The organism is Mesorhizobium sp. B2-3-14 (genome assembly GCF_006442175.1).
In the GTDB taxonomy this organism is placed as follows: domain Bacteria; phylum Pseudomonadota; class Alphaproteobacteria; order Rhizobiales; family Rhizobiaceae; genus Mesorhizobium; species Mesorhizobium australicum.
This window is the reverse complement of record NZ_VFVP01000015.1, coordinates 55,599-113,269: the sequence shown is the minus strand read 5'-3', so window position 1 is coordinate 113,269 and position 57,671 is coordinate 55,599. Positions and strand designations below refer to the sequence as shown.

Annotated in this window: 49 protein-coding genes (1 of these 49 only partly in view); 15 read left to right on the top strand and 34 right to left on the bottom strand. The window is 61.1% G+C overall.

The window, feature by feature from the left end:
- The 4 genes from FJ950_RS27430 to tagH (FJ950_RS27415) all read right to left on the bottom strand — a co-directional run.
- Positions 1-463, bottom strand: partial view of a PP2C family serine/threonine-protein phosphatase gene (locus FJ950_RS27430; protein WP_140620094.1) — the 5' portion only. 317 nt of this gene lie to the left of the window's left edge; 463 of the gene's 780 nt are visible here — the first part of the coding sequence; the start codon lies at positions 461-463; its stop codon lies beyond the left edge, outside the window.
- Between the two features lie 135 nt (positions 464-598).
- On the bottom strand, positions 599-4,141 hold the full coding sequence (tssM, locus tag FJ950_RS27425; RefSeq protein WP_181171463.1) for a type VI secretion system membrane subunit TssM: 3,543 nt from the start codon (positions 4,139-4,141) through the stop codon (positions 599-601).
- Entirely contained in the window at positions 4,138-5,493 is a 1,356-nt protein-coding gene (tssL, locus tag FJ950_RS27420) for a type VI secretion system protein TssL, long form (RefSeq protein WP_348641178.1), read from the bottom strand. Before tssL (FJ950_RS27420) ends, tssM (FJ950_RS27425) begins: the two co-directional genes overlap by 4 nt.
- Positions 5,494-5,915: 422 nt before the next feature.
- On the bottom strand, positions 5,916-6,995 hold the full coding sequence (gene tagH, locus FJ950_RS27415; protein ID WP_140620090.1) for a type VI secretion system-associated FHA domain protein TagH: 1,080 nt from the start codon (positions 6,993-6,995) through the stop codon (positions 5,916-5,918).
- 225 nt (positions 6,996-7,220) lie between these two features.
- On the opposite strand from tagH (FJ950_RS27415), the gene tssI reads away from it, so the two are divergent.
- Both tssI and FJ950_RS27405 read left to right on the top strand, forming a co-directional pair.
- On the top strand, positions 7,221-9,548 hold the full coding sequence (gene tssI, locus FJ950_RS27410) for a type VI secretion system tip protein VgrG (protein ID WP_140620129.1): 2,328 nt from the start codon (positions 7,221-7,223) through the stop codon (positions 9,546-9,548).
- 87 nt (positions 9,549-9,635) lie between these two features.
- Positions 9,636-10,676 (top strand): HEAT repeat domain-containing protein, encoded by a 1,041-nt coding sequence (locus FJ950_RS27405; RefSeq protein ID WP_140620080.1) that lies wholly within the window; start codon positions 9,636-9,638, stop codon positions 10,674-10,676.
- Between the two features lie 42 nt (positions 10,677-10,718).
- On the opposite strand, the gene FJ950_RS27400 is transcribed toward FJ950_RS27405, so the two are convergent.
- From FJ950_RS27400 to tssA, 21 genes are all read right to left on the bottom strand, one after another.
- On the bottom strand, positions 10,719-11,927 hold the full coding sequence (locus FJ950_RS27400; protein WP_140620078.1) for a TIGR02270 family protein: 1,209 nt from the start codon (positions 11,925-11,927) through the stop codon (positions 10,719-10,721).
- 8 nt (positions 11,928-11,935) lie between these two features.
- Positions 11,936-12,388, bottom strand: a complete 453-nt coding sequence (locus tag FJ950_RS27395; protein ID WP_140620077.1) for a DUF6484 domain-containing protein — start codon at positions 12,386-12,388, stop codon at positions 11,936-11,938.
- 69 nt (positions 12,389-12,457) lie between these two features.
- Positions 12,458-13,435 carry a hypothetical protein gene (locus FJ950_RS27390; protein WP_140620075.1) on the bottom strand — a complete coding sequence of 326 codons (978 nt, stop codon included), beginning with the start codon at positions 13,433-13,435 and terminating at the stop codon, positions 12,458-12,460.
- Between the two features lie 22 nt (positions 13,436-13,457).
- Entirely contained in the window at positions 13,458-13,925 is a 468-nt protein-coding gene (locus FJ950_RS27385; RefSeq protein WP_140620072.1) for a hypothetical protein, read from the bottom strand.
- 22 nt (positions 13,926-13,947) lie between these two features.
- Positions 13,948-14,457 (bottom strand): hypothetical protein, encoded by a 510-nt coding sequence (locus FJ950_RS27380; protein ID WP_140620070.1) that lies wholly within the window; start codon positions 14,455-14,457, stop codon positions 13,948-13,950.
- Positions 14,447-14,836, bottom strand: a complete 390-nt coding sequence (locus tag FJ950_RS27375) for a PAAR-like domain-containing protein (protein WP_246673924.1) — start codon at positions 14,834-14,836, stop codon at positions 14,447-14,449. Before FJ950_RS27375 ends, FJ950_RS27380 begins: the two co-directional genes overlap by 11 nt.
- A complete protein-coding gene (locus FJ950_RS27370; protein ID WP_246677824.1) occupies positions 14,836-15,945 on the bottom strand; it encodes a beta-ketoacyl synthase N-terminal-like domain-containing protein in 1,110 nt (369 codons plus the stop codon). The genes FJ950_RS27375 and FJ950_RS27370 overlap by 1 nt, the downstream gene beginning before the upstream one ends.
- Complete coding sequence (locus FJ950_RS27365; RefSeq protein ID WP_140620064.1) at positions 15,945-16,964, bottom strand: DUF2169 domain-containing protein; 1,020 nt, start codon at positions 16,962-16,964, stop codon at positions 15,945-15,947. Before FJ950_RS27365 ends, FJ950_RS27370 begins: the two co-directional genes overlap by 1 nt.
- Positions 16,964-17,506, bottom strand: coding sequence for a type VI secretion system-associated protein TagF (gene tagF / locus FJ950_RS27360; protein WP_140620062.1), 543 nt, complete (start codon positions 17,504-17,506; stop codon positions 16,964-16,966). Before tagF ends, FJ950_RS27365 begins: the two co-directional genes overlap by 1 nt.
- Entirely contained in the window at positions 17,488-21,030 is a 3,543-nt protein-coding gene (gene tssM, locus FJ950_RS27355) for a type VI secretion system membrane subunit TssM (RefSeq protein WP_140620061.1), read from the bottom strand. The genes tagF and tssM (FJ950_RS27355) overlap by 19 nt, the downstream gene beginning before the upstream one ends.
- 1 nt (position 21,031) lies before the next feature.
- Positions 21,032-22,360, bottom strand: coding sequence for a type VI secretion system protein TssL, long form (tssL, locus tag FJ950_RS27350; RefSeq protein WP_140620059.1), 1,329 nt, complete (start codon positions 22,358-22,360; stop codon positions 21,032-21,034).
- Positions 22,360-23,694, bottom strand: coding sequence for a type VI secretion system baseplate subunit TssK (tssK, locus tag FJ950_RS27345; protein WP_140620057.1), 1,335 nt, complete (start codon positions 23,692-23,694; stop codon positions 22,360-22,362). The genes tssL (FJ950_RS27350) and tssK overlap by 1 nt, the downstream gene beginning before the upstream one ends.
- Positions 23,695-23,733: 39 nt before the next feature.
- Positions 23,734-24,186, bottom strand: coding sequence for a type VI secretion system lipoprotein TssJ (gene tssJ / locus FJ950_RS27340; RefSeq protein ID WP_140620055.1), 453 nt, complete (start codon positions 24,184-24,186; stop codon positions 23,734-23,736).
- Positions 24,187-24,189: 3 nt separating this feature from the next.
- Positions 24,190-25,647 carry a type VI secretion system-associated FHA domain protein TagH gene (gene tagH, locus FJ950_RS27335; protein WP_140620053.1) on the bottom strand — a complete coding sequence of 486 codons (1,458 nt, stop codon included), beginning with the start codon at positions 25,645-25,647 and terminating at the stop codon, positions 24,190-24,192.
- The gene (tssG, locus tag FJ950_RS27330; protein ID WP_140620051.1) at positions 25,644-26,711 is read right to left on the bottom strand and encodes a type VI secretion system baseplate subunit TssG; all 1,068 of its coding nucleotides are present in this window, start codon (positions 26,709-26,711) and stop codon (positions 25,644-25,646) included. The genes tagH (FJ950_RS27335) and tssG overlap by 4 nt, the downstream gene beginning before the upstream one ends.
- Positions 26,675-28,549, bottom strand: a complete 1,875-nt coding sequence (gene tssF / locus FJ950_RS27325; protein WP_140620049.1) for a type VI secretion system baseplate subunit TssF — start codon at positions 28,547-28,549, stop codon at positions 26,675-26,677. Before tssF ends, tssG begins: the two co-directional genes overlap by 37 nt.
- A 1-nt stretch (position 28,550) precedes the next feature.
- The gene (tssE, locus tag FJ950_RS27320) at positions 28,551-29,303 is read right to left on the bottom strand and encodes a type VI secretion system baseplate subunit TssE (protein ID WP_140620047.1); all 753 of its coding nucleotides are present in this window, start codon (positions 29,301-29,303) and stop codon (positions 28,551-28,553) included.
- Positions 29,290-29,739, bottom strand: coding sequence for an Hcp family type VI secretion system effector (locus tag FJ950_RS27315; protein WP_181166515.1), 450 nt, complete (start codon positions 29,737-29,739; stop codon positions 29,290-29,292). Before FJ950_RS27315 ends, tssE begins: the two co-directional genes overlap by 14 nt.
- A gap of 84 nt (positions 29,740-29,823) precedes the next feature.
- The gene (gene tssC, locus FJ950_RS27310; RefSeq protein ID WP_140620043.1) at positions 29,824-31,329 is read right to left on the bottom strand and encodes a type VI secretion system contractile sheath large subunit; all 1,506 of its coding nucleotides are present in this window, start codon (positions 31,327-31,329) and stop codon (positions 29,824-29,826) included.
- A gap of 3 nt (positions 31,330-31,332) precedes the next feature.
- Positions 31,333-31,869: a type VI secretion system contractile sheath small subunit gene (gene tssB / locus FJ950_RS27305; RefSeq protein WP_140620028.1), complete on the bottom strand. Its 537-nt coding sequence runs from the start codon at positions 31,867-31,869 to the stop codon at positions 31,333-31,335.
- A gap of 5 nt (positions 31,870-31,874) precedes the next feature.
- Positions 31,875-33,050 (bottom strand): type VI secretion system protein TssA, encoded by a 1,176-nt coding sequence (gene tssA / locus FJ950_RS27300; protein WP_140620026.1) that lies wholly within the window; start codon positions 33,048-33,050, stop codon positions 31,875-31,877.
- Positions 33,051-33,374: 324 nt separating this feature from the next.
- Between tssA and tssH the strand changes: the two genes are divergently transcribed.
- Positions 33,375-36,113, top strand: a complete 2,739-nt coding sequence (gene tssH, locus FJ950_RS27295; protein WP_140620025.1) for a type VI secretion system ATPase TssH — start codon at positions 33,375-33,377, stop codon at positions 36,111-36,113.
- A gap of 630 nt (positions 36,114-36,743) precedes the next feature.
- On the opposite strand, the gene FJ950_RS27285 is transcribed toward tssH, so the two are convergent.
- Entirely contained in the window at positions 36,744-39,395 is a 2,652-nt protein-coding gene (locus FJ950_RS27285) for an autotransporter (protein ID WP_246681385.1), read from the bottom strand.
- Between the two features lie 312 nt (positions 39,396-39,707).
- Positions 39,708-40,433 carry a hypothetical protein gene (locus tag FJ950_RS27280; protein ID WP_140620019.1) on the bottom strand — a complete coding sequence of 242 codons (726 nt, stop codon included), beginning with the start codon at positions 40,431-40,433 and terminating at the stop codon, positions 39,708-39,710.
- A 197-nt stretch (positions 40,434-40,630) separates the two neighbouring features.
- Between FJ950_RS27280 and FJ950_RS27275 the strand changes: the two genes are divergently transcribed.
- Both FJ950_RS27275 and FJ950_RS27270 read left to right on the top strand, forming a co-directional pair.
- Complete coding sequence (locus tag FJ950_RS27275; protein WP_140620017.1) at positions 40,631-42,091, top strand: caspase family protein; 1,461 nt, start codon at positions 40,631-40,633, stop codon at positions 42,089-42,091.
- A 502-nt stretch (positions 42,092-42,593) separates the two neighbouring features.
- Complete coding sequence (locus FJ950_RS27270; protein WP_140620015.1) at positions 42,594-42,875, top strand: hypothetical protein; 282 nt, start codon at positions 42,594-42,596, stop codon at positions 42,873-42,875.
- 397 nt (positions 42,876-43,272) lie between these two features.
- On the opposite strand, the gene FJ950_RS29635 is transcribed toward FJ950_RS27270, so the two are convergent.
- Both FJ950_RS29635 and FJ950_RS27265 read right to left on the bottom strand, forming a co-directional pair.
- Positions 43,273-43,440 (bottom strand): hypothetical protein, encoded by a 168-nt coding sequence (locus tag FJ950_RS29635; RefSeq protein ID WP_181166506.1) that lies wholly within the window; start codon positions 43,438-43,440, stop codon positions 43,273-43,275.
- Between the two features lie 960 nt (positions 43,441-44,400).
- Positions 44,401-44,787, bottom strand: coding sequence for a response regulator (locus tag FJ950_RS27265; RefSeq protein WP_224720258.1), 387 nt, complete (start codon positions 44,785-44,787; stop codon positions 44,401-44,403).
- 330 nt (positions 44,788-45,117) lie between these two features.
- On the opposite strand from FJ950_RS27265, the gene FJ950_RS27260 reads away from it, so the two are divergent.
- The 7 genes from FJ950_RS27260 (at position 45,118) to FJ950_RS27235 (ending at position 51,627) form a co-directional block, all read left to right on the top strand.
- Positions 45,118-45,336, top strand: a complete 219-nt coding sequence (locus FJ950_RS27260; protein ID WP_140620012.1) for a DUF768 domain-containing protein — start codon at positions 45,118-45,120, stop codon at positions 45,334-45,336.
- A 672-nt stretch (positions 45,337-46,008) separates the two neighbouring features.
- Positions 46,009-46,518, top strand: a complete 510-nt coding sequence (locus FJ950_RS29955; RefSeq protein ID WP_246681384.1) for a hypothetical protein — start codon at positions 46,009-46,011, stop codon at positions 46,516-46,518.
- Complete coding sequence (locus tag FJ950_RS29950; RefSeq protein WP_246681042.1) at positions 46,515-46,799, top strand: hypothetical protein; 285 nt, start codon at positions 46,515-46,517, stop codon at positions 46,797-46,799. The genes FJ950_RS29955 and FJ950_RS29950 overlap by 4 nt, the downstream gene beginning before the upstream one ends.
- A gap of 1 nt (position 46,800) precedes the next feature.
- On the top strand, positions 46,801-46,998 hold the full coding sequence (locus FJ950_RS27250) for a hypothetical protein (protein ID WP_140824493.1): 198 nt from the start codon (positions 46,801-46,803) through the stop codon (positions 46,996-46,998).
- A gap of 580 nt (positions 46,999-47,578) precedes the next feature.
- Entirely contained in the window at positions 47,579-48,232 is a 654-nt protein-coding gene (locus tag FJ950_RS27245) for an outer membrane protein (protein ID WP_140620010.1), read from the top strand.
- Positions 48,233-49,096: 864 nt separating this feature from the next.
- Positions 49,097-50,587 (top strand): ATPase domain-containing protein, encoded by a 1,491-nt coding sequence (locus tag FJ950_RS27240; RefSeq protein WP_140620008.1) that lies wholly within the window; start codon positions 49,097-49,099, stop codon positions 50,585-50,587.
- Positions 50,584-51,627, top strand: a complete 1,044-nt coding sequence (locus FJ950_RS27235; protein WP_140620006.1) for a sensor histidine kinase — start codon at positions 50,584-50,586, stop codon at positions 51,625-51,627. The genes FJ950_RS27240 and FJ950_RS27235 overlap by 4 nt, the downstream gene beginning before the upstream one ends.
- Before the next feature lie 15 nt (positions 51,628-51,642).
- On the opposite strand, the gene FJ950_RS29630 is transcribed toward FJ950_RS27235, so the two are convergent.
- From FJ950_RS29630 to FJ950_RS27220, 3 genes are all read right to left on the bottom strand, one after another.
- The gene (locus FJ950_RS29630) at positions 51,643-51,885 is read right to left on the bottom strand and encodes a hypothetical protein (RefSeq protein ID WP_181171461.1); all 243 of its coding nucleotides are present in this window, start codon (positions 51,883-51,885) and stop codon (positions 51,643-51,645) included.
- Between the two features lie 384 nt (positions 51,886-52,269).
- The gene (locus FJ950_RS27225; protein WP_140620004.1) at positions 52,270-52,779 is read right to left on the bottom strand and encodes an Hsp20/alpha crystallin family protein; all 510 of its coding nucleotides are present in this window, start codon (positions 52,777-52,779) and stop codon (positions 52,270-52,272) included.
- 89 nt (positions 52,780-52,868) lie between these two features.
- Positions 52,869-53,345 (bottom strand): Hsp20 family protein, encoded by a 477-nt coding sequence (locus tag FJ950_RS27220; protein ID WP_140620002.1) that lies wholly within the window; start codon positions 53,343-53,345, stop codon positions 52,869-52,871.
- A 382-nt stretch (positions 53,346-53,727) separates the two neighbouring features.
- Here FJ950_RS27220 and FJ950_RS27215 point away from each other — a divergent pair, with 382 nt between their 5' ends.
- From FJ950_RS27215 to FJ950_RS27205, 3 genes are all read left to right on the top strand, one after another.
- Entirely contained in the window at positions 53,728-54,210 is a 483-nt protein-coding gene (locus FJ950_RS27215; protein ID WP_140620000.1) for a hypothetical protein, read from the top strand.
- A 16-nt stretch (positions 54,211-54,226) separates the two neighbouring features.
- Positions 54,227-54,595, top strand: a complete 369-nt coding sequence (locus FJ950_RS27210; RefSeq protein ID WP_140619999.1) for a hypothetical protein — start codon at positions 54,227-54,229, stop codon at positions 54,593-54,595.
- A gap of 113 nt (positions 54,596-54,708) precedes the next feature.
- The gene (locus FJ950_RS27205) at positions 54,709-54,924 is read left to right on the top strand and encodes a hypothetical protein (RefSeq protein WP_246681044.1); all 216 of its coding nucleotides are present in this window, start codon (positions 54,709-54,711) and stop codon (positions 54,922-54,924) included.
- A gap of 1,081 nt (positions 54,925-56,005) precedes the next feature.
- On the opposite strand, the gene FJ950_RS27200 is transcribed toward FJ950_RS27205, so the two are convergent.
- Together FJ950_RS27200 and FJ950_RS27195 are read right to left on the bottom strand one after the other, a co-directional pair.
- The gene (locus FJ950_RS27200) at positions 56,006-57,253 is read right to left on the bottom strand and encodes a HipA domain-containing protein (protein ID WP_140619997.1); all 1,248 of its coding nucleotides are present in this window, start codon (positions 57,251-57,253) and stop codon (positions 56,006-56,008) included.
- Positions 57,246-57,581 carry a helix-turn-helix transcriptional regulator gene (locus tag FJ950_RS27195; RefSeq protein WP_010185539.1) on the bottom strand — a complete coding sequence of 112 codons (336 nt, stop codon included), beginning with the start codon at positions 57,579-57,581 and terminating at the stop codon, positions 57,246-57,248. The genes FJ950_RS27200 and FJ950_RS27195 overlap by 8 nt, the downstream gene beginning before the upstream one ends.
- Between the last annotated feature and the right edge of the window lie 90 nt (positions 57,582-57,671).

Genomic DNA, 57,671 nt, shown 5'->3' with positions numbered 1-57,671 from the left:
TAAGCGCCTCTTGCGCGCTGATCATGCCGCGATCCACCAGTTCCTGGACCTCGGTGTGATCCTTCGAGACCTGAAAGATTGTCCCGTCACGGATCAGGTAGATGCGGCTGTCGCCGGCCCATAGGCCCGCGAACCGTCCATCCATGGCAAGCAAGGCGGCGAAGGTCGAGCCGATGGTGATGCCGCGGGATCGCGAGATCTCGCGGATCTCGGAGTTGGCGCGGCTCAGCCGGTCCTCGAAGCGCGCACGAAGGTCGGGTGCCGAGCTCGCTATGCCGATCGTTGCCAGATGGTCGACGATGCTGGCCGACGCGACCTCGCCGGCTTCGTGCCCGCCCATGCCATCCGCCACCACCCAGAGACCGGTCTGCGGCTCTATCAGATAGTTGTCCTCGTTGTGGTCGCGCACGCAGCCTCTATGGGTCACGCCGAAGCTTTCGATGGAAAGGGCGACAGTGCTCAATTTGCCACCTAGCGCTTCGCGAGCGTCCCCTGTGACCAACCCCGGGCAGCGTGCCCAGGCCACTTTGCCATAAGCGCATCCATTAGAGTACCAAAATGAGTGCCGCAGCCGGCGCTGCGCTTGTACAGGGCCATGTCAGAACGCCTTCGGACAGCTGAAGTCGGCCAGGGCTGGCAACAGGAACGGATTTGCCGCCGGTCCGGTCTGGATCATGTAAGAGACGTCGCGTCCGCCGATCACGAAGCGGGCTTCGCCGCTGGCGGTGATGGTCGCCTTGTCCAGCAGACGCTTGAACGCCCACGGTCCCTCGAATTTGATAGCCGAGTCGCGGCCGGGCATTTGCGGCATCAAGGTGAGGCTGGCGGAAGCCGAGGCTGTGCTGTTTGGCCACGTCACCGTGCTCGGCGCGTTGTCCGTCTGGCTGCTCTGGATGGTCTGGCCGTCAACGTTGAGAAAGGCGTTGTCTGCGTCTCCATTGAGCGTAGACGGCGTGATGGTCATCGAAACCGAGGGCACAGAGCCGCCGGACGGGAAGAAGGCGCTGCGGATCTCTGCGGCCGACTGAAAGGATTTCAGGGTCGACTTCGCCAAGTCGTGGCCGGCGCGGGCATCCTGTCTCCAGGTCCATTCCTGGCCGCTCATGTCGATGAGCGACGCAAGGTTCTGCGCAAAGAAACGGTCAATCAGCCCGCCCGGCGCGAAAAGCTTTGCGAAATCCGCTATCGAGATCTCTTGCGTAGCGTCCCTTGCGAAGGGAAAGCGACCGCCGACCGCCTCCTCGCAGGCTCGTGTGACCGTCTGGTCGAGGTTCTGGTTGAGGTTGGCCAGCGAGGCTTCGGCGACACTGCCAGCAAACTCGTCCGCTGCCGAGTTGACCATGCGCGCAAGCGGCTTTGGAAGACGCGAGACATTGGCGCGCAGTGTGGAGATCTGCAGCTGCAGGTTGGCGTTGACGCGTTCGGTCTGTGAAGGATCGTCGGCCGAAAGCCTCAGGCTTTGAAAGATATCGCGGAAATTCCGCGTCAACGCATCGATGGGCCGCCCTCCGTTTGCGCCGCTGACCAGGGACTGGAACGATCGAAACTGCGCCTCGACGTTCGCCCCGGCACTGTGTGCGACAGCCGAGCCAGAGCCGGCACGGCTCTGCGACTTGCCGCCGGCGATCTGCAGGCCGATGCGAGCCAGGCCTTTGGCCATGCTGGCGAGATCCTCTTGCGCCGCGCCGCCTTCGCCTTCGACCATCTTATCCTTTGTCAACGCGGTCTCGTCGGCGATCGCCGTGGAGAGCTGAGCAAGAGGCGAGTCCGGCGCGGCGAGAGCGGAAAGCGACAGATATCGCGGCTTGTCTTCGAGCAATGCCTTGAACATCAGCTGGTCAAGGACGCCGTTCCACGCGGCGGAGAATTCCTTGCCGTAGCGGTCGATCAGTTCTGGACCGAGCTTGGGCAGATCCTGGTCGATGCCGCCCTGTTCCCCGCCGCCGCCAAGCACCCATTGGTCATTGACGAGGATTTGCGCGATGCGCGAGAGCTGCGGCAGGAAGAAACGGTTGAAGCCATCGCGCGTGTAAAGCCCGGGAACGTCCAGATCCGCGAGATCGCCGCCATCCGCGCGTTCGAACACGAGCTGTGCCTCAGGGCCGGCTTTTGCTGCGACTGGGAAGCTCTGCAGCCTTGCCGCGTAGACCGCCGACTTGATCAGCGCTGAAGCGCGGTCGGCAAGGCTCATGCGGCCAAGCGAGCGCTGCGCGGCTTCGATCAATGGCTGGTTGAGCTCGAAGACGGGATCGTAGGCGTCATCCAGGGCAAGCATCGCGCGCAGATGCTTTTCGAGCTGCGCGCGGCCCTCGCGGTTGTTCTCGCCCGGATAGCGGTTCACTTCCCAATCCTGCTTCATCCAGGAAACAATCAACTCGTTATCGACCTTCGGAGCCTTTCCGCCGAGCATGAGATAGATCTTAAGCGGCTCGTAGAGTGCGATTGGATCGGCAATCTTGGCCTGGATGGTCCGCTCCGCCTGCACCAGGAGGCGGGAGCGGAATGTCCGCTCGAGCGCTTGCCGATAGGCATCCTTCGAGGCCGACAGCAGCCTGTCGCGCTGGCCAAGCCCGAACGTCTCCTCGATCGGCTTTCCCTGGTCGCCGGTCTCGAACCCCGCTGGCAGGTTGCGCAACTGGTCGAGCGGACCGATGACATTTTCGAGGTCGACGTCGCTCACCATAGTGCTCTTGAGCAGCGCATCGGCGCTGTCGCGATAGTGGGCCATGGACTGCCTGGTGGACGTGATCAGGGACTGGTTGGCGAAGAAGCTCAGCCCAAGCACGCCGAGCGCCGTCAACGTCGCCAGCGCAATCGTGGCGAGGCCACCCAATCTCGCAAGTCTGGCGCGCCGCTCGGCCACCCGGTCGACAGATACCCAACCTGATTCCGGGAAGATCACCTTGGTCAGGAGATCGTGCAGGAAGAAGCTCTTGCCGGTCCCCGAAAGATGCGCCTGCGAGGCGGTGCCGAAGCTGCGCCCGATTGTGCCCAGTACCTGGTCGAACGGTGTTCCTTCCTGAGTACCCGAGGAGAAATAGAGGCCCCGCAAGCTGACATTCACCCGCGATCGGGAGGCATCGAACAAACTGCCGATGAAATGCGCGGTCCGGTTCCTGAGGGCGCCGAACTGCGCCGGGAAGTCGAAGATGGCGATGCGCGCCACCGGGTCGGCCTCTTCCTGCAAGCGCTCGACGAGTTCTTCTGCCAAGCGCTGCGCCAGGCCGTCGAACTCAGCCGCTGCCTCGCCGGCCATGTTCCTTGTGCGATCGGCGGTCTGGAACGTCGCGCCCCATACCTGGCGCCTGCGCACGTCATCAAAGCCGCCGAAATAATCCATGAAGCCCGACAAGAGGTCGGCTTTGGTGAAAAGCAGATAGACGGGAAACTGGATCTTGAGCGTCTCGTGCAATTCGCGCAGACGGCTCCTTATCTCGGTGACATGCGCATCGATATGCTGGTCGTCGAGGCTGATGAGATCGGCGAGGCTGATGGCGAGGATCACCCCGTTGATTGGTTGCCTGGGGCGGGTTTTCTTAAGCAATCCCAGGAATGCAAGCCAGCTCCCCTGGTCGCGTTCGCGGTCCGATTCGTGCGTCGTGTAGCGGCCGGCCGTATCGATCAGCACGGCTTCATCGGTAAACCACCAGTCGCATGACCGCGTGCCGCCGACGCCAGTCACCGGCTGGGCGTTGCCGGAGCCCGCAAGCGGAAAGTTGAGGCCGGAGTTGACCAGCGCCGTCGTCTTGCCGGCGCCTGGCGGACCGATGACGATGTACCAGGGGACATCATAAAGGAAGTTGCGCTTGCGGCTCGTCCGCCTGAGCGTCGCGATGGCTTCGCTCATGCGCGCTTCGAGCACCAGTGAATCGTCGTTGCGCTCGTCGCCGCGCACAATGGCCGTTTCGAGCGCCTGTTGCGCCTTGCGTCTTTGCCAGAAGCCAATGCCGTAGAAAGACGCAAGCACGATCGCGGTCGTGCCGATGATGAGTGCCCTGAGCCACACCGACCCAAGCGGGCGGGTGTCGGCGAAGCGGATCAGGGGTCCGGCATACCAGACGGCGGCCGAGAAGCCGACCAGGGCAAGCGCGCTGAAGATCCGCAGCACCCAGCCGATCAGCTCCTCGCCGCGCCGGCTCATAACTCGTCCTGCTTTGGGAGTATCACGTCGACGCGGCGGTTCTTGGCCCGGCCGTCGGCGGTCGCATTGTCGGCAATGGGTTCGTCTTCGCCCTTGCCTTCGACGCTCAGGCGCGACGGGTCCTTCAATTGCTTGGCCATCATGGCCTGCACCGCTTTTGCACGTGCAACAGAAAGGTCGAAATTCGACTTGAATGTGCTCGACTTCTTCGGCTTCACGTTGTCGGTATGGCCGACGATTTTGATCGGTCCGGGTTCGGCATCGAGCGCCGAGGCGATGTCTGTCGCGATGGGCTGGAACTGTGCCGTTACCCCGGCCTGGCCGGGCACGAACAAGAGCTGGCTGCTGATCTCTACGACGATGAAGTCGCCCTTGGTGCCGACGCTCAGTCCACCGCCCGCGACCTCCTTGGCGAGTGCGGTGCGGATGCGGTCGATCTGCGTGGTGTTCGCAGCCGTAGGTGGTGGCGGGTCGGCTCGCGCCGGCTCGGCGGGCGCCTCTACGCTGGCCCGTTCAATCATAACCGGACTGGATGGATTGAGCGCCAGCAACTCGCTGGCAGTGACATCGCCTTCGTCGGTGATCAATATCCTCAGCCAGAAAAAGGCTACCGTCACCAGGGTCGCGGCGGCGGCTGCGATCGCCCACAGCGGCAGCCGCCCTGCTGGCCTGGGCATCGCCGCCGCCATGCCTTGCCACCTGGGCGAAATCTCGTCTGCGGCACGTGGCCTAAAATAGCGCAGTGTGTCGTAGACGTCGCGCCGGACGCGCTCGAGTGTGTTGCGCTCACCCGACAATGCCCGATACTGGCCTTGGAAGCCCAGCGAAAGGCAGGCATGCATCAATTCGAGCAGGTCGCAATGCCCTTCAGGCTTGGCGAGGATATTGTTCAGCGCCTCGTAAAAGCCCGTCCCTGTCGGCTGCGTGTGGAAGAACTTCATCACCATACTGTGCCGCAGCCAGGTATGTTTGTCCGGCCAGGGCAGATTGCCGATGAGGTCGTCGGCGGTTTCGCAAAGCGCAAACTTGGCGATCCGCGCGTCTTGTTCGGCAATTCCGGCTTTGGCCGTGGCACGGTCGAAGCTATCGATGTTGTCCGCGATATGCTCGGCCAAAGCGGCCGCTTGGCGTTCGACCGGCATCAGCCGCAACTGGCCGAACAGCATGAGCAAGGGGGCTGCGGTGGCAAGGATGGGATTGGCCGCGGCATACTTCACGCCAGCGGTGGCGTGGAGCAAGGCATCCTGCTGCAACACCGGTCTTTTTGCAGCAACCGCTTCGTTGTCCTGAACAACCACGGTTCCCGACGACCAGCCGGGGGGCAACTGCTGGCCGGCGCCGGGGTCGAACACTGTCGATTCCCTGGCGGGTGAGGGGAGAGGGGGCACGCTTTGCAGACCGGAACCAGCGGGAGCCACGAGCGGCCTTTGCCTTGGCCGTGGCACGCGGATGACGGTTTTATCCGGAGGCTCGGAGGAATCGTCCTTCGAGCTCATCGGCGCACCACCGACGAAGTCCAACGGGCGTCTTTCAGACAGGAGGAAAGCGGCATAGGAGGCTCAGTATCAGCAGCGAGCCGGATGGAAGGTCTGATTTTGCCGAAACATGACATTCCTGCACACGCCCCAAGCCGCGCCGCTTGCCAGCTTGGCAAGCGCTCCTATGCCATTCTAGTCGCACAGGAAGCCGATTGAAATCGGAAAGCAGGATGTCAAGGAAGCGGCTTTTCCATGAAGTTGCATAGCGAGTGCTACCAACGCCATCTGGCGCGAGGCTATTTCTGCTTGCCAGCCTTGGCGTAGGCTTCGGCGAAATAGGCAAGAAAGACATCCAGCATGCCGTTTTCGTGCTTGTCTTCCATCGTCCGCCACGTCGCGACGAGCGCATCCCAGGCTTGGCTCTTCCTGGATGAAAAGGAGGCAGGCGGGATTCTTCTGGCGATTGCCTCCGGCGACAGGTCGTCGAGCAGCCTTGAGAGCGCGGCCTGCATGGCTGCGTAGGTTGCGATTTCGTGGGTCTTCAGGTCGTCGAACGCATCCTCGATGCTGCGTCTGGCATCCAGATAACCCGCCCGCCGCTTGGCAAACATGATTTCCAGCATGTCGTCGGTGCCCGGCACGAATTTCAGCGGGTTGTTGTCCGCGGCGCCGATCATCGTGCGATGCGCGCTCTTGGCGAGCACCTTGGCCGCCGCGCGCGCCTTGAGCAGCAAGGACAATTGCTCGACTGTGGTTCGCAAAACCGCGCCGATCTCGGCAGCGACATCATGCGGGTCGCGCGACGCCAACAGCTCCGGCGACAAGCCGGCCGCCCTGGCGATATCACCAAGTATCCGGTCGGCTTCCGCCGGCTGCTTGACTGGGACATCAGGGCCGGGGCTCGGCGCCGACGACATCGACATTTTCGCTGCCTGGCCCGGGCTGTGTTCTGCCGGTGTGGGCAACGGTGCGCTGCCGGGCTCAAGCGACCGTCCCGTCGAGGCCGGCAACTCGCGTTGCGTCGAGCCGGTCCTGGCTTGCGGACGACCGGCGCCAACGCGCTCTTCGTCGATCGAGACAGTGATGACATACTGGCCGATCAGCAGCCGGTCGCCTCGGTCTAATCGATGGGGCGCATTCAGGCGCTGGCTGGAGCCGTTGACGAAAGTGCCGTTGCGCGACAGGTCGTATAGCCAGAACGAGCCCGTCTGATAGCGGATTTCGCAATGCCTCCCCGAGATGAGTTTGGCAGGGTCGGACAGCGTCCAGTCGCAGTTTTCGCGCCCGATTTCGAAGCCGCGGTCGCGGGCGGCATAGCTCGTCGCGACCCCTGGCGGCAGCCGGTCGACATTGCTGATCTGAAGCGAGATGAACATTGAAAGCCACTGTCCCCTGAAACCAAGGCATTCTAGCAGCTTGCCGGCGCAGTGGGAGAGGCGCCTTCCACGAACAATGCTCGCCAGGTTCATGCGTTGCTTTTATTTGGTCTCCGTCGAAGATATGCTAGCTTGCGGCGGTCAGATGCTGTGAACGTGATGCCGTTCACGGAGCGGGGCTTCAATCCATCATCCCGGCGGCCGCGTCGAGGAGGGGCACGACCCATGCCGAATGAACGTGCCACGGTTCTACAGACGCCGGTTGGGGCCGATGTGCTGACCTTTACCCATCTCGTCGGCCGGGATGAGATCAGCCGATGTTTTGCCTATACCGTGGGGTTCGTCAGCAAGAGCCGTGAGATCGATCCGCTGAAGATGCTAGGCGGCGTCGTTTCCGTCGAAGGCGAATCCGATCCAAAGCGTTGGTTCAGCGGTCTGGTGTCAGACTTCAAACTTACCCGCATAGAGGATCGGTTGACCTATTACGAGGCCAGTGTCAGGCCATGGCTCTGGTTCCTCGGCAACACCACCGACTGCCGCATTTTCCAGAACATGACCGCTGTCGAGATCGTTGAAAAGATCTTCTCGAAATACGGCATCGCCAAGTTCGAGAAGCGGCTGCAGGGGTCTTATCCCTCGCGCGAATATTGCGTGCAGTACGATGAGAGCGATCTCGATTTTGTGCAGCGGCTGCTCGAGCACGAAGGGATCTTCTATTTCTTCGAGCACGACGAGGGCAAGCACACGCTGGTGCTGTGCGATGCCATGAGCAAGCTGAAGCCGGCGCCAGGCTACGACAAGGTGCTTTACAATTTCGAGGGCCACGGCTCGCGCCGTGATGTGGAATACATTACCGAATGGATTCCGGGCAGCGCCGTGCGTCCAGGCGCCTACGTTCATACCGACTATGATTTCGAGAAGCCCGGCGCTGACCTGATGGCGAAATCCGCTCAGCCCTTCGCCCATCAGGAGGCTTCGGGCGAAAACTACCGTCAGCCCGGCGCGCATCTCGATGTCGGGCGGGGCGATAAGATTGCGGGTATCCGCCGTGAGGAACTCCAGGCTGTGCACCAGCACAGCACGGCGGTGGGAACCGTCCGGGGCCTTTTTTCAGGCTGCAAGTTCACGCTCGAAAGTTTTCCTCGCGACGACCAGAACCAGGACTATCTCGTGACCAGCGCCGACTACCGGCTGTTCGATCCGGGCTACCGGACCCAAAACGAAGCCCACAGCGAGAATTTCAAGGTCGTGCTTGGCATCGCGCCCACCAAACTGCCCTACCGGCCGCCGCGGATCACGCCGCGACCGCTCATGCGCGGGCCGCAGACCGCGACCGTCGTGGGCCCGTCGGGCGAGGAGATCTTCACCGACAAATATGCTCGGGTGAAGGTGCAATTTCATTGGGACCGCCTCGGCAAGAAGGACCAGAACTCGTCTTGCTTCGTGCGTGTGTCGCAGACCTGGGCCGGCAGCGGCTGGGGCTTCATCCAGATCCCTCGCATCGGCCAGGAGGTCATCGTCGATTTCATCGAGGGCGATCCTGATTTGCCGATCATCACCGGTCGCGTCTACAACGCCGCTGAGATGCCGCCCTACGGACTGCCGGCCAATGCGACACAATCGGGCTGGAAGTCCAACTCGTCAAAAGGCGGCGGCGGCTATAACGAACTGATGTTCGAGGACAAGGCCGGCTCCGAGCTGGTCAATTTTCAGGCGCAGAAGGACCACCATCTGCTGATCAAGCACGATCGCAACAAGACCGTTCAGCACGACCAGTCCGACCGCATCGACCACGACGCCAAGCACTCTGTCGGCCATAACCTTGACGAGGACGTCGGCAACAACAAGACGGTCAAGGTCGGCGTCGACCAGACCACCAACATCGGTAGCAACGACACCGAGACCGTGGGCGCGAACCGTTCGCTGACGGTCGGCGCCAACGAGACCATCCATATCGGCGCCAATTCGTCGGAAACAATCGGGTCCAACCATTCTCAGACAGTTGGCCTGGTGCAGACGGTGACGGTGGGCGCGGCGCGAATCGACACGGTGGGCGCCACCGAGACAAGAAGCGTCGGCGCGGTGCAGACGAACACCATCGGCGCATCGAGAAGCGTCACCGTGGGTGCGGGGCAGACCCACAGCATTGGAGCCTCGGACAACTGGACGGTCGGAGCCAGTCAAATCGTACAAGTCAGCGCCGACCAGAACTTTGACGTTGGCGGAGCGCAGGCCCTGCAGATAGGGAAATCCCGAGCGACCAAAATTGCCGACGACGACGCCGCCGATGTCGGCGGCGGCCACAATCTGAAGGTGGGTAAATCCAGTGCGGTCGACGTCGCCGACGACGGCAGTTTCAAGATTGGGAAGAATTTCGCGATAGACGCCGGCGACTCGATTTCGCTGACATGCGGCAACGCATCGATCACGATGAAAAAGGACGGAACTATCTTGATCAAAGGAAAAGATATCACGGTCAGCGGATCCGGTAAGATCAATATCAAGGCGTCGAGCGACGTCACCATCAAGGGATCGAAGATCCACGAAAACTGACGGTGGTTTGGGTCGGGAGAGGCGGCGCTGTGCTCTTCGCCGGTTTGCCTGTCCGGCCCCGGCGATGCGATTGGCTGGTTGCCTAAAATGACGGTGCTGGAAAACATTGTCGGGGAACATGCCGAGCGCTCCGCCGCCTTATGGGCGCAGCGGGACAGTTTGGCGCTCGACGATCCTCCCGATCTGAACGCCGTAAGGGCCATCGATGACAGACTGGAAATTAATCTCGATGGCCTGAGGGTTGCTGGCCTCGCAGCTTGGCCGTGCGTCCTTTCTATGGACGAGGAAGCGCCTGGCAAAGGCGCGCTTTTTGTCGTGTCTTGGACGGCTTTCGAATTCGAAACCGCCGATCACGTCGCAAAAGTCGTCGAGATCGGTCGCACCGCAATCGATGGTCCGGCTGGCTTGCTTGGCGCCTTGGCATGGCACGAACCACGCAAGATTGGGGCATGGGTGCGGACTTGGATTGATGAGGGCGACTCGTTCAAAAGGCTTCTTGGAATGTCGGCCTGTCTGGCACACCGCGTCGATCCAAAGCAGGTGCTTTTGCTGCGACTTCGCGACCCCGAGACATCGGTTCGTATCGTCAGCCTTCGCCTCGCCGGAGAGCTCCGTCGTGCCGATTTGACGGCCGAAATCGCGAATGCGCTTACGGATGAAGACCAGCAGGTGCGTTTCTGGGCAGCCTGGACCTTGAACGAACTCGGCCAAAGCGGTCCGGGCCTTGCGGAACTTAGAAGGACGGTTGAGCGAGGTGACCACAATGGTGTGCTCGCTCTCCGAGCCGTAGTGAAGGCGACTCCCGTCAAGCAGGTGCGAAGCTGGATCGGAACTTTGCTCCGCCTGCCGCAAAGCGCCCCTTTCGGCGTAAGAGCAGTCGGCATGCTCGGGGATCGCGCTATCTTGCCGTGGCTGATCGAACAGATGGGCTGTCCCGCCCTTGCCGTGGCGGCAGGCGCATCGCTGTTGGAATTGTTTCCAGAGGCGCGGTGGGTGGGCGATCTCTTCACCAACGATCCAGACGCGGCGGGCACTCACTTCCGGGAGTATTTCGGCGACAGGATCGCTAGGGTGCCGCTTAAGGACGGGGTACTAGACTGGGCGCGACGACAGGGCTACGTCGAATGACGTGGTTTTGCAACGACCTAGCGTCAATCCGCCGGATGCAAGCTATTCGAAGCAGCGAGCCGAGCTGTTGACAAGCGGAGTCTCCGGCGCGCCTAATGCCAGGTCCAAAGCGGCGCCCCGTCTTGCACGCAGCGTCCCCTGGGCGAAGGTCTGCGCCAGAGTCTCTGCTCCTAGAGGCTTGCCATGCAAGTATCGCATGCCCTGACCAAAATTCGTTTGGTTTTGCCGCCACCATGCTCGAATCTTACCGACATCTGGCCAGACGAGGTTCTCGTCGCGAGAATAGCCGGGCGGCAGGTTTGCGAGGTCCATGTCTCCAGGCGCCTTAACATGCATTGCTCGTTCCTCAAGCGAGATCCCGGTGATGGTCGCGAAACTTTCGCCGGCCAGCCGGGACAGATCGTGGTCGCGCATTCGTGTAGTCAGCCAAGGTACAAAGATGGGGTCCCCGACAACGGCTGCCCCGGCCGCGATCAGCCTCTCCTTCGAACGATCGCCTCGCAGTCCCAAAAGCCATTCCACGGCGTTTTGATGATCGGCTGCGCGCAGCATAAGTTGCGCGCCTTTCCAGCCGATCCCGTCCGCGCTGGCGTGCATGCGCAGGACCTCCAGTGCCTCACATCTGTCCCCTAAAAGCACGCAGGACCAAGCTGCCCAAAAGCCACATGTCTCGTCGGGGTCATGGAGAGCTGCCTTTATGTCTGAGAGTAGGTCGACGCGCCCAATCTCTCCCGCAAGGCGCAAGGCTCTGGCGCGCACTGCGGGGACTTCGTTGAACAAATTTGACAGACGGGTTGCCGGATCGATGCGACGAACCGAACATGCGGTTATCCCAAGCAGGCGCCTGGAAGGGAGCGGGTCCTCCAACAGCCACGGGATCCATTTCTGGACACGATGCGGCTCTACCCAGCCCAGCGCCGATACGACGGCGCGCAACAGCTGTGGTGATGCCTCGGCAAGATTGAGGATGTAACCGATCCGGTTTTCTGACATGCTCTCGAAGGCGAGAACAGCGGCCACGAAAGTCTCGCCTGGCTCATGATACCGGTCGAAAGCCGTCTCAGCGGCTTGCCACCCCCATTCGCCAGCAACACGCAGACCATCCACATGCGCCTCGATCCGATCGTCCACCCGTCTTAGATTCTTGAGATGCTGATCGGGAGCATCGACTGCTCTGTCACGTTGCAACCAGAGGAATGCCGCGTCTTCGGCATGTTGCTCGACGATATGCTCAATAACGTGGGGTGACATCCGAGGCTCTAGTTAAGCTGGATCGAGCCTCCTTTGATCTTGTTGGGACCGGACGAACGGCTGAGGATATAAGTGCCCCTCAAGATTATCTTGCCGGTGCGGGTCAGTGTAATGCTGGCTTTGCCGCAGCGAAGGACGATTTCGCGCTCAGCACAAAGTTCCAGTCGCTCGCCATCGAGGGTTGCGGCCACGTCCTCGGCGTCAACCGGCTTCGGATGCTGCAGGCGCCCCAGGATGATCGCCTGGTCCGGATCGCCACCCGCGAACATCACCACCACGTCGGCCCCAAAGTCCGTGGGCTCCAGCAAGATCGCTGCGCGAGCGATTGCTACCCTTGGTTCGATTCCGTCGGGAATTGATACCATTGCTTCGCCGGACTGGTCGCGTCCGATGAAGGTACCGATGATGAGGCCATTGCCGAGATTGCTGCCAGCGCTCGAAAAATTAGGGCGATCATTCATCGTGCTTAACCCCTTTCCAGACTTGTCCAAGCATAGTCGCGCACGAAAAACCAGGCAACTCCGCAAGGCTCACGCGGCCAGCGCGGCATCGGGAGCCGCCATTTGTACACACAGAACGTAGTTTTCCATTGTGCTGTATTTCACCTGCAGCGAATATTCCACGAAGTGCCAGGTTGCATAGCCGTCGAACTCTTCGTCCAGCAATTGATCCGGGGCACGGCCGATCTTTTGCGTTACCTGTTCTGGCGAGTCGTCGAACGAAAGCTCCTTCGGCAACTCCCCGGGCCAGCGTGCACCCTCTGCCTCGTGCTCCCGGTAGAACAAGACGTTTGCGAGCGACTGCTCGCGACCTCCACCGAGATAGCGAAAGCGTAGCTCTATGCCGAGGTGCCGTGTGAGGCTGGCGACCGAGCCGGTTTCGTCTTCCTCCAGATTCTGCTCCAGCCGTAACGGCGCAAAAGTCAAACGAACCTCGGGATCCATTAACGGCTTGGCCATCACGCGCGCGATCTGGGCGATGCTTGGAACCAGGGCGGCATCGTCGGCGTCGGCTGGCATGGCAGGGGGGCGCAGAAGGCAGAGAACAAATCCGATCCGCGCGCCTTCATCGACGTAGCTGACGGTCACCCGACACTCTGGCAGTTCCCAGGTGTCGCGCAGATAGGAGCGCCGGGTCGGTTCGTAAGTTGCGAACTTCGCCCTTACACCCTTCCTGTCATCGTCAGGCCCGATACTGAACGGCAGCCGTCCACGATACGGCTTGACGTCGGCATGATTGCGGTAAAAGTACACCTGCGAGAGCACCATGGGTTCGGTCGCGGCATCGAAATCATCTTCGCCCAGCAAGTATGCGCGCGCCACGAACCCGAGTTCCACGCCAAGCTGCAAATTGGTCAGCCAGTCTTCGGCCGAAAGTATCCGACCATCGTCGCCTTCGTCTATGTCCACCGAGGGCTGACGAATAATCTTCAGGCCGGCGAGAAGCGCCTGCACGTCGGGGTCGGTCGATAGTCGACCAAGAAGGTAAACTGATCTGCTGAAATCCATGAATTATGATCGCAATCGCGGTTTAAGCGGGTTCGGGCAGACTCAACATTAGGGCCTCGATCGAGGACCTGTCGCCCGTGTATTGCGCGGTGAGGGTGAGATTGTCTGATATGATCCAGCGGTCCCAGCCGATGTCGCTTTCTGTTTCACTTGGTTTTCCAAACTGAGCGCGCAAATCGGCCTGAGAGGAATCTCTTTTGATGCCGTACGGCAGTGGTCCGCCGTACGGGGCCGCCTTGTTCTTCTCCAGGCGGAGAACCACTCCGGTAAGGACGCAGTTGCCGGATCCGACTGGCGGCAGGTCCTCGAAGAGCTCAGCGTCCTGGAAATTCACGGTCATGCCCGTAATGTCGACGAGAAGATCCAGTTCGTCGCGAGGCATGACAAGCCTCTTGGTGACCCCAGCCGAGCGCAGCAGGGCTTTCACGGCCGGGTCTTCTGCGGTATGACCGAAAAGGCCAACCCAATCTTCGTAGTTCGTCTGAGCCATCGGAGTTCACCCTGTTGTGTGACTACTTGCATTCGTTCACGGCATCTCTGATCATCTGATCGAAGTCGAACTTCTTGAGTTCCTTCACCGCCTCCGCATAAGCTGGACCGCAGTCGGTGGTGTCCAGATGTTTCTGCAACGCCTTTGTATCCCGATTGACGGCCGCGGTCATGCTTTCCTTGGATTTTGCGTCCTGTCGGATTTGCGTCTTGGTGTTCTTGCTGCCGCAGGTCTTGCTGAACCCGCGATGGGATTTGCGGGGGATCACTATCGCCATGCCACGCGATTCGATCTTTCCTTTTGCGCATTCGTAAACGGCTGCAGACATTGTGTTGAACATGACTTTGGCTCGCTTGAAGAGCGTGGCCTTAGCCGGAATATGATCGCGTTCCCACACTCTCGAACCATCGGCTCGGCTCGCCTTGCCGTCGTTCTTGAGGCCGCCATAGCTTCCCACCTCGCCGCACTTGTGCATCGGCTTGGTGTCCGGAGCCTGCTTGTTTCCGGTCGAGGTGGCGGAGTTAGCTCCCATTGTTGGTCATCTGATCGCCGAGCAGTTGGATATTCTTGCCTTCTGCCTTCACGTCCATCGAGCCCGGCGCAACGAACTCGGTCTTTCCTTGCGTAGCCGACGATACCACGCCTCCGCCGGTGCCCTGGCTCGCCACGTCCGGCGACGGGGCGCTCATGTAGTAGCTGCCTTTAATGGCTATTTTCTTCCCTTCGATCATTACCGTCGAGGTCGCGTCCGACAACCGGTCGGCGGAGCGTCCAAAGTTCGGTAGTGGAACAGGCACGAACGGCGCTGGCGGCCCTGGCATCTTGCAGACATTGGGCACGTCCGCAGGTGCCATATCGATACTTCCCTCAGTCACCGGCGTCTTGGGCGGATTGACCCCAACTGAAACCATCACGCGCCCTTTCTTGGGTTGCTAGGAAAGTCCAGCAGCATCACCGCCCGCTGGCCGCCTTCGGATCCGGCCCAGAGCGCCGCCCGCGAACCCCAACTGTAACCCTTGCTTGCGGCGGCGTGGGCAAGCGCCGCGAACAGCGGCCCCGACGCGGCGCCGACATCGCCCCAGCAGTCGGCCGGATGCAAAAAGTGCGTTGCCTGATCTGAAAGATGCTGTACTCGCAGGATTGAGTAGACCAACTCCTCGCTGCGGTAACGCTGGCCGTTGAGATCGCAATATGTATCGGTGATCTTGCGGTGGTCGCTCTCGATGGCGGGGCCAAGTCCAAGGAAGGCGGAGCTCAGCCCCTCCCCGACGCAAACCTCCTCCCTGCCGTGCCGCTTGATAGTAATCCGCTCGGGCGCGGCGCTGACCGCGGTTAGGCGTCCCAAGAGTGCCAGGCCCAATTCTGATATCAGACTTTTGCTTGCCAGCAGGCAGGCGCCCGCCGCTTCTCCCGGGAAGAAGCCGTCTCGATTCGCCTCGGATTTGAGTTGCCCCGTCTCATCCATCCATTCGAGGGTCTGGTACTCGTGATAGGAATCCACCCCTGCTACAACCGCCAGATCCGTCTTGCCCTCATCGATCGCCTTGGCGGCGACACCAAACGCAAGCATGCCGGCAGCGTGTCCGTGGGCAAGGTATTGCACGCGGATATTCGCCGAGCCGAATCGTCCCATCACGGCACGGCCGAGCGTTTCGGCGACGCCGTCCGGTAACCCCGGCCGTGGCTCCGGCGCACAGATGATCAGGAGCGTTCTCAGGGCGTTAACTGATTGCGTCGCTGCCTGCGGCAGTTGCAGCAACGTTGAAAGCAGCAGTTCCTTCATACGCTCTGGCAGCGGCATATCAGGGCCCATGACCGCATCCTGCGCCAGTCGCATGGGTTCGCCATTGCGGTCGACGAAGAACGGATGCTCGGAAATTCCTGATATCCCCGCCCGCACCGCCGCCGCCGCGCTTTCTGGGCGCAGGCCAACCGGAGTCCGCGCTGCAAGGCCTGCCAGCCAAATTGGCGTCCGAGGGAAATAAGCTGCGAGGCTTGGCGGGGACATCGTCAATACCATCACATCAGCTTTTTCAGGCGGACAGTGGTTTGATCAAGATAGTCGATGTCCTTGTTGCATACGAGCCAACTTTGCCAGGCAATAACCACGCGCGGGGCATCCGGCTCTAGGATCACGGTTGCCAGCGTGCCCCGAGTATGAATCGTCTCGCGTTTAATGCGGGTGGTGAAGCCGAAGACCATTCGCGGCAGATGGAAGCGTATCGGGCCGTTGGGCGAGAGATTGATGATGTGGACGGGCTCGCCGCCGCGCAGGTAGCCGGCTACTTGTTGATCAGGCGGCGCACAGCAATAGTAGTGGGCATCGAGATCTTCCGCCCAGAGCGGGAAGCGAGTTTTCTGCCAGGCCTCATCATAGGTTCCGGCGAGTTCCCGGCGTGGTGACCAATGACAGGCCACGGCGTTGAAGCCAGCCGGTGCCGGGCGACTGGCGACGGACGAGACCAGGTTTGCAGGATCTTCTATGTTGGGGAGCGGTCGCCCGAGACAGCCATTTGGGTTGGAGATGAAGCCCTGCCCAACCGGATTCCTGGCTTCCAGTCGATGATCCTTCGGATTGCTGGCAGTACGATCCCAGCCACCGAAAGCGCGCTCATACTGAATCGGCATCGTGACGAACGGATCAGGGCTCGCAATAACGCGCTGTCCGGCAAGGTTCACGGTCCACCAGCGATTGCCGAAAACCTGCAGGCGCTTTTGCACCGGACCAACCTGAAATCCAACGTCGAGCTCCGTGGTCGGTCTACCATTCGGTGACCAGGCGGTGCCGTTGACGAGCACGTCAGTGCACGGCTTCACCCCAAAAAAATCGGCCTCATAGATCAGGCTTTTCTCATAGTCGCCGTCGAGGGGCTGCCCCTGTATAAACGGTGACACCTGATCGTCCGAGGGTCGCGTCCTTCCGTCCGGCAGTATATCGAAAGTGGCCTTCACACAGACTAGCCAGATCTTGTTTGCGGCCTTGTCCTGAACCCAGCTGCCCATAGCCGGGAATCCTGTGGTGTTGGAGACCTCCCACATCAGCCGGTCTTCCAGCTGCAGGCCAGCACCTGCTCGAGCCCGGGCCGCGGCGCTTGTCTGTCGACGTCGAAAATGTCCGTGTATGTGGTCCACATGACAAGATCGTCGATGAGATCGTCATTCTGTTCGATCAGCGGTACGGGCAGGGCTGCAAGCCGGGCGTCCAATTCGTCCGGTGTCAGCTCCCCCCGTTGCGCCGCAAAGGCCGCTTCCTCGATACTGTCGAACCAGGTGTCCGCGTAAGCCAGCTGAAGCGGAGCCGCGGCAAGCTGCGCCACGACGTTCAGCGGGAATTGCCTGCCAACCCCGTCGGCGCTCTGCAGGACGACGCCCGCCGAGGCGCCGAAGCAAGCGGGGCCAGCGAGAAAGCGAAGCGCCTTGTCGTGCGGCCAGGCTTCCGAGCCAAACATCGGCACGATGTGCTGCGCCAGCCAGCGGTCCCATCTGCGCACAAAATCGCCAGGCAGCCGCCGGGTCACGAAATCGCCGGTGGTGGGCATCTTGCCGTAGAAGCCGGGCACGATCAGATCTGTGGCGGACATGTGAACTTCTTGAACATCTCGAGTGTGTATGGGTTCTCGACACTGGCGGCCTTGAGCTCGAAGTCGGCCCACATCCCCTTCGTGCCGAGCCGCAGACTGTAGACGTCAGTGAGCTTGGTCGCCGCGAAGCGGCCGCCGCGCAGCATTCTGAGCCAGGCCCAGCTGCCGGTTTCGTTGAGCATCACTTCAGGCGAGCCGTCGACCGGCTGGAAGGCAAGCGAGATCACCCCGGTGCCGTCCTTGCCGGGCCACGTCATCGGCTGCGGCCGGGTGGCATTGTTGTAGTAAACGAGGTTCTGGCCATCGAGGTTGAGCGTGACCCGCGCCGCGCCGGGTGCAAGGTCCTTGGGTTCCAGGGTGAAATTCATCACCGGGCCGGTGCCGCCTGGAAACAGGTCGTCGCGGATATGCCTGGCCTGCTCGAAGGCTGCGAGCGCCGCCGGGTCGAGACCGAAATCGGCCCGCCATTTCCACGGCTCGCTGGCGGTGTCGACGTAGTTGATCAGATGGTCGTTGATGAAAGCATCGATCAGGCCCGTCGGCCCGAACAGGCGCTGAAAGTCGCGCACATTAACGTCGACCGCGCTGTCGGCGCTGAATGGATAGCGGTTGTTGAGCGCCGCCTGGCAGAAGGGGAGTATGTCGGCCCGCCAGATGGCATTGAGCTCGTTGGTTACAGCCTTCTGCGACAGGCCACTGGTGTCGCCGGCAATACCGCCCAGCCAGTCGTTGACCGGCGAGGGCAGGATCTGTGCTTGTCTCGCAACCGCGCCCGTCAGTTCGGCAAGGCCGCCCTGCTTCTTGATCGCATCCTGGGGGTTGGGATTGGCGGTGACCGTCTGCAGCACGTTCGACAGCGCGGTCAGGGCCACGATCGCCGCGTCGAGCGCCGGCGGCTGGCCGTCGACCTGTGCGATGGTGCCTTTGAGCGGCTTGAAATGGTCAGCCACCAGGCTGCCGGTCATGTCCACCTGGTTGGCGGAGCCGGCGCGAGGCAGGAGCTTGGCGCCTGAGGTCACCACCTTGCCGAGCTTGCCAAGCTTGCTCAGCAGCTTCGAACCGGTCTTGGCGGCAGCGCCGCTTTGGCCCTCGGCCGGCGCCTCGTCGGAGCGGGTGAGGTCAGTCTCCTGCACCACTGCCGTCAACAGGCGCTTAAGCGCGGAGTCGGCGCTTGACAGATCCTTGAGGTTCTCACTGGCAATGTTGAGATCGGTCAGCGGTGAAAGCCGCATGTCCCGCAGGAAAGAGTCCCACTGCGCGATATAGTCGTCGTAGTAGAGCTTCAGGATGTCCTGGGAGAGGGCCGAGACCGACGTCTCCGAATTCTCCGCGCAGCCGCCGGCAAACACCGCTCGGTCCAACGCGGCCTGGCCGGCGACATCCTCGACTCGGTCGAGGATCGCGTCATGGAAGCCGGCATAGGTATAGGGGCCCGGAACGCCAACACGCAGTGTTTTGTCGGAACGGCGCGCAAACACCTTGGCGCCGTTCGGCCCGGCGAAATTGGCCGGCACCCATTCCTTGATGGCTGCTACTTCCGGGTCGGCCAGGAGTTGCCTGTAGGCGCGCTCGGGCAGCGAGATCGTGCACACGGTCTTCAGCGCCTCTGCGACCAGTTGCTTGTCGGGGGCGATGTAGCTGTCATCGACTGCCATGCGGCCGATAGCGGCAAGCTGGTGCTCTTCGGCGTCGGCCGTGGGGAAGGGCGGCGCCGGCGCGAATTGCGGCAGACTGTTCACCCACCAGTTCTGGACGAAATCGGTGTCCATTTGCGACAGGCCAGTCATCATCCGGTACGTCTTCAGCGCGCCAAGCATGAAATCCGGATCGCGGATTTGCCGCCACATCGTAGCCTCGAGCAGGGCGACCATATGCGGCTCGAGCACGTTGCGCAGGGCATGGTCGTAGGTATCCGTCTGTGCGCGCATCAACTCCGCCGACGCGGTCGGCCCGAGCAGGTTATGGACGCCGTCTGGCGGCGGCGTTCGTGCCGTCGCGACTGCGCCCATCGCCGCCAGCGCGCCATCCAAGGTCGGCTGCTCGACCGCAGCCGGCATGGCGGCCACCTCGGTGAGCGGCCGCTGTAGGGCTTCGAACTGGCCAGCCTGTTCGGCGATCGCATTGCGGTTGTCGAGGTAGGACCAGGTGAACAGGCCGCCGGCCAGCAGAGCCGCGAGCGCACAGGCGGCGGCAGCCCCGCGCCAGATCCAGGCGCGGCGACGCTGCGCCAGCGGATCGAACGTACCAAGGCCGGCCTCCTTGAAGATAACCTCGGTCAGAAGGTTCCTGAGGAAGAAGCTGCGCCTCTCGACCCGCGCCGCCGGCATGGCGCGGCGCGGCGGCAGGCCGAAGGAGGACGACAACGCCGCGGTCAGCCGGTCGATGGGAGCGCCTTCCTGGGTCGCCGATGTTAGATAAAGGCCGCGCAACCAGGCGGCTTCCTCATAGCGGCTTTCGCCGAATATTGCCTCGATCAATGTCTTGATCGGCTCGCCGAGGCTCGCCAGCTGGGCTGGAAAGCGGAAGATCTCGGCGCGCGAGGCGAGCTTGTCTTCGTCTTCCAGGCGTGGCACCAACCTCCGCTCCAGCTCGGTGGCAAGCCTGGATAGCTCCGCCTGGATCGTGCCGGCGTTGACTTGGGCCTCGAGCGGAAAGGTTGTTCCCCATACCTGCTCGCGCGCGCTTGTCGACAAGCCACCGAAGAAGGCTTCGAAGCCTTTGATCAGATCTGCCTTGGTCAGCATCAGGTAGACGGGCAGGCGGATCTCCAGCCGATCATTCAGCTCGGCCAGTCGGCGGCGGATCTTGCGGCCGTGCGCCTTGATCGCTTCCTCGCCCTCCGAGAGCGCGTCGATCGACAGGGCGACAATGACGCCGTTGAGCGCTCGGCGGCCGCGGTGCTTTTTCAAGAGGTCAAGGAAGCCCAGCCATTCCGCGGCATCGACGTCCGGCTGGCTCTCCTGCTGGACGTAGCGGCCCGCGGTGTCGATCAGCACCGCGTTTTCGGAGAAGAACCAGTCACAATTGCGCGTGCCGCCAACGCCTTGCAAATCATCGGTGAGGTCGATTGGAAAATTGAGACCCGATTGGCGCAACGCCGTGGTCTTGCCGGTGGCCGGAGGTCCGACGATCACATACCACGGCATCTCGCGCAGGAACTTGCGTCCGCCGAGCTTGCGCCGCTTGAGCTCGGCCATCACCTCGCCGAATTTGGCGCCGACGGCTGCAACGCTCTCCTCGCCAGGGGTGAGCTGTTTTTCGGCTACGGGAGCTGCGATCTCGGCGACAAACATGCGATTGGCGCGGATGGCGCGCCGTTGCGCGATGATCAGCCAGATCAGCCATAAGATGATCAGTCCGGCGACAATGGCGATGCGCACATTGTCGGATTCGAATGGCGCGTAAGGACCGACCCTTACGATCGGGCCGAACACCCAGATCAACAGCGAAAGCAGTGCAATGCCGATCAGGGTCCACAGAAATCGCGAGGTGATGACCGCCCACAGGAAGCGCAGGATGAACATCTCAGAGCCTCTTCTCGACCAGGACCTCAACGCGCCGGTTGAGCGCGCGGCCCTCGCGCGTCGAGTTGTCGGCCACCGGATCGGTGTCGGCGCGGCCTTCGGAATGGATGCGCGCCTGTGGCACGCCAGCCTGCACCAGGAGGTCCCCTATGGTCTGCGCGCGTGCCTCCGAGAGCCGCTGGTTGCTCGCCAGCGGGTTGGACCGCTGCAGGCGAACATTGTCGGTATGGCCGATGATGGTGATCTTTCCAATCAGCTCCTGGTTGGCGAGGATCACCTTGGCGATCGAGGCGATCAGCGGCTCATAGCCTTGGGACAGTGTCGGCCGCGAGGACTGGAAGAGCTCTGGGTTGGAGGACTGGATGATCAGCTTGGCCAGCGAGACGCTTTCGGTGCCGCTGAGCGCGCCCTTGAGGCTTGCCGGCGCTTCAGCCTTGAATGCGGGCAAAAGCGCGAAATCGACCGCCTGTGGCGGCTCAGGTTCGGGCGCATCCTGCTTTGGTGCGGCGCGGGTAACGTCCGCGCGAGATGCCGGCGGCAGGGTGCGCACCAGTGCGGACAATTCAACCGCCAGGCTGCTCAAGCTCATCGATAGGCCGATATAAGCGGCGGCGGCGATGGCAATTGCAGCAAGGGCCATCACCCATATCGGGACGATGAAGCGCTGTGGCTCGTCGGAAGCGATTACGCCTTTCCAGTTCGGCGATAGCGGCGCGCCGTCCGCGTCCGCATTGCGCAGGACGCGCGCGGCTGCCACACGCACGCCATTGAGCGAGCGGTCGCCGGCTCGGCCGGGCACCCGATACTTGCCGCGGAAGCCGAGCGCCAGGCAGTAATACTGAAGCTCCAGCATCTCGCGGTCGCGGTTGGGATGGCGCTCCAGCTCGTCAAGGCGGGTGAAAAACTGGGTGCCGGCATCGACGTCCCCACGCAGCATGACCACCAGCGGCTGGCGCGGCCAGGCGCTGGCGCCGCCCCATGGCGTGTTGAGCGCAAGGTCGTCGAGCAATGCCGCCACGGCCCATGCCGCCTGATCGGCGCGCTCCAGCGAGGAGCCCACTGCCATAACGGCGTCGCGCGCCTGAACCAACTCGTCGAGCAGGCGTGTGCGCATTGCTTCGGGGTTTTCCGGCGCCAGAGCGCTTTCGAGCTCGGGGGCGAATTCGAGCAGTGGCGCGAAGATGTTGATGAGCGGGTTGGGATGGAAGCGCGCCCTCTTGACTGGAGCGCCTGGCGTCAGCGGCGCGAGCGGTCGCGGCGCAACGCCCGCCAGCCTGATGCGCGTGCGCTCGCGATCCTCCGACAGACCGAAAGGATCATCCCGGCTCATCACCTGTTCACCGAATAGCAGTCGACCTGGGGCTCGCTGTCCAGGACACCCGACACCCCAATGACGAATCCGGGCGCGTCCAGCAAGGAGGCCCAATGCTCGCTCTTCTGATCGAGCTCCAGGCACAGCCGGTCGCCATCATAGGGAATCTCGCGTGGCTGCGAATGGAGCGGTTTGAGCGGGATGCCCGGCAGGCGCGACTTCCAAAGCCCTTCGAACTGGTCCGCGGCGCCGACTGTCGCCTGGTTGACGAAGATCTTGCGCAGCGCGTCTTCCGAAAGCTCCGATCCGACGCGGATGACGATCCGGCTGGCGAGCAAAAGCTTGGGGTTGTCGATGCGTACTTTCCAGACATTGGTTGCGTGCCGCATCACCGGCAGCGCGCGCGATTTCGGTTCGATGTAGCGCAGGCTGAGGATGAGCGAACGCAAGGCGTCGGCCAGTGCCATATAGGCGGGGCCGGGGGCCATGTGGTCGTAGGCCGGCAGGTCGCCGAGCCGGCGCGAGCTCGAGCCGTAGGTTGCCATCTCGCCGGCGAGTCCGGCAAGTTCGAGATAGAGTTCGGCGGGATGAAAGACATCCTGCGCCAGCATATGGGCAAGGCGCGGGCGAGCGGCATTGGCCAGGTGCAGCATCAAGAGGTCTTCGACGCTACGGCCGGCGCCGCCCATCACCATCTTGCCATGCGCTTCGCCGATCTGCTCGAGGCCGGTGACGACCTCCTGCAGCAATTGCCTGTACCAGTGGACGGCGCCGGTGATCAGCGTCGGCGGCAGGAACGTCTCGTCGAGCGAGATGCCGCCGTCGGCGCGTACACCTTTTATGTCGGCGATCGGCAAGGCGGTATAGCCGCCGACCGATTTGCCGGGCGCAAGCAGCGCCGCTTGCGGCCTTGCGATCTCGATCTCCTCGGGATCGCCGCCAATTTGGACGGCATCGCGCACCGATACGATCTTGCCGTGGTAACGCGCGCCCGTCGAGGCCGCATGCGCCGGGTCGAATCCCACGCCTCCGGGGGGCTCGAGCGGCAGTGCGACCAGCACCGGCCCGGCGCCCGTGTCGGGCGTGACCGATAGCGGCTTCGGCGCATCCATCAGGTCGGGAATGGAAAAAGGCGTGCCGTCCGGGAAAATGCCCCGGGCGGACACGATCGAAACCTGACCGGCGTCGAGCAGCGACTGGTCGAGGGCCAGTTGCTGGAACCCGAAAGTATGGAGCTGGCCGGCCCGCAATGCGCCGCGCACCATGCCTTCGAAGAACCGATCCTGCTGCTGGAAGTGTTGGGTCCTGAGAAACAGGCCCTCCGACCACAGCACCCTGTTTGCATCGCTCATGCCGCTACTTTCTGCATGCAACTATATGCTGCCTTACCGCTAGGCGGAAATGCCGCCCTTGCCCAGGCTGACGTTGACGGTGAATTTCGACCCTGGCGACACCGACTTGGTGGTGCGCCAGTTGCGTCCGCCTGGCTCGCGGATCAGCGCCACGAAGCCGAGCGCCGTCGCATTCGGCTCGACCGTGATGGTCTTGGCCACCGTTTTGCCAGGCGCAACCGAGATCGCGTCGGAGCCGATGAGGTCGGCACCGAGGGCCGAGCCCGCGTCGCCCTGCAGCGCGAAATAGTCGGCCGAGTTGAACTTGCCGGTGCTGGCAAGCCGCATCACCAGCACCGTTACCGGCCGGTCGCCGCCGCCCGGCCCTGGATTCATCCCCGCACCGCCGGTCACATTGACGGAGATAACCGATGGTTTCGGCGGGCCGCTCTGGCAAGCCGCAAGCAGCCCCGTAGCGCCGAGGGCAACGACGAATTCGCGTCTGTCGATCATGTTCTACTCCTCCTCATATGCGTCCCTGAAGTCTGCGCCGATCTCGCCCAGGAAACTCGATTCGGCACTCTGGGCGATGTCGCGATGGCGTCTCTGATAGAGCTCCCACAGCTTGGCGTTGCGCCCGCCCGAGAGCAGATTGCTGATGGCGGAATTGGATTTGAGCTCTTCTTCGATGGCGGCTGGATCAAAACGGTCGATCATGCGCCGAAGTGCCGCCTGAACGCCCCGCCAGGCGCGTACGTGATGCTGTGCAAGGTCCTTCACCGCGTCGCTGATCGCCGCCTCGCCTGAGAGAAAGCCCGGGCTGCGTTCGGAGATGATGGTGACGACGACATCCTCGACCGTGGGCAGGAATTTAAGCGGATTGACCTCGGAGGCGCCGACCACAGTCTGGGCGACGCGCGCGCTTCCCTTCTCCTCGGCGCGTTTGCGCAGCAGCTGCATCAGGCCATCCAGCATCAGCCGGTATTCACGCCCGAATTTTTCCATTTCGGCGATCGCATCGCGCCCGGGAAAATCAGCCTCCTCGACGCCTATGCCGCGCAAGAACGCGGCACGAAGCGCCATATCGCTTGGCGCTGGCTGCGCAGCGGGCGCCGGCTTCGACGCTGGCGCGGCGCGGCGCGGCGCCGGCGATGCGGCTGCCTGCACCGGCATGTCCCAAGGATTGTCGGCGCGCGGCTTTTCAACCTGGTGCTGGGCGCGTCCTAGCGGATCAGCGCCGTTGGTGACAGGCGGCGTTGCGGGGGGCCCGAAACTGAAGTCGTCATCGAAGCTGGCCGGCTTCACCGGCTGCCAGGACGCATCGTTGCGCGAAGACATGTCACCCAGCCCAAACGGATCCGGCTGACCCGCAGCCGGGCCGTCACCGGCCTGCGGCGTGGCCACAGGATCGAGGCTGAACGGGTCATCGAAGGCAGGCGAACTGCGCTGGTTCGATGCGCGATCGTAAGCCGCAGGGACAGGCTGCTCGAACGGGTTTGGCAGATCCGCCGGGCGGGGCTTGCGCGGTTCTTCCTCGATCTTGACCGAGAAGAAGTCATCGCCGCCGATGCTGGCCGGCGTTCGTGCTCCCGGAGGCGACCACGCCGGTATGGGATGGCTGGCGGCCGGGGCCAGGCCGACTGCGGTCTGGCTCATTTTGGACTGAACCTCGACGTGAAACACGTAGTCGCCCATGCGCAGCCGCATGCCGTTCTTCAGCCGCATCGACCTGCCAGGTCCAAGAGGGCTGTCGGCTTCATCGACGAACAATCCGCTGCTCGATGTGTCGGTCACGAAATAGCCGTCCCGGTCGCCCTTGATCGTGCAATGCGCGCGCGAGACGAACATGTCCGGGTCGTCGATCTGCCAGCCCGCATCGGCGCTGCGCCCGATCACCAACTCGCCCTCCTCCAGCCGGCTCTGCCGGACGACTTGCGAGCGGGGGCCCTGTTCCAGGGTCAGCAGCAGGCTCATGCGGCCGCCTCCGGCATTTCCGGCCGCCAGCCGACGATAGTGTGCAATCTCAGATCGTCGGCGTCGCCCATACTTGCGGGCCGATCCAGCCAGGCCGTGCGGCCAAGCTGGACGGTCCCGACCCGGGGCGGCGGTACAGCATCGCGCGCCAGCACGATGCGCAAATCGACATCGAGCGCCTCGCCGATCATATCGCGCACCGCCTTCTTGAACAGGCCGAGACGCCGCTCGCCAGGCAAGAACGACTTGAACTCGTCGAGGCTCAACGGACCGACGCGCAATTCGATCCTGCTCTGGCGGCTGAACACCCGCGGCCCGATCGTCGCGCCGCGTCCAAGTCCGGCATAGGCCTTGCCGAGACGCGTCTGCAATGCCATTGGAATGGTGATCCAGGCGGCAACGAACTCCTTGATCCGCACCGGAACCTTGAAGGCGGTCGCAAGGAACAAAGTAAGCCGCTCCACGCCGTCGACCTGACTGGCCAGCGACCCAGCCTGTCGCAGTCGCACAGCGTCGAGTTCGGGATCCTGCGTGCCGGGCAGGCCGATGCCGGACATGGCCTCCAGCATGGCGCGAACGCGCCCGCCGACGGAACGCTCGACCTGCACCGCTGGATGCGCGTCGGCCCAGGCGCGGTAGTAGAGCGCCATCATGCGGTGCTGCAGGATGTTGACGAAATCGACGAAAGTCGTGTCGCTGGTCTGCTCGGCATCGGCTCCGGTGAACCAGCGCTGCGAAAGCCGGTCGAGCACCCAGCGCGTCAGATGCAGCGGCATCGGTCCTTCCGGTCCAAGCAGCCCCAGATTGGCGACGGTCACCCTTGCCAGGGCCTTGTCCCCGCCCTCCTGGAACTTGACGACGTCGCGCGCCGAGAAGCTCAGATGCACATGCTGGCCCAGCCTCGCCGGCTCGCGCTCGGCCGTTCCGGAATGGCCGAACAACCCGCGGCGCTGCTCCAGCCGTCGCAGCAACTCGAAAAAGTCGAAGTCCTCCGACAACATTTCGGCCGCGACCGTTGCGGGCTGCGCTAGATCAGGTAGCGATTGCCGGGCGTCATCGGCCATGGCACATCCTCCTGCTTCTGCAGCAACCGCGTACGGGTCCGCACAAAACCGTTTATCCCCGCATGGCGGGCGAACAGCCGCGAAAGCAGGGCCGAAAGCAGCAGTGAGCTTTGCCCCGCCAGCACGGACTGGTCGACATGCAGCGTTACCTCGGTGCCGCGTCCAAAACACATTGGCCCGTCAATTTGCAGCCTCTCAATCACCGGGCGCGAATCAATGCGCACGATCGAATGCACGTTGCGGGCAAGGGCCGGATCGCCCCGATCGGCATAGAGGTCGAGCAAGGCATGCAGCGGATCGACTCCCCGGCCTTCCTTGGCAAGGCTGAGGAAGTTGAGCGAGAGCTGGGCCACCAGACGCCAGGCGAGATTGTCGGCGCGCGATTCGCCTTCAGCGCCGCCCGGCAGGGATGCCGGGATCGCCGGCTGCGGCGGCCGCAGCGCTCCAAGCAAGCGAACCGCTTCGACTGGATCTGCCGTCTCCAGCGTCAGCGTCGGCGTGTCGTCCAGGATCGGCAGGTCGCGATTGGTGCAAAGCGCCACGATGCCGAGACGCTTGAGCAGCCGGTTTGGCACGCTTCCTGCCGGCCGCGAGACGGCGATAAAGACGTCGTCGCCGGTGTAGGAGGTGCGGGTCAGGCCGTCGCGCCGCTCGTCCTCGGTGGCCCGGCGCGGACGCCGCTCGGTCGAATAGACCCAGCCGCTGCCGCGGTTCTGCCCCAGGCTGAACAATTCGGGAATCGTCGCCTCGCTGCTTTCGGCGTCGGCATCCTCGACTTGTGTGACCCGAAAGATCTCGAAATCCCGCGCCCGGGTGCGGTCGGCATGCAGCACCTGACGCGTTTTGCGCGGATCGATTTCGATGTCGTTGCATTCGCGTTCGAAGAGATTGATGACCGGCGTCACGAACAACTCGAAATCGGCAGCCGTCACATCGGCGAGTTCTGGCACCGCACGCCGGAACAGGAAGATGATCTCGATCGCCGCCTCGCATGTGCGCACCACCGGCTGGAGGCCAGCAACCCGTACGTAATGGAAGCGCTCCGGGATCATAAAATATTCGCGCAGCAGCCGGTAGCCCTCGAAGGTCGTACGAGTTCGTGGCATCAACGCTTCGTCGTCGCGAATGCCTATCATTTCGGGCTCGGGCAGCGCTGATAGCGGATTGGCCTTGCCCTGGGCGCGCGCGCCGAGCGCCGAGCAGGCGCCGAAGATTGCATCGAAAAGCACCGGCGCCTTGGCGCGCCCGGCGAAATAAAGGTCGAGACGGTCGAGCGACAAGTCGCTGAGCTTTCCTTTTCCTGTCCGGGCGAGCGTTACCCGGAACGCCGCCTCGGCGCGCACGCCGCCGATCGGCGCGATTGCGGCGGCGGCGAGCGCGCTGCGATCCTGGAGATAGCTGACCGAGGTGACGGCGATCGGCCACAGCGTCACCTCCTGCGCGGTGGTAAAGGTGGAGCGTGTCGAAAGCCCTGGATGCAGGGCAGAGACCAGCCGTGTGCCGCGCGCGATGGCGTGACCTGCGAGCATCGACTGCACTTGCTGGCCGGGTTTTAGGACCGCCATCGCCGTCGCCGGCGCCGGCGCGACCAGATCGGGATAAAGCACATCGAGCACTGCGCGCGAGAAGCGCGAGCGCTCCGCGTCGACCTTCAGACGGGTCCGCGCCGCCAGGAAGGCGACGCCGTCGAGCAGCCGTTCGACATAAGGGTCGGGACATGGGACCGTGTCGAGGGAAAGATTGCGGGCGACCGCCGGATGCATGTCTGCGAATTCCGCCGCCAGGGCGCGGATATGGGTCAGTTCCTCTTCGTAATACTCCACAAAGATCCGATCCATCTCAGGTCTCCCTGAATTCGGTTCGTGCCAGCCCGTTGTCGAGATTGATCGTGGTGCGCAGCCGCATACGCTCCGGTGTGGGGGCCATGATCAGCACCGCGTCGATCTCGATCTTCAGGCCGATGTTTTTGTCGCCGAGCGTGACGTTGACGATCGTGGCACTCTCCTTCAGGCGCGGCTCGAAGGTGGCCAGCACCGCGCGGATCTCTCGTGCCAGCGAATCGCGGTCGAAATCCCGCGACGAACGGCCGGAAAAAGAGGGCACCCCGAAATTGACCACGCTTCGGCGCACCTGCGGAAAGTCAGTGAGCGAGGGCAGTTCGTCCAGGGGCTGTTCGTGTTCGGCGTCGGAGAGCATCGGTACGGATTCGAAGCGCTCGGTGTTGAACAGGGCCTCGATGTCGCGGCGCACGGCCTCTCTCAACACGCGTGCCGAAACGACCACGCCGCGGCCTTCGATCTCGGCGCGATGCTGGCTCTGGAAGACCAGCCGGTGCAGGCGCCGTTTTTGCTCGGATGTGAGTTCGGCGTCGGCGTCGATAGCGCGTGCGCTGCCGGCAAGAAGACCCTCGACGCGCTCGGCGCCGAGTTCTTCATCCAAGAGACGGCGCAGCCCCTCGATCTCCGACGTCAGCCCAGGCAAGTCGTTGACGAGGCGATCCCAAAGGGAAGGCTGGACCGCCTCGCGCCTTGCCCGCGAACTGCCGCCAGGCTGCGCTCTCGCGCCAGGCCGCCTGGTCTCACTTGCCGACATAAACGTCCATTTCGATCTCGTCGTCCTTGTCGTAGACGAACTTGATCTTCTTGTAGGCGAAGCTGACTTCTTCCTCGATCAGGTCCGCCTCGTCGGGAGCCTGCCGCATGTCGTATTCCATGATCGACGCGTCGGTGAGCGTCACAACCAGATAGTCGCTGGTCTCGCCGTCAATGGTGCGCCGTGCCGAAAACACCACCTCGTCGAGCGCCTTGTTCTCGAACAACGCCTTCTTCAGATATGGCGACGACTTGTCGTAGTGCTTGAAGAACTTGATCATTCCCATCGACACACGGCCGCGTCGCGAAAGCGAATTCGGATCATAAGGCGCCATCATCTTGTAATCGACGCCATGCACTTCGATCTCGTCTTCATGCCCGTCGCGCTTGCTGGGCCCCTTGATGTCGGGAACTTTCAAAAAACCATCAATCTTCATTGAAGGAGCATCGCTTCTGTCTGTGGTCGGCATTGTCTTTCTCCACCGCTTTCAAATGAAACAGGATGATGACTTCGCTGCGCTTCAGCCCTTCACGGACGGCAGTTCCGACACCAACCGCAGCGAGGCGTTGATGCCCTCCAACTGGTAATGCGGACGCAGATAGAAACGGGCGTTGTAGTAACCGGGTCTGCCTTCGACGCTGTCGACCTGAACCTCGGCCGCGGCAAGCGGTCGCTTGGCTCGCGCCTTGTCGTCGGCAAAGGCGGGATTGGCCAGCACGTAGCGGTTGATCCATTCGGTCAACCATGTCTCCATGTCGGTGCGTTCCTTGAACGAGCCGATCTTGTCGCGCGCGATCGCCTTGAGGTAATGCGCAAAACGCGAGACCGGGAAGAGATAGGGCAGGTTGGCGCTCAGCCTTTCGTTCGACTGGGCGTCGGGGTCGACCAGACGCCCGGCACGCGTCTCGTCGTCCTGAAGCGAGTGCGCCCCGATGAAGGCTGCGAGATCGGTGTTCTTGCGGTGCAAGATCGGCATCAGGCCGAGCTTCGCCAGTTCCGCCTCACGCCGGTCGTCGATGGCAACTTCGGTCGGGCATTTCATCGCAATCGAACCGTCGTCCGTCGGGAAAGCGTGCACCGGCAGGTTGAGCACCGTGCCGCCATTCTCGACGCCGCGGATCTGCGTTCCCCAGCCATAGAGCTTGTGGCTGCGGTTGATGTTCACGCCCATCGGGAAAGCGGCGTTCATCCAGACATATTTGTTGTGGTCGCCGCTTACCTCTTCCTCGAAGGTGAAGCCCTTCACCGGAACGGTCTCCGAGCCGTAGGGCAGGCGTGCCAATACGCGCGGCATGGTTAGGCCGATATAGCGGGCGTCCTCGCTCTCGCGCAGCGACTGCCATGAGGCATAGGCCGGGTTGTTCACGATCATTTGCAGGTCTTGCGGGTTCGGCAGTTCCTGCCAGCTGTCCATCCGAAACAGCCGCGGCGAGGCGGCCGCGATGAAGGGGGTGTGCGCCGAGGCACAGACACCCGAGATGTTGCGCAGCAGGCCGACGTCGCGCGGGTGGTTGGAGAACTCGTAGGCGCCGATGATGCAGCCGATCGGCTCGCCGCCCAGCATCGAGTACTCGTCGGTGTAGACTTTCTTGAAGATTGGGCTCTGGTCCCACATCTGGCCTTCATAGTCTTCCAGCGTGTCGGCCAACTGCTCCTTGGAGATGTTCATCACCCGGATCTTCAGCTTGGTATCCGTCTCGGTGTTGTTGATGAGGTACCAGAGACCCCGCCAAGTGCCCTCCATCTCACGCACTTCGGGGGCATGCAGGATTTCGTTGACCTGCGTCGTCAGCATCTTGTCGATGCCCGCGATCAGCGACTTGATCGACTTGATCGCGTTGGACGAGATGGTCGTCGTCTCGGATCGGGACTGAGCGGCCAGCGCCAGGTTGCGCACCAGTTGCTGCAGCTTCTCGGTGTCGTCCTTCCTGACCTTGAAATCCTTTTCAAGCAGGCCGCTGAATTCACCCAGATCTATCGCCTCCGCCTCGGCGGTTGCGACTGCGGTCTTTTGCTGTTCAGCCATGACTTACTCCTCGCCCTTGCCGTCGGACATCGCCTGGCTGGCGATCTTGCTCAGCAAAGGCTCGTTGTTGAGAAGCTGCGCAATGCGCTTTTCAGCATCGACGCGGCCATCCATGAAGCCCAGCAGTTCCTCGAGTTGCCGCCGCATCTTGAGGATCTCGGCCAGTTGCGGCACCTGCTCGGCGATCTTGTCGGGCGCGAAATCACCCATTTTGGAGAAGGTGAGATCGATCGCCATTTCCTCGTCCCGCTCGGCACCTTCGGCTTGCGGCAACGTGTTCTTCACGCGCGCCTTCACGCGCGGTCCCATCGCTTCCATGAATTTGGGAAAGCGGTTGGCGTCGGTTTCGACGAAATTGCGATCCAGAACCGACTTTGAAGCTTCCTTGGTCTGCGAGGCGCCGGAAAGGTCGGCAATGACAGCCATGACGAACGGCAACTCGATAGTCGTCGGGCTGCCGTAGGTTTCGACGTCATAGGCGATCTGCACGCGCGGGGCGCGGTTTCTTTCGATGACCTTCGCTTTGCTCTCTGCTGGCATGATTGTTACCTTTCATCCTTCTGGGCCGGCTTCTTGGGATCGGGAACACCGGCAAGCAGCCGGAATTCCTTCAGCCCCGACGGGGCGAGATCTTCCATCAGTTCCACGAAATCCATATGCACCATGCGGCGGACGCGCCGGGCGAGATGCGGGATCGGGCTGGACGGCTCGGTGCGATCGTAGAATGCGACCACGAGGTCGAGGCATTTGACGACTTCGTCGCGCGAATTGAGGCGCTCAGGCAGGCCGATGCTGGTTTCCGCCAAGTTTGCCACACTTGCCATCGTCTCGGCTCCATGGCCATTTCGGGTGGGTGTCGATGCCGGTTGAGACGGCTGCGCTGCAGGCTTTGCGGCACCGTTGGCGACCGCGCTGGCACTGGTATTCCACTCCAGCGTCGTCAGCAGTCGCTGCAGGAACTTCTTCAAATCCGGAACGGCTGCACCATTGCCGTCGATGCGGGCATTGAGCGCAGCATCTACCGCCTGCAACGCCGAAATGGCGGCGCGCGCATCGCGCAAAAGCGTCATGATGGCGTCGGCGTCCTGATCGGCCTGCGCCGCGCATCCCGTGCGTACCCGGTTCAGCATCTGGTTGTGGGCCGAAGTCAGCGCCGCCCTTTCGGCCGCCCCCAGGCCGGACGCAGCTTCCTGGAGCATAACGCGCTCGTCGAGCGCGGCCTGTTCGAGGTCTCGCCCGCTGATCGGCCCGATCGCACGCGGTGAGAAGAACACGGTCTGCCTCAGGTTGGCCAGCAGGCCGTCCTGGCCGTTTTGGAGCTCAAGCAGCGCATTGATGCGTCGCAGCGCCGCGTCGCGGCCCGTGGCGGCCGTGCGCAAAGCCGGGTGCATCGTATCCCAATACTGGTCGAACGTCCTTGCGATCAGGTTCAACCCCTGGGCGAGGCCCGCGAGCCTCTCCTCGTTGGCCAGCGCGCGCGTGACGATCACGAGAAGGCGCAAATCCCGGCCGCGCGATTGTAATTCTTCGGCTTTTTGCAGGACGGTCGCCCAGTCGACCGAAATGGTTGACTGCGAAGCCTTGCTGCCGCCCTCGTGAACGACCTTGATCTGTGCTTCCGTCAGCCGCTCCAGCTCGTGAAAAGCCGGGTCGTTGCGCAAATCCACTCCCGACGGGTTGTCACCGTCCAGAGGATTCAGCCAGAGTGCGAGATCAACCACACTTACCCCCCGCAAGCCGCCCCGTGCCCTCCATCTGACGTAACGTTATCATCGGTCCCCTGCCACGACAATTGAGCAGATGCTCGAAAACTAACAGAAGCTGAATGCTCAGTTATCTTTCAACGAAACCCATGGGCGATCGGAGGACCCGGTATGCGCAACGTCGTTGGCATCGCAGTGCTGGTTCCTATCGGGAGTTTGCTAGTCTTGTGTAACGACAAGGTGCCGCCCGAACGGGCCAAAAGGGCCCGCTCGTCACATGGCTTTGTCAAGCAGCCGCTTCTGTGGCAGGGTAGGGTCAGCAGATTTCGGGGGCAGGTTCGAATGGAACAGCGCCGGTCGTCGCAGAGTTTCAAGCGCAAGGAACTCGTTGCGAAGCTCAATCCCACGGGGGTGCGCGCCTTCAAGGCCGCCGCCGACACGGCCAAGTTGCGCGGCAACCCTTATGTCGAACTGGTCCACTTCGTCCAGCAACTGGTGCTATCTGAGCGCTCGGACGTGCAGATGATCGTCGCTAATGCCGGGCTGGATGTCAGCCGGCTGACGGCAGATATGACCCGTGCCGTCGACAAGCTGCCCTATGGCGCGACCTCGCTGGAGGAATTCTCCGATCACATCTTCCACGCCATCCAGGAAGGCTGGAACCTGGCCACACTGGAATTTGGGGTCGAGGAGGTGCGCAGCGCGCATATTCTTCTGGCATGCCTGAAGACACCGGTGCTGGAAGGTCTAGTTTCGAAGATCAGCGCTGAATTCGACAAGATCGACGCGGATGGGGTTATCGCCCGCTTTTCGGATGTGGTCGAAGGCTCTCTCGAAGCCGGCTCACCGCCTGCCGCAGTTGCCGCCGAAACGTCGATGAATCGGGGCCGGGGGGGCGACTCGGCACTCGCCAAATACGCCACCGACCTCACCCAGCGCGCCCGCGACGGCAAGATCGATCCGGTCGTCGGACGCGATGCGGAGATCCGCCAGATCATCGACATCCTGATGCGGCGCCGGCAAAACAACCCGATCTTGACCGGCGAGGCGGGTGTCGGCAAAACGGCGGTCGTCGAGGGCTTTGCCTTGCGCATTGCCCAAGGCGACGTGCCGCCGGCGCTTCAGAACGTCAGCGTACGCATGCTCGATGTCGGGCTGATGCAGGCGGGCGCCAGCGTCAAGGGCGAGTTCGAAAAGCGGCTGAAGGCCGTCATCGACGAGGTCCAGCAGTCAGAGATCCCGCTCATCCTGTTCATCGACGAAGCCCACACGCTGATCGGCGCCGGTGGCGCGGCGGGAACCGGCGACGCCGCCAATCTCCTCAAACCCGCTCTGGCGCGCGGCGAGCTTCGCACCATCGCCGCCACGACCTGGGCCGAATACAAGCAGCACATCGAGAAGGACCCGGCGCTGACCCGTCGGTTCCAGGTCGTCAAGATCGACGAGCCTTCCGAAACGGTCGCCGTATTGATGTTGCGCGGTGTCGCCGGCGTTCTCGAGCAGCACCACCAGGTGCAGATCCTCGACGAGGCGATCGAGGCCTCGGTTTCGCTTTCGCACCGTTATATCGCGGCCAGGCAGTTGCCCGACAAGGCGGTTAGCCTACTTGACACCGCCTGCGCGCGCGTCGCCATCTCGCAGCACGCGACGCCTGCCGAGGTCGAGGACATTCTGCGCCGTCGCCAGGCGCTCGAGGTCGAGGAAGGGATCATCTCCCGCGAGGCGGCGATCGGCATCGACGTGACCGACAGACAGGCGCGCGTAAAGGCCGGGTTGGCGGAAGCCGAGACCGCGCTTGCGGCAGCGCAAGAGCGCTGGGACCGAGAGAAGGCGCTTGTGAGCGCGATTCTCGATCTGCGCGCCAAACTCCGTGGCGAGGGCATGCCCCTTGAGGCGCAGGAAAGCGGGGAAGCTCCGGGGCAAGCTGTCGACGCGCCAGCGGGCGAGGCGCCTAGGACACAGGCTGCCCACGAGCCTGCTCCTGCGCCCGATACCGCCGCTGATCTGGCGCGGCTTCGCGAATTGATGGCGGAACTCGCCGCAGCGCAGGGCGAGACGCCGTTGATCCTGCCCTCGGTGGACCGTAACGCGGTGGCGGCGGTTGTCCAGGACTGGACCGGCATTCCGACCGGAAGGATGCTGTCCAGCCAGACCGAGAAAGCGCTCAAGCTCGCGGCTACCTTGTCCGAGCGCGTGGTCGGTCAGGACCATGCGATGGAGATGATCGCGCGGCGCGTGCAGACCAGCCGCGCCGGTCTCGGCGCACCGGAAAAGCCGGTCGGCGTGTTCCTGCTTTGCGGCCCCTCGGGCGTCGGCAAGACCGAGACAGCCCTGGCGCTGGCCGAGACGCTCTATGGCGGAGAGCAGAACCTGATTTCGATCAACATGTCGGAGTTCCAGGAGGCGCATACGGTCTCGACGCTGAAGGGCGCGCCGCCCGGTTATGTCGGCTATGGCAAGGGCGGCATCCTGACCGAGGCCGTGCGGCGCAAGCCCTATTCGGTGATTCTGCTCGATGAGGTCGAGAAGGCGCATCCCGACGTGCACGAGATCTTCTTCCAGGTCTTTGACAAGGGAATGATGGACGATAGCGAAGGGCGCAGGATCGACTTCAAGAACACGCTGATCCTGCTCACCTCGAATGTCGGTTCCGAGGTCATCATGGACCGCACGAGGAACGGCACCCTGCGCACCGGCATCGACGATCTGGACACTGCTTTGCGCGGTCCGCTGCTGAAAGTGTTTCCGGCCGCTTTCCTCGGCCGCGTGGTGACAATCCCTTACTACCCGCTTTCGGACACGATGATCGAGGCGATCACCACACACCAGTTCGGCAAGATCGCGCGGCGTCTCAAAGCCAGCAACCAAGCAGAGCTGGTGATCGGCGAGGGTGTCATGGACATGGTCAAGGCGCGCTGCACCGAGATCGAATCTGGTGGGCGCATGATCGACGCCATTCTCACCAACACGCTGCTGCCGGAACTCAGCCGCAGCGTGCTCAATCGCACGCTCGAGGGCAAGAAGATGACAAAAGTCATCGTCGGCGCCTCGGCGCAAGGATTTACCTACTTGTTCGAATAGAGCCCGAGATGGGATTCGCGGTCACGCATTCGCGCAATCTAAGATCTTGAAGCACAATGCATGGACGGACGCCGTTAATCAACGCACCTTCGCCGCCAATCGGAGCTCTGCGTGGTCCGCAAATGACGCGCAGCCGCAGAGAGCGTGCCGTGCTTGGCGACCGCGAGCACAAATCTGAAATCATCCCAGTTCAATGTGCCCGCCACCTTTGCGGCTTGGACTGTCGGCTCGCATCCCGGCCGAAACGGCGTCTCATTCGTCAGGCGAGCCTCAGCCCAATTCCTCTCCGCACTGTCACAGAATCAACGAACAAAGGAGCGCCATCCGTAACTCGTATCGTATGATGTTCGTTCTCTGGATCGACGCTAGACAAATACGCTCACCCTTGAGCAGTGCTGGACCAGCGTTCACTCTCGACGGACGCGCTCGAACCATGGGGGCCGTCCTCTCCCTCCAACGCGTAAGCGCCCGGCTGATCCCTGCGCCTTCACCCGGGTGCGACACCGCAGGCCGAGCAATCGGTTCGCGCGGCTCAATGAGCAGTGGGAGGTGGCGATCTGGTAGCAGTGGCGAAATGCTGGCGCGAATGCGCGCACCGCGCCAACTCATTCGGATCGCAGAGTCACGCGACTAGAAGGCGACCTTCAGTCCGAGCTTGGCGCCCATAGTGGAACTGTCGGACGACACCTTACCACGGACTTCGCCGTTGACGGTCGTCAACTCCGAGACCTTCAAGTTGAAGCCGGCCGACAGCGCCGCGGAAAAATCGGCATCGTCAAAGGAGATCGTCCTGGTGTCGATTTCGGTCGTGTTCTTGTAACCGAAACGCTGCTGCAATTCGGCCCGTGCATAGGGGCTGAACACCATCCCGTTGCTTAGCTTGTAGTCGCCATAGATACCAGGCTCGATCTTAAACGCGCCAAAGGAAAGCCGGCTCTTGCCGAACTGGTTGCCGCCGCTGTCGGTAAAGGAATCGCCGCGGAATGACACGCCAAGCAGGCCACCACGCAGGTCGAAACGGGTGCGCTCGCCCAAGGTGAAGATGTGGCCGACCGATCCCGTAGCCGCATAGCCCTCGGTGTCATAGCTGCCTGTGGTGCCGAGCACGCCGTTGGTCACGTCGCTTCCGCCGAAGAAACCGGAGGCGGAGACCAGGGCGTAATTGGCGTCCTTGCGCAACAGCGCGTAGCCGCCGAACATGCCGGCCTTGTTGGTGCCCTCGCCTATGGCGTCAAATCCACGGAACGCGCCAAGGTTGACGTCTGTCGAGGCATAGCCGGCGAAAATACCGATGTTGAGACCATACTCATTGTCGAACTGGAAATGCTTGGCGGCATTGAAATCCAGGCTGATCGCGGCCGAAAAATCATTGGCATCGAAGCTCGGACCGGGGCCATTCAAACCGCCGCCACTGATAGTGTAGCCGTCATGCTCGCTATGAGCGAATTGGCCGGAGGCAAAGACGCCGAAGCTGGACGAAACCGGCACCATTCCGGATCCCGATGCGGGCGAAAGGGGTAGGTCAGCATCGATCGCGTCGCGGTTTATGCCGTAGAGAGCATCGATTGCCACCGTGACCGCCCCGGCGTTGGTGGCGCTGATCGGCGCCGCCGCAATACCGAAATTGGCCGGCGTTGCGCGCAGGAACAAGCCCCCATTCGGGCCAGTGACGATCGCATAGGTGAAAAGTGAGCCCAGGGTGCCTGGAGTGCCTTGGATGTTGAAAATCCCGGCGATCGGCCCGCCGGTCGAGACGATGATCGGAATATCGGTCGCCTGCGTGAATTGGGGCGTGCCCAGCAGGTTGACGATGATGGTGTTGACCCCGGTGGCCGAAAATGCGTTGGCGACGAGTTGATCCGACTGCAGCGTCTGTTGATTGATGTCGAGGCCGATGCTTGCTCCATTGAGGGTGAGGCCGCCCAGCGTCAACACGTCATCGGCGGCACCGTCCGTCAGGTTGATCAGCGAATTCGTCGCGATGATCGAACCTGGCATAGTGACGTTGCCGTTGATGAACAGCGTCGAGCCATTGCCGAGATTGAGTTGGTTGATGCCTTGCGTGCCACCGCTGAAACGGAGCGTGGAATGGTCGGCGGAGAAACTATCGAACCCTGCGAAATTCTGGCTTTTGCCGCCGGCAGCAAGGTCGGTATCGGTGACGGTGCCCTTGGCATTGGTTCCACTGAAAAGAACGTGATCGCTCAGATTGAGCGGATCGACCGCGCCGGATCCGTTGATGATCAGCGTGTCGGGTCCAAGGCCAGTGATGTCACCGCCGATGGTTCCGCCGGAGAGCTGGACGTGGTCTGCGTCGATGCCACCCTTGATGGTGCCGCCGGAAACCGAAACTTGGTCGAACCCGGCTCCGCCGCTGACATTGCCGTCGACGGTGCCACCAGATACCGTGATCGTATCATTGCCTGCGTCTCCGGTCACGGCGCTGTGGACCGTGCCACCGCTGATAGCCAGCGTGTCGTTGCCATCGTCACCGCTCAGACTAGCGTCGAGGACGCTCCCGGTCATGGTGAAGTGGTCGTCGCCGTCGCCAAGCCCGATGGCACCTCCTCCTTCCGAATCGCCGTGAATAATGGCGCCCTTCTTGATGGTGACGCTGTCGGCGCCGCCATTTGTCAAAACAGAACCCGCGACAATGCCGCCGTCGCCATCGGCCAAGCTTGTATCGTGTCCTATGATGATGGTGTCGGCGCCATCGCCACCGATGACTGAGCCGCCAATTTCACCGCCGGTCAACTCCAGCGAATTGTTGCCTTCGCCAAGGGAGACGCTCAGAATGGTGCCGCTGTGGATGGTGACCGTGTCATCGCCCGCACCAGTGTCGAGATTGGCATCGACTTGCGGCGCAAACGGCTCACTGTTGAAAAAAACCCCATCGGACATGTCGAACCGGTCGTTGCCGCCAAGGAGTTGAATGGTCCCCGTGCCCGGCTGCAAGGAGGTCGTTACCTCCGAGCTTATCGGCGGCAGGCCACTTACGCTGGGTGTCGCCGTACTGTTGTTCAGGATGCCGCCAACGATGTTCACAACGTCGTCGCCATTGCCGTCATAGTCGTTGACGATGACAGTCGACGAACTGTTGTCTTGCCCTTGGTAACCCTCGAACCCCGTCGTGAATACGCCGCCGAAGTCCTGGACAGTTCCGGCTGTGTTGCACGAGGCCGTGACCGACGTCGTTTGGAAGGTCGTTACGGCGGAGACGCCAGACCCGACTGTTGTCGAGGCGCCCTCGGCGGTGGCGGTGCAGGCTGCCGCGCCAGACATTTGGAACGTGGACGCTGCCGCTAACGCAAGCAACGGGACACCCCCCAGTTGATAAACCCTGCGCGGCACTCTCATTCGACCTCACTTACGAGAAATCGATACCGTCACAAATTAGGCTATTAAAATCGCTCGGCGACCCATCTGGTGGGTTCGATGCCTTGCTGACCGGAAGTGTACGCGGCGCGCTGCCCTATGGCAATGGAAAGGCGTTCGCCCTCAGACCATTGTAACGCCATATGTGGCGACAAGGTCACTATCGAAAACTCCGATCGAACTGCTGACATGGCAGTACATCAACGTCAGAGGAGACTGTTACAGCTCAGAATAGGCTGCCGAAACGGTCATATCTCCTGCATGGGCGACCTTGCGGTCAAAGCTCGCCCATATTTCGCCGCCACATTGCTGCGCCCAGCGGTGGCAGAAAGAAAAATCGGTCGGCAAATCCACATCGGGCGTCACGATCTTTGAAAACGGCGTCAGAAAGCTGTCGAACTGAGCGGTGTATTTGTTGTTTTTGTAGCGAGACCGGTTCACCGTTTCCGGAAGTTTCTCGATTATCTCGGTGACGCAGTCGCGGGACACCAAAAAGACGCCCGTGCCGCATAGCGACACCCGGACGAAGCCGCTCATCTCCTGGCGGGGTTCGATGATGGTTCCGACGAACTCCAGACTCCGTGCAAAGGCCTTTTCGAAGGGCAGTTTCGACAGCGAGTGAAGTCTGCGGAGATCGATCAGGCGCCGAGGATACAAAGTGCCGACCACCGGCTTCTCAAGCGCCAGCATCGCGGCGATAAGATCAGGCGAAAAGCCCATATCGCTGTCGATCATCAGGATGTGGCTGCAATCCGGTTTGTTGTAGTAGAAATTGGTCAGCAAATAGTTCCGGGAAAATGGGATATCCGTGTACTCGATTTCGGACAGCGTGAAGGCGTAGCTGGACAGGCTCTTGTGGGTCAGGGCTGCGAACAGGCTGCGGACGAACACGCTTTTGTAAGCGGCTCCATAAACCGGCAGCGCAAGGTTGATCTTGGTTGGCATTTTGTCCTCCACAATCCAGCGACTGAGCGCATACAAATCCCTTTCACCTATCTTTGATACGATTCTTGGTATAAAAATCTGCTGGCCTTTGGGGGCGCAGGTCCAGACGCTCGGGCAGGATTGCGTTTTGCGTCGTGGTGCGCTGTTTGGAAGGCTGCGAGATCAACATTGACGCAGGCCGGACCGAGCATGCTGACATGACCCATCGCCTCAGACTCTTGTTTCGTATCCCGCTGCTTCTGCTTCTGATGCTCCTTGGCTCGGCCGGCGCTCGCGCGGCGGTCGAACAGACCGCGTCGCCGCAACCACGCAACCGGCTGGCGATCGTCATTGGCAATTCGAACTATCAAAGCACCCGGCTTGAGCATCTCCCCAATGCAACAAACGATGCCATAAGGCTTTCAGGGAGCTTGAAGCGGCTGAATTTTGAAGTCCTGACTGGGACCGATCTTTCGACCCAAGGTTTTGCCAAACTCCTGCAAGACGCTGAAGCGCGGTTACCGAGCGCCAGTGCCGTTTTGATTTTCTATGCCGGTCACGGCGTCCAACTGAATGGCGAAAACTACCTGCTCTCGGTTGATACGCCCGATCCTGAAAGCCTGGAAAAACTGACGGGCAGCGCCATCAAGCTAAATGATGTGATCGCGCGGTTCGCGCGACGCGACCGCCAGACATTCATATTCCTGGACGCCTGCCGCAACAATCCGCTCGGTTCTGGCAGCGGCGCGAGCAATGGTCTGGCGCAAGTTGAAGTCGGTGAAAATACATTCGTTGCCTTTGCCACTCAGCCTGGAAATGTCACGGCAGATGGCGGCGGCGAAAACAGCCCGTTCACCACCGCACTGCTGAAGAATGTCGAGATCCCCGGGCTCAGCATTTCGGACATGATGATCCGTGTGCGCAACGAAACTGAGGCGCTGACGGTCGGCCGTCAAGTGCCTTGGGATCAATCCAACCTGCGCGAGCAGTTCTATTTCACCGAGCAACAGGTGCTCGATCCGGGACAGTTGAGCGCAAGCCTTTCACGCATCCTGGCAGACCCCACAGCAAAGAAGAGGTTGCAGGTCGAACTTGCCTCAAATGACCTGCAAACAGCCGTGGTCATCGTTGGACAGACGTTGCGGTCGGTCGAGATTCCCGCACCGTCATCCAGTTTGGCGCAGCCTGTTGGCACTCAGGTTGCCAATTTGTCGCCCGCTGAAGGGGTTGAAGACGCTCGCCAAAGTGTCGTCTCCGGTCTCGAAACCCTTATAATCGGCGCGTCCGCGGGCGTGGGGGACAAGGACAAGACGGCCGATCTTGCACGCAACATTCAGACGGAACTTCGTCGCCTGGGCTGCTACCGGATGCAGGTTGATGGGGATTGGGGCACGGGCTCAATTCGTGCTCTCACTGACTACTACAAAAACACCAAGCAGGTCGCAGCAACGACTGAGCCGAGCGTCGGACTGCTCGGCGATCTCTTTCTGCGCTCAGGCAGAATCTGCAAGCAACCGGTCATCGTCAAGGCCAAGCCGGCTAAAGTGGCGTCGGATGCCGCCCCGTCGCGCAACACCCCCAGGGGGATGACTGCAAAACGCTCGCCAGCCGCGCCGAGACGTCCCGCGGCTCCCCCACCCGACATTTCCGGGGGCATCGGCATTGGCGGTGTATTCTAGGCGGCCGCCTTTGCTCACGCCCTCACTTCCCACGGAGCGAACGGGAATGATGGGGCCTTGGGGGTGCTTCACCGCATCGTCTAGCCGCCGTTCCCTTGCAGTGTGTTGCGCCAGATCTGTGCAAGCCCGGCAACCCGGCCGGTCTACAGCGTCCATTGCCCCAGTCGCCAAGGTCGCTCAAGCGACACGAGAGCTGATGGATGAGTGAGGCAACGAAAACGAGACGGCGTATCACTCCAGTCGGAGACAGCTATGATCTGGCCCACTGAAACGGAGCGACCGAAGTACGTTTTGGGAAGGTTGGTGGAGCCCTGCTGAACACGGCCGATAGCGCCTGCGGACGCTTCGTGGTGATCGCGGATGTGCGTAACAATGTTTGAAGTTGCTAATTTCTATCGCCGAGCAGCCTATCATCCTAGTTTTTCAACGGCTATGCGCTGGAACCCAGTTGGAAAATGCACGTTTGTCTTATGGTCACTTCAACGACCACACGGAGGATCAAATGAACATCAAGATGCTCACAATGGGCGTGCTGACGCTTGCCATGATGAGTGGTTCAGCACTTGCCGCTAACAACACATCCGCTCTCGACGATCCGGCGAAGATGTCGCCGATCTTCACCGATGCAGGCATGAAAACGTTGAGGTCGGAGGCGGATTTCAAAACCGCTTGGATGTCCATGAAGCCCGATGAACAGAAGGCGGTACTGAAAGACTGCGGCGATACTACGCTTAACAAGGCGCATGCGGATTTCTGCGCTATGGCGAAAAAGATGGGCGGCTAAATTTAGCCTTTGAGGCCAACAAAAACGGGGGTGGACTGTTTGCCCGCCCCGCAGCGTGATCGCGCCCCGCGTCGCGATGATAGCGCGATCTTGGCGGCTCCATTGCATAGCTATGATCGTTCAACGACGAGCACCGCGCCATTGCTCGTTTGAAGGCCCCCTGGGTCTTGAAGCACGGCAGCACGGGTCTCAAGTCGCAATGACCTCGGTTCTGCGTCGTGGCGACAGTGCTGCATCTTCCGCTGGGGCCGTGCCGCGGACGCGCTGCTCATCGAGCAACCGGCGGCAATATAGGTAGATGCTGGTGTGAGGTAGCGTTGTCGAGGTCGGGAGCGCAATCAAACTCCGACAGAAATGACCCGACTAACCGCCAGGTGTGCTTTCCGAAGTGAGATAGTTAGCCCTGCCGAGCATCGCCGAAATTCTGGGCTGCACTTGAAAGGATTTTACGAGATCGCTTTATAAGCCGCTGGTTTTGCTCGATAATCTCCTGAGTTTCCTTAATGCGGCGTTGCGTTTCATCCAAGCGGTTAACCAGCTTTTTGGTGTCGTCCATCTTTTGCATGAGAATGGCCGCCTTATCGTGATGTGTAACCTACTGCGTTAGCAACTCGCGCGGGCGGGAAATTGTTCCTTAGCCCAAGTCACGCGGCGCGGATGCAGCAGGCGATATCCCAACAGCAGCTACAATCTTTTGCATTTCGCCTTCCGATAATGTCACGTGCTCCCGATTAAGGAGGGCACTCGCGCGTCGAGAGTACGTGACCCTTCAGCAAAACGAACTCGTCGCTCAAAGCGGAAAAAGATGCGGACTTGAGCGATCCAGCAAGCAAGGCGATCCACTCGCCGTTCAGGCAGATCGTTGGAAAGGGAAGGTTAGTGGGGGAACATGTCCACTTCTTCGCGTTCTGTCGCATGTCTCAAAATCCAGATAGGTTAATATCGGTTCGCAGCAAATCAAGGTTCGGGAGCGGGCCGCACCAACTCCTGCGGCCTTCCCAAGTGACCCTGCCCGCTGGCTCCAGCCAGCGGGCTTTTTCGTGCCCGAAACACTACTCGAGGGAGGAGGTTAACCATACAGTGGTCGATTCCGACGGGATGTGCCACGCCCTATGGAAGGCCCGTCGCGGGAGCGGCGGGCTTTCTTTATGCTGTTTTCATCTCGGCACAATTTCCATGGCGCCGAATGGCATTCTATTCTCCGCATTGGTCACCAAGGTCCGGCAATTGCCTTGATTCTGTCTACAGACGCCGCCGCTGCCGTGAATAGACGCGGCCGGTTTGCGCTCTCTCCTTTGATCGCAGGCGGCTGACAAGGCTCGCTAGCTCGGCGCAGTTTCGCCGCCGCGGATAAGGCGAGGAGCCCCCAGGGCTGATCAAACGCGAGCGACTGTCGTCCGTGACTGCCCGGTCGGGGGCGTCGATAGTCCCGCCGCCGCCACCGGTCCCTTGATATAAGTGGAATGTGTTCAAAGCCCGCAAGCTCTCGCCAGCGGGCTCTTTTACTGCACCAGTGACATTGCACTTAGGTGGGCGTGCCTGGGTCGCGCGGCATCTGCTGGTTAAGGAGTGTGGCTAGTGCCGTTACAATCTGCACGACGGCAAATGGCTTTGAAATCATGACGCTGTTTGGGACGCCCTGTTCAGCCCAATGGGGGGCACTGTCACCGCTGACGTAGACAACTGGCATTGCTGGTGAGGCGTGGCGGAAATATCTGGCGAGTTCCCATCCAGATTTTCCGTTCCCGAGACGAACGTCAGTGACCAGGGCGCGGATATTCGACGGGTCTGTGTCAAACACCTCGATCGCAATTTCCGCGTTTTTCGCACGAACGACCTCGAACCCAGCGTCCTCTAACCCGGATTCGATATCCATTAGGATCAGCGGCTCATCCTCTACGACCAAAATCACAACGCCAACTCACCGGTTCCCCTCAATGGAGGGCATCTTGCGATCTATCAGAAGATTAGTCCATGCTAATAGCCTCCGCTATTGACGTTAAAGGCGTGGGTGTCCGTCGCCGGCGAGAATTACCGGTAGCGGACGTATGGAAGTGAACATCATGCTTTCGCCGCTAACAGGCAGCTGAAGCATGGATTCCATCAAGGACCACCTTCGCAACATCGTTCGCCGTGATAGCGGCGGCTCGAAAGTTACTGGAGCCTGAAATTCCGCAAAGGCCGCTCTTTGGCGGCTGCATCAATGAGCGGAACGTAACATCTCTCGGCGGCTTATGCCCCGATGAGCACTCGCGGCGTCAACTTCCTCGACAGGTGGCTAAGCAGCAATCTGTCAGGCCTCGCCAGTTCAGACGTGATTACGGTTGCGGAGGCGATTGAAAAGCCTTTCGCCGACGCGAAGGCGATCGGGATCAGTAGCACCGAAATTGAGGAGGAGACCGGCAGCGTTTACGAAACAGTGCTCGACGCCATCGTTCATCATGGAGCGGGCGGGCTGTAGCCGCGAACGAAGATGCGCAAAAGAGGGGCAGACGACCGGGCAAGCGGGCGGCGGCGTAAAGCCCCCCGGTCGTCTATAGGCAACGTCAGCTGAGCTTGGAGGCACGCCGGCGCGGAGGGATGCGCTTGGAACGGCGCTTCTCCACGCTATGCCCATCAGCGGCGCCTACAATGGGGTTGCCGGCATATGGTGAATGAGCCGCTGCTATCCACAGGCACGCATTCCACCATTCTTAAGAGCACGGTCGGGGGCCTGCACTGGCCAATGTCGGGGTTTGCCTCACGTCTCCATCAAACAGTGCGACAAGCCTTCGTCGCCTGGCCACCCGCTGGTGGGGCTTTGTTATTTCCGCTTTGGAAATGCGATCACCTTCGCCTCCAGGCTCCGGCTCCAGCGGCTCATGAACGCGCCGCTCATGCCAGAAGACTTGGCGCAGATCGCGCTGATCAACCCTTTGGCCACAGGGACGTGCAGTTGTAGAAGTGCAGATGCTCTTCAATATGCTGGGCGCTGTGCAACTTGCCGGGAATAGGCGGACCAAGCTCGGACAGCTTTGTCATGCGGGCTGTAACATCCCCCCCTGGTAAAGGTTCCGCAACCATTTTAGCCAAAACTGATTGAACTGCGGTTCGTGAGTGCTGTGTATGGGTTTGAAGGTTCAGTAAGCGGCTGATGCCGATCCTGGTTGAGAAGCCTCCCGAGGGCGAAGAATGGATTCGCGAAGTCAAGTGTGACGGCTATCGATCTCAGTTCACCAAGGATGAGGGCGGCGTGCGGATTTTCACGCGGCGCGGACTCGACTGCACGGCCAGATACCGAGACCTCGCCAAGGCAGCCGGCGACCTCAATGTCGAAAACGCCACCTTAAACGGCGAGATCATCGTGCTGAACGAGGCTCGGATCTCGGACTTCGGCCCGCTGCGCAATGCCATCACCAGCCGGCAGCATGACCTCTATTTCGTAGCCTTTGATCTGCTGCACCTCAACGGCCATGACCTTCGGGATGTGGCGCTGGAAGACTGTCGCGACATCCTGGCCGACTTGATCCCGCCGCACACCAGGATCCACTTCTATCAGCCTTTGCCCGGCGATGCTGCATTTTCCACCTTGTCGAGCAGCCCGGGCTGGAGGGCATGGTGTCGAAGCGCAATGACCGTATATACCGGAGCGGCCCATCGATGAACTGGGTGAAAGCAAAATGCCATACGGTGGCTGAATACGAGTTACTTGGCGTCGAACGTGAGCCGGGCAAGCCAGCCTTCGCTTTGATGGCCGATCGGAAGACCGGCCAGTGTGTCGGTTCTACCTTCACCAATTCCAGCCGAGCAATCCGAGAACGGCTGTGGAAACGCGTCCAGGAGCATGTGCGACCGGCGCCCAAGGGCATGAAGCGGCCGGCAACGCAATGGGTCAAGCCCGGCATCATCACGCTACATTGCAGAACTTTCGCGAGGAATGAGTAAGATGGTCGTCGCAAAGAATGATCAGGAGCGCATCACCTGTGCCTACGCCTGGATGTATGGCCAGCAGGCGCGCAAGGATGGCAAGGAACGCGCCGTGCCTGAGTATTGGCACGAGCATGCCGAGGCCTGGCTACAGGGCTTCGACGGACAGCCTTTAGAAGGGCCGGGTGCAGCGCCCCTTAGCAGAGGCGGAGCTTGACGAGGCCGCCATCGGCAAGCCGGGAAAGCAAAGCGCCGATCGACCTTATCGCCGAATGAGCACGCGCGGTGCGCCGTGCCATGGCCGCCCCGATCAATGATGCGGATTCAAGTTCGCTCATCCGCCGAGGTCGAACAGATGGGCAAACAGCTTCTCACTTTAAAACCACGCGCCAAGCCTGGACTTATCCGATCAACATCCGCGAGGAGCTCTCGGCCAACATGGCGGGGTTCCTGGGACTCGTGCCTGGTTGGGGATGGTGGCGGCCGCCCACTACCGGTCATCTCCCGCGGCGAGACCGGCGCCAGTAATGGAGGCCATTTAGGAAAAGTACGCCGACAGCACCACGGGCGCGTTGGTGCGATCCTTCGCTTGTCGGCCGAGGCCGACGGATCTCCGTGATGTTTGAACAACCGTCCTTTGACGCCCTCTCATCCGGACCGATGGTATTCCATTGGGCTAACCCACTCCCCTTTCTGAGCCGCACCGCGCTAGCACCCGAATCAGGTCAAATGTGGCGGAAATACAACTGCACGCGCCGGGAAGCTCTGCTACCAACGGACAGGTTATGGGGGCCACTATGAAAAAGCTGCTTCTTGGTCTGTCGCTGTCTCTGCTGGCGTCCTCGGCGTTTGCTGCCGACGCCATCGTCGGAGAAGCCGCGCCCGTTTTTATTTGGACAGGCGGGTATGTCGGCGTCCAAGCAGGATATGCTTGGAGTGATGGCAACATACACCAAAATAATGGACCGGGGTTTATTGAGTCAGACCCTGACGGGTTCCTTGGGGGTGTCTTCGCTGGTTATAACTATCAGATGTCAAACGACGTCGTGATTGGTGCGGAACTGGACTTCGTGTCCGCCAATGTCGATGGCAGCGGCCAAATATTTGCCGCTCCTGGTCTGCCATTTCCGGGCGGCGTCGGGACTGAGGAGCTCAACTGGAGTGGGGCGGCAAGACTTCGCCTGGGATATGCCGCCGATCGCTTTCTTCCCTACATCGCGGGTGGCGTTGCATTTGGAGACATCGGCATCAGCAGTAACACCGGCGTAAGTTCTTTCGGAGATACATTCACGGGATGGACGATAGGCGCGGGCTTGGATTATGCCATGACGGCCAATCTGCTGCTGCGCGCCGAGTATCGCTATACTGACTTCGGCAAGGAAGCATTGCCGGCGGGGGTTGTTGATCTGACTACCAGCGAGGTTCGCTTAGGCTTCGCCTACAAGTTCTAGTCCTCTGAGCCCAATAGAGCCTGTCGCTTACCGCGATGGGCCTTTTGCGCAAGGATTAGCCGCTGACTGGCTGTTGTGAGCTTCGGCGATTTAGAGCTCGCATAGCTTTCCGCCCATCTTCGAGATTTACCTTCATAGGCAAAGGTAAAGTTGACAGTCACGTATCGGCCTTCGCGTTAGGTTCGTTCGTCCAGCCTTCAGGCAATCGGTCAAAGACACCAACCCTACTTAAAGCTCAGTGGGGGAATCACGCCGAGCTGTTTTTGGGAAGATATGTGCAACGACCAAGCGCACGAGGGAGCTAGGCGCAACGCAAGTCCCCAAAAAAGCCTTCACTGGGTATTTGGCCCGTTCGGGGGAAGGGTACTCCGGGGCAGGCAAGGGGCGCTGGTTTAGGGCAGCGCCTCCTTCGATGTCGTCGTCGCAAGTAGAGCGATCCTGGCAATAGCGAGGACGCGCCGTCGCGGTCGCACCTTTGGGAGGCGCACGACTGCCTCTGCATTCTGCATCCTGGGGCGCGTCTGCTTCTTTACCACTCGCAGGCTCGTTCGGGTAGGGCAGGATCGGAAACCTGCCGGTCTAGGCAATGCCAGGATGCTTTGGCGGCGGCTTGTTGCTCGTTCAATAGCAACCGATTGAACCCCGGGAGCTAATGCGACCGCGACGCTTTGAGTTTATTGAATAATGTCGGCCCTGTTGACCGGGCAAAACACCAGGCGACCTCGTTAAGTGACGTCCGAGATGGTCTACCGATGAGCGGCTTTACGACAACTCGCAGCGCCCGTCGGGCGCAGGATTGCCTCATAGGAACCTTTAAGAAAACCGGCCGTTGTTGGCGGTCCACCAGACCACAAAGGGGGCCACTTGGACCAGGATGATGCGGCACCGACACCGACTGGCGTACCAGGATTGGACTATGTCCTGCGCGGGGGATATGCCAGATACAGATCGCATCTAATCGAAGGACGTCCAGGCTCAGGCAAGACGACGCTCGGCCTGCAGTTCTTGATCGAAGGCGTCGCGGCAGGCGAAACCTGCCTCTACATCACCCTTTCTGAGAGCAAACGTGAGTTGCTTGCGGTCGCAACTCGTCACGGCTGGACCCTCGACGGCATCGTAATCCTTGAACTTGTGCCTCCGGAATTGAGCCTCGATCCATCACAGTTGCAGACGCTGGTGCACTCTTCCGACCTGGAACTCGGCGAAACCGTTCGATCCGCGCTGGCGGAGATAGAAACGCTGAAGCCTGGTAGAGTTGTTTTCGACTCTCTTTCGGAGATTCGCCTTCTTTCGCAAGGTTCTTTGCGGTATAGGCGGCAGGTTCTGGCCTTGAAAAGCTTTTTCTTGCTCAACGACGCGACGGTCCTGCTTCTAGATGATCTCACCGCGGAGCATGACGACTTCAATCTACATTCCATTAGCCACGGCGTGATCCGCATGGAGCAGCTATCGCCAATCTATGGCAGTGAGCGCCGCCGTCTGCGGGTCATCAAGATGCGCGGTGTCGAGATCCGAGGTGGGTTCCATGATTTTGTCATCCGCCCCGGCGGAGTGATTGTGTTTCCGCGGCTTGTCGCGGCCGAACACGAAGAAGGATTGCACGGTCCCCCAGCCCTCAGCGACAGTTCTGTGGACGCACTCATGGGAGGCGGGCTCGCTAGGGGTACCAGCACCCTGTTGATTGGCCCCTCTGGTGTTGGGAAATCCACTATCGCCTCATCCTATGGCCATGCTGCGTTGTTGCGGGGTGAGCGCGTGCTGGTGCTCCTATTCGACGAAACCAAACGGATCTTTCTGACGCGTGCTGCCGGTGTTGGATTGGATCTGCAGAAGTTTGTTGACCAAGGGGCGCTTCTCCTCGAACAGATTGATCCAGCCGATTTGTCGCCGGGCGAACTATCAACCCTGATTCAAAAGGCCGTCGAATTGTCCGACGTGCGCATTGTTGTCATCGATAGCCTCACCGGATACTTAAACGCCCTAGCGGAACAACAGTATCTTGTCCTGCAAATGCATGAAATTTTGACTTACCTCAATCACAAAGGCGTTGTGACCATTCTGCTGCTTGCCAATCACGGGCTCATTGGCAACATGTCCGTCCCGATTGACATCACTTACCTCTGCGATGCGGTTATGCTGCTTAGGTTCTTTGAGAGCGGCGGTCGGCTCCGACGCGCGATCTCTGTTGTCAAGAAACGGGTCGGGCCGCATGAGGACACCATCCGGGAATTCAGGATCGGTAACCAAGGTCTTGCTGTGGGAGAGCCACTGGCAGAGTTCCGGGGAATTTTGACGGGCGTGCCACTTTTCGAGGGAAAATCCTCGGAACTTCTGGACGACAAGGACCGGGCATGAACGCCCGTGAGGGAGACGTGCTAATCCTTGCTCCGCTCGGGCGAGATGCCAAGCTAGCGGCCTCCATTCTCGCCGAAAGCGGGATCTCTACACATATCTGCAAAACCCTTGATGAGGTGGTGGCAGCACTCGAGACTGCCAGATGTCTCGTCGTCACCGAGGAAGCTTTGCTTCACGCTGATCGTACTGCGTTGGCAGCCTGGCTCGACATGCAGCCGGCTTGGTCGGACTATCCGATCGTATTGCTGGTGATGCGGGAGACGGAGTTCGACAAGCGGCTAAATTTTCTCGACCGGCACTTGATCGTCCTTGAACGGCCGTTCCTGGCCTCGAGCTTGGTCAACTCGGTCCGCTCGGCACTGCGTGCCCGCAGCCGCCAGTTAGAAGTCAAGTCGTACATCGAACAGAAGCAAGAAGTGGCTGATCGCCAGAAATTGTTGATCCGGGAACTCCATCATAGGGTAAAGAACACTCTTGCCAACGTTCGCGCCATGATGAGCGCCACAGCGCGAACGAGCGGGCGGGTGGAAGACTTTGTCCGCGACTTTTCGGCACGAATTGTCTCCCTCGCGGACACACATTCCATTCTGACTGACGACTACTGGCAGACCGCGTCTTTGCGCCAGCTTCTTGAGGGAGAACTTCGCCATTACGACACGAGCGGCTCTTCACGGGTCGTGCTTGAGGGGCCCGATGTAGCGCTGGTCGCCGACATTGCCATTCCTGTAGGCATGGCATTTCACGAGCTCGCCTCCAATTCCTCCAAGTACGGAGCTTTGTCCCGGCCGAACGGGCGGGTTGAGGTAAGTTGGTCGATCGAACGGGCCAGCGATCACCGGGTCGTTGCGTTGCATTGGCGAGAAAGGGATGGACCTACAGTGCAAGAACCAAAGCGAAAGGGCTTTGGCACGGTACTGCTGGAAAAAGTTGTCGCTGTGCAGTGCCAGGCGAAGATCAATTTAGTCTACGACCCCGATGGGTTGCAGTTCGACATGGAGCTTCCGGTGCGAGATACCCGGCTCGTTCCCGCCTACGGATAGGAACGACACGAATGCCTAAATCCTCTCGTCAGGCTCGAGATAGCGATCGAGCTCGGACAACCCTGCGTAGGTCTCGCCAGCTTCGCTCTCGCCAACTCCGTAAAGATCGCGCTGGCGGGCAATCGGCGATGCAGCTTTTCGACGGCGGGCTGTACCGCGGCAATGATACTGCCGGTATTCGAACGAGACCTTGTCGATCCATAGGCTTGGGCGCTTGGCGGCATGCTGGATCTGCACCGTCGCCGTGCCCATGCCCATTTCGACTCTCGCTGCCTCGATGAGAGCGCTGCCGTCGGCTGAGACGCGGAGGCGCGCTGCTCGCGCTCGAATGCGAGGTTGCCGCCGACGGGGATGGTTCAGGCACGAGAGCCTCGGTCTCAGTGCGACGGCCAATGGCTGATCGGCGTGGCGACTGCCTACTGTCCCGTCTCCGCTTTCCCACGACAATGCGCAATGCGCGCGACCGCATCGTCCGGGAAGAGCGAGCGCTTCATCGAAAGGCTTGTGCAGGTTGTCGTTCGACGGCCACCCCTGTGGGTTATAACCTGGTTCGGTCTGTCGACCTGTCTGGTGTTCATCCCTGCCTGCCTGAAGGACGCTGCCGGCGGCGGCCAGCTGCCCGCCGCCGGCGCCTGCCACGGGTTAGCTCTTGATGGCGATGCGCTTGACCTGCGACTGCGCTCTCTCGCTCTTGGGCAAGGTCACGGTCAGCACACCATTGCTGAAGCGCGCGTCGACCTTGTCGTCCTTGACCTCGTAGCCGAGTGGGATGCGCCGCTCGAAGTGGCCATAGAAACGCTCGGAGAACTGCCGGTCCTTGTCCTCCGTCTCGGAGTGTTTTTCGCCCTTCAAGGTCAGCACTCCGTCGTCGAGCAGGACTTCGATGTCCTTCTCTTCGAGGCCAGGTATCTCGGCTGTCACCTTGATCTCCTTCTCACTGTCGGAAATCTCGACGCTCGGCCAACCGCCGCTGAAGGCGGAAGGAGTGTTGAAAGAGGGAAGGTTCGAGCCGAAGCCGCGAAAGACGTCGTCGAACAGCCGGTTCACCTCGCGATGCAGCGACAGGAACGGGTCGCGCTCGCTATCGCGGAACACAGTTGGAGCCTGGTTGCCGTTGCCTCGGTTCCAGGGAATCAGATCACGGACATTCATTGTTCTTCTCCTTCTGTTTGTTCGTTTGTTTTCCCGCCGGCGCCGGGGAGTGCCCAACGCCGTGCCCAATGTGCGCTTTGGGGGCGGCTTTAGGCGGCCTGCTTCTCGGTCTCGATCTGCTTCGTCTCGACCTTGGGCAGCGCCTCGCCGGCCGCAATCTTGATCTTGCGGGGCTTCATTTCCTCGGGAATCTCGAGCTTGAGATCGATCGACAGAAGGCCATTGACTAGGCTTGCGCCTATGACCTTCACATGGTCGGCCAACTCGAAGCGGCGCTGGAAAGAACGCTCGGCCATACCGCGATGCAGATAATGGCCGGTGTCCTCACCAGCCTTTTGACCCGACACCATGAGCATGTTCTGCTCCTGGGTGATGGTCAGATCGTCCTGCGAGAAACCGGCCACCGCCATGGTGATGCGGTAGTCGTCCTCGCCAGTCTTGGCGGTGTCATAGGGAGGCCAGTTGTCGATAGTTTCGACGCGGCTCGCAGCCTCCAGCGCGTTCAGCATTCGGTCGAAGCCGATGCTCGACCGGAACAGGGGAGAAAAGTCGAGAGTGGTTCTCATAGCCACATCCTCCTTTGAGCAATATGGATACAAGGTCTTCGGCCGCCGGATGCTCTCCGGCCGGCATACCGGCCCCGATGGCGCCGGCGGTCATGATTTAGTTCACTGGATTGGCTGTTCAAGAGGCCGGCGTCTTACTACGAGGCCTTTAACCTGAACCCGACTGCGTGATGATGCGGACCCTGCCCCTAGCGACTCCTGCGACCGGCACGCCGGCCGAGGTGATGCGGGCGACGACGAGATTCTATGAGGTGCTTTTCGAAGCGGCTGACAAGCGAGTCGCGCTGCGTCTGATGCGCACGCCCTCGGTCCAAGGCACCTCCCTGCGTCGCGAAGGGTCGGTTCCAGTCGAATACCACAACCCGCTCGCCTGAACGCGCGGATGGAAAAAGGGGCAGGTGATCGGATTGAGATCGGTTCGATGGTGCTTGTGGGCTGTCTTCTCGATTGCGCTCACCGCATGCGCAGGGCAGCTCCAAGCGCCCTAAAATCCAAGCTCAGCGCCGCGGATGCAACGGTTCTCCACCTGACGAACGTCAAGATCAACGATCGGCTCAGGCATAGCAAGTTTGCGGAAAGCTCCGAAAATCGTGCAACTGCTCGGAGGGCGATTGGCTTCAGGCCAGACGCTTATGGATACAATGTGGGCCTCGGCGACGGACTAGGGATAGCGGTTGCCGGGGCGTTCGGAGCCGTCGGCAGGGTCGCGGCGACAACAATCACCAGACGCTTCCCGATTGGCAATTCTACCCAATCCAAATTCAAGGCAGCTACACATAAATTTGAAATCGACACGCCCCTTCGTATCAAGCCGACATTGAATGCATCGCGGATCGGCTTTAGAAAGAGGTACTTACAATCTTAGCTATTGGGAGGTAGCTATGATCGAAACCCGTACAGACATCGCGCGGGCGATGATCGACGCCACCTTGACCTCGCGCCACCGCTCAATAAATGACATCGCGTCAATTCGTCGTGATCTGGACCAGTCCAGGCGGGCAGTTGCTGCATCACGCGCCCTTCTTAAGCGGTTGCGCCAGCGCAATATAGACGAGGCGAACAGAAACGTTGAGCAACACCCGGTGTCCGCGTTCGATGCCGACATTCTCCGCAACGTCTTTCAGAATTTGGTTTTGGAAGCGAAGGCACCGGAGTGTCAATGGCGCGACCTCGCCCAGACCCTTGTTTACGAGTTTACCGGCTGTAAGCGGCTTCAATCCGGCTTGATAGACTGGATCGTCAGAAGATGATCGCTGGGGCCTTGAACCTCCAGAAAGTACTCGGGATGTCTTTTTATTGAAATACCGATTGCGGCGGACTTATTTGAAATCGACGTTGCCCGTCGCTTTCCAGGGAGGCTGTGGTGGATAGCGTGGTCGTGATGCTGAACGGCAAGGTTCTGCCTTGCATCGAAGTGTTCGAGGGCGGCGGAGAATGGTTCGTACGCGTGCTTGAGAAGGACCGGGAACTCACCCGCTCATTTAGACTGGAATCATTGGCGCTGTCCTATGCGCAAAGCCAGCGGCTACGCTTGGGGCTGGATGAGGGTCCTGCCTCCAGGCCAGCCGTAGGGGCGTAACAAAAACCCCCGGCGCTCGGTGAGTGCACCGGGGGCTTTAGGCATGTACAAGAAACCAAGCATGGCCACTTATGAGTCTGAGCTAATATCGTAAATGAATGGTGCAGGTCGGCACGTCGTAATGCTCGGCGTGACCGGGCTGCCGACATTGCAGCAGCGCGTCCGCGACCGTTACTGGCCCGGACGCGGCCGGCTTATGCGGGGCCTCGCAATTTCTCGACCCGGATCGAATGCACCCACGGCCAATGTGGACAGGGTTTCGACCAGCGACTGAAGATGGAACGGCGGCGACGCTAGGCTCCGTTTCTCGCAAGCGCATTGTGCAGACGCGCGCGGCGACCACGAGCGGGAGGAATGCACCACCTGGAACTGGTGCAGAATAACAACAGAGAACAACTCGTCCACTCTTCGGCCCGCTCCCTGACGGTGACGGGCTTTTCAGGCGGCGCTGACCATCACGGCATAGCCTGAGCCCTTAAGATCAGCGAAACAGGTATCCAGTTTAAGATCTCGGGCAGGCCAGCCATTGGTCAGCTGGCAAAACGGCAAAACCAAGCTTGGATTGTGAAGAGTTTCCCGGTGTTGACGATCGAGAACAACTGCCAACACCGTCCTTAAGGAACACTTAGGCCTGGAACGAAATTGTCGCCAGGCCGACAATGAGCGCCCCTTGTCTTTCGCCATAATCGACGTGCCGGAACAATGGCCAATAGTCCGCCCAGCCTCGCGGGATTCTATTAAAAAGTGAAACTCAGCCCGTGGCCTCATGGGGCGGGCCTGCCTCTTTTTATGGAGCGCCTAGAGTCCGAATGACGGAGTCCAAGGGCTGGTCTCGTAGCCAAGGCGCGGCTTCAGACTGCTGGAATCGGCGTGAGGTGAAATGGCCATTGCTCTGAACGTCTGATACGCGTTGTGAAGTTGTGAAGTGCTCGTGCCGAGATATAGCGCGCGTGCCGGGTCAGAGATCGTCTGAAGCACTTCGCGAATGCCGGCGTCTTCGATCTCGGAGAGGTCCAGCGCGATGGTCGCGCCGGGGACGGGTCAAATGACGGAGGCGTGAAGTTGTAGGTGCAGGTTCGGGTCATAGCGCCAGCGCCCGCTTGAGATCGTCGTGTTCGAAGGCGCTGGCCATCCGTGTAATCTCTGCAGAGCGGGCGCCCGCCGCCTTGGCGGTTTCACGCCACGTCGCGGTCACGGTCGCGACCTCTTTGACGATTGCGCGGGCCTGCTGCAGTGTGAGGCCGAAGAACTCCGAAGCCGCCTCAAGCAGGTCGAGCGAGCAGGTGCCCTCGTCCAGGTCGATGTTCGTCGTCAGCACACGCGCCTTGAGATCGGTGGGCACAGGATTGAGGTCGTAGGCGGGAGAGAGAGACCATCCCGCCTTGCCGAGCCAAAGGAAGCCATGGTTGCGCAGGTGGTCGTCGACATTGGAAATCAGCACGTTGAAGACGACCCGCCGATAGAGGACATGAGCGTCGGTCTTCCCCTGCGCGCCATGTTGCGTAAGAGCGTCAACGATCTCCGGGTAGCTGCCGCGCTCACCGTCCTTGGCGCCCATCATGGCCATCGCTGACAGGAAAGGAATGCGGATCGAGTCGGAACGATCGAAGCGTCGGGACAGCATCACCGCCTTGCCGGCAACCTCGATTAGCTCATGATGCGGCGTGGTAATGCCGGACTGCTCGGCCAGCCGCAGCGCGATCTCCTCCCATGTCTCCATGCTATAGTCGTCTGTCTCCTTCGGAAATTTGGCGATGGAGAGGTGTCCGTGCTGGTCGATGACCGATGCTTTCGGCCTGGCGCCGCCGAGGGAAGAGCCGGGGGCGAAGATGAGTTGAAGGTCCTCGTCCGTCTCCTCGTCCCGGAGGATCCGTTCGGTGATCTGCAGCAGCCGCCCGAGTTCGATCAGGGCGGGGACGCCGGCGCGGATAGGCGCCTGGAACGCCTCTTCGCCTGCCCAGCGGAATCTGAGGGCACCCAGGCGGGTCTCGTCGGCGACGCCCAGCAGGTAATCGCTTTCCGCAAGGGTGCGAACGGCGCGACCTTCGCGTTCTGCAAGACGGCGCTCGGCGCGCTGCATAAGACGGCGCCCCCATGTGTCGGGCGCTGAGTCTCCTATGGAGCCGAAAGTCACCAGTCCGGCAGGAGGGGCGAAGGCACCGCGGGTCAGGGCAAGGGCGGGCTCAAGCGAGAACCGGTCTGGATTGGCGAGCCACGCGCCATCGTATTCAAAAAGGATAGTCTCCGTGCCTCGAACGCGATTACTCCTCGCCAGGCCGATAGGGCGCGTGCGTCCGTCCAGGGCGATATGTACCTCGAAGTCAGCCATCGCGAGATGATCCGACTGTTCGCTTGAGATGGACGTGCTTGGGCAGTTCCGCGCTGGCCAGCGCTTGTCCAACCGGGTCGTTGCCTATGTCGGCTATCTGGCCAAGACCGTCGAGCAGGCCGAGCGCCTGAAGGACACCTGCATAAATGCCGATGCTGACATTGGTGTCCCCAGCCTCGACCTTTTGCAGGGTCGAGCGGGACGTGAAGGCGCGCTCTGCGACGACAGCCATTGGCAGCCGCCGACGCCGACGGGCATCGTGGATGTCTGCACCAAGCTTGCGCAGGACGCGCCGCACAGCGGCGGGAGGGTTATGTGGTGTAGGCATTTTGAAACCTTCACACTACAGAGTAGCGAGATATGTAGCATGAAGTTTACAATTCTCCTAGCCCTCGCGCGATAGCCATCCCATTGAGGG

Excerpts from the sequence above, each read along its gene's own strand:
- FJ950_RS29950 (WP_246681042.1), top strand. The coding sequence starts at position 46,515 with ATGAACTGGGTGAAAGCAAAATGCCATACGGTGGCTGAATACGAGTTA.
- FJ950_RS29635 (WP_181166506.1), bottom strand. The coding sequence starts at position 43,440 with ATGCAAAAGATGGACGACACCAAAAAGCTGGTTAACCGCTTGGATGAA.
- tssM (WP_181171463.1), bottom strand. The coding sequence starts at position 4,141 with ATGAGCCGGCGCGGCGAGGAGCTGATCGGCTGGGTGCTGCGGATCTTC.
- FJ950_RS27365 (WP_140620064.1), bottom strand. The coding sequence starts at position 16,964 with ATGTGGGAGGTCTCCAACACCACAGGATTCCCGGCTATGGGCAGCTGG.
- tssL (WP_140620059.1), bottom strand. The coding sequence starts at position 22,360 with ATGAGCCGGGATGATCCTTTCGGTCTGTCGGAGGATCGCGAGCGCACG.
- FJ950_RS27315 (WP_181166515.1), bottom strand. The coding sequence starts at position 29,739 with ATGAAGATTGATGGTTTTTTGAAAGTTCCCGACATCAAGGGGCCCAGC.
- FJ950_RS27245 (WP_140620010.1), top strand. The coding sequence starts at position 47,579 with ATGAAAAAGCTGCTTCTTGGTCTGTCGCTGTCTCTGCTGGCGTCCTCG.
- tssF (WP_140620049.1), bottom strand. The coding sequence starts at position 28,549 with ATGGATCGGATCTTTGTGGAGTATTACGAAGAGGAACTGACCCATATC.
- tssK (WP_140620057.1), bottom strand. The coding sequence starts at position 23,694 with ATGAGCGATGCAAACAGGGTGCTGTGGTCGGAGGGCCTGTTTCTCAGG.
- FJ950_RS27235 (WP_140620006.1), top strand. The coding sequence starts at position 50,584 with ATGAACGCCCGTGAGGGAGACGTGCTAATCCTTGCTCCGCTCGGGCGA.
- tssI (WP_140620129.1), top strand. The coding sequence starts at position 7,221 with ATGCCGAATGAACGTGCCACGGTTCTACAGACGCCGGTTGGGGCCGAT.
- FJ950_RS27370 (WP_246677824.1), bottom strand. The coding sequence starts at position 15,945 with ATGGTATTGACGATGTCCCCGCCAAGCCTCGCAGCTTATTTCCCTCGG.
- tssE (WP_140620047.1), bottom strand. The coding sequence starts at position 29,303 with ATGTCGGCAAGTGAGACCAGGCGGCCTGGCGCGAGAGCGCAGCCTGGC.
- tagH (WP_140620053.1), bottom strand. The coding sequence starts at position 25,647 with ATGAGCCTGCTGCTGACCCTGGAACAGGGCCCCCGCTCGCAAGTCGTC.
- tssM (WP_140620061.1), bottom strand. The coding sequence starts at position 21,030 with ATGTTCATCCTGCGCTTCCTGTGGGCGGTCATCACCTCGCGATTTCTG.
- FJ950_RS27210 (WP_140619999.1), top strand. The coding sequence starts at position 54,227 with ATGATCGAAACCCGTACAGACATCGCGCGGGCGATGATCGACGCCACC.
- FJ950_RS27270 (WP_140620015.1), top strand. The coding sequence starts at position 42,594 with ATGAACATCAAGATGCTCACAATGGGCGTGCTGACGCTTGCCATGATG.
- tagF (WP_140620062.1), bottom strand. The coding sequence starts at position 17,506 with ATGTCCGCCACAGATCTGATCGTGCCCGGCTTCTACGGCAAGATGCCC.
- FJ950_RS29955 (WP_246681384.1), top strand. The coding sequence starts at position 46,009 with ATGCCGATCCTGGTTGAGAAGCCTCCCGAGGGCGAAGAATGGATTCGC.
- FJ950_RS27275 (WP_140620017.1), top strand. The coding sequence starts at position 40,631 with ATGACCCATCGCCTCAGACTCTTGTTTCGTATCCCGCTGCTTCTGCTT.
- FJ950_RS27260 (WP_140620012.1), top strand. The coding sequence starts at position 45,118 with ATGAGCACTCGCGGCGTCAACTTCCTCGACAGGTGGCTAAGCAGCAAT.
- FJ950_RS27375 (WP_246673924.1), bottom strand. The coding sequence starts at position 14,836 with ATGGTTTCAGTTGGGGTCAATCCGCCCAAGACGCCGGTGACTGAGGGA.
- FJ950_RS27200 (WP_140619997.1), bottom strand. The coding sequence starts at position 57,253 with ATGGCTGACTTCGAGGTACATATCGCCCTGGACGGACGCACGCGCCCT.
- tssB (WP_140620028.1), bottom strand. The coding sequence starts at position 31,869 with ATGCCAGCAGAGAGCAAAGCGAAGGTCATCGAAAGAAACCGCGCCCCG.
- FJ950_RS27220 (WP_140620002.1), bottom strand. The coding sequence starts at position 53,345 with ATGAGAACCACTCTCGACTTTTCTCCCCTGTTCCGGTCGAGCATCGGC.
- FJ950_RS27215 (WP_140620000.1), top strand. The coding sequence starts at position 53,728 with ATGGAAAAAGGGGCAGGTGATCGGATTGAGATCGGTTCGATGGTGCTT.
- FJ950_RS27400 (WP_140620078.1), bottom strand. The coding sequence starts at position 11,927 with ATGTCACCCCACGTTATTGAGCATATCGTCGAGCAACATGCCGAAGAC.
- FJ950_RS27405 (WP_140620080.1), top strand. The coding sequence starts at position 9,636 with ATGACGGTGCTGGAAAACATTGTCGGGGAACATGCCGAGCGCTCCGCC.
- tagH (WP_140620090.1), bottom strand. The coding sequence starts at position 6,995 with ATGTTCATCTCGCTTCAGATCAGCAATGTCGACCGGCTGCCGCCAGGG.
- FJ950_RS27285 (WP_246681385.1), bottom strand. The coding sequence starts at position 39,395 with ATGTCTGGCGCGGCAGCCTGCACCGCCACCGCCGAGGGCGCCTCGACA.
- tssH (WP_140620025.1), top strand. The coding sequence starts at position 33,375 with ATGGAACAGCGCCGGTCGTCGCAGAGTTTCAAGCGCAAGGAACTCGTT.
- FJ950_RS27380 (WP_140620070.1), bottom strand. The coding sequence starts at position 14,457 with ATGGGAGCTAACTCCGCCACCTCGACCGGAAACAAGCAGGCTCCGGAC.
- FJ950_RS27395 (WP_140620077.1), bottom strand. The coding sequence starts at position 12,388 with ATGAATGATCGCCCTAATTTTTCGAGCGCTGGCAGCAATCTCGGCAAT.
- tssC (WP_140620043.1), bottom strand. The coding sequence starts at position 31,329 with ATGGCTGAACAGCAAAAGACCGCAGTCGCAACCGCCGAGGCGGAGGCG.
- FJ950_RS27385 (WP_140620072.1), bottom strand. The coding sequence starts at position 13,925 with ATGGCTCAGACGAACTACGAAGATTGGGTTGGCCTTTTCGGTCATACC.
- FJ950_RS27280 (WP_140620019.1), bottom strand. The coding sequence starts at position 40,433 with ATGCCAACCAAGATCAACCTTGCGCTGCCGGTTTATGGAGCCGCTTAC.
- tssG (WP_140620051.1), bottom strand. The coding sequence starts at position 26,711 with ATGGCCGATGACGCCCGGCAATCGCTACCTGATCTAGCGCAGCCCGCA.
- FJ950_RS27390 (WP_140620075.1), bottom strand. The coding sequence starts at position 13,435 with ATGGATTTCAGCAGATCAGTTTACCTTCTTGGTCGACTATCGACCGAC.
- tssJ (WP_140620055.1), bottom strand. The coding sequence starts at position 24,186 with ATGATCGACAGACGCGAATTCGTCGTTGCCCTCGGCGCTACGGGGCTG.
- FJ950_RS29630 (WP_181171461.1), bottom strand. The coding sequence starts at position 51,885 with ATGGGCATGGGCACGGCGACGGTGCAGATCCAGCATGCCGCCAAGCGC.
- FJ950_RS27195 (WP_010185539.1), bottom strand. The coding sequence starts at position 57,581 with ATGCCTACACCACATAACCCTCCCGCCGCTGTGCGGCGCGTCCTGCGC.
- FJ950_RS27250 (WP_140824493.1), top strand. The coding sequence starts at position 46,801 with ATGGTCGTCGCAAAGAATGATCAGGAGCGCATCACCTGTGCCTACGCC.
- FJ950_RS27225 (WP_140620004.1), bottom strand. The coding sequence starts at position 52,779 with ATGAATGTCCGTGATCTGATTCCCTGGAACCGAGGCAACGGCAACCAG.